This is a genomic window from Nesterenkonia aurantiaca (assembly GCF_004364585.1).
Lineage (GTDB): Bacteria > Actinomycetota > Actinomycetes > Actinomycetales > Micrococcaceae > Nesterenkonia > Nesterenkonia aurantiaca.
The window spans coordinates 3,000-60,670 of sequence record NZ_SOAN01000002.1; the positions used below are offsets into that span (position 1 = coordinate 3,000).

The 57,671-nt window shown below is 66.3% G+C and carries 49 protein-coding genes and 2 tRNA genes (1 of these 51 only partly in view); 23 read left to right on the forward strand and 28 right to left on the reverse strand.

The features are described from left to right. The 7 genes from EV640_RS03025 to EV640_RS03055 form a co-directional block, all read right to left on the reverse strand. A partial coding sequence (locus EV640_RS03025; protein WP_133725792.1) for an ice-binding family protein occupies positions 1 to 762 on the reverse strand: 762 nt, incomplete at its 3' end. Between the two features lie 527 nt (positions 763 to 1,289). After that, positions 1,290 to 1,823, reverse strand: a complete 534-nt coding sequence (locus tag EV640_RS03030; RefSeq protein ID WP_036475706.1) for a YceI family protein — start codon at positions 1,821 to 1,823, stop codon at positions 1,290 to 1,292. A gap of 122 nt (positions 1,824 to 1,945) precedes the next feature. Further along, on the reverse strand, positions 1,946 to 2,950 hold the full coding sequence (locus EV640_RS03035) for a LacI family DNA-binding transcriptional regulator (protein ID WP_036475708.1): 1,005 nt from the start codon (positions 2,948 to 2,950) through the stop codon (positions 1,946 to 1,948). Between the two features lie 47 nt (positions 2,951 to 2,997). Continuing rightward, positions 2,998 to 4,443 (reverse strand): GH1 family beta-glucosidase, encoded by a 1,446-nt coding sequence (locus EV640_RS03040; protein ID WP_051501199.1) that lies wholly within the window; start codon positions 4,441 to 4,443, stop codon positions 2,998 to 3,000. Continuing rightward, the gene (locus EV640_RS03045) at positions 4,440 to 5,417 is read right to left on the reverse strand and encodes a carbohydrate ABC transporter permease (RefSeq protein ID WP_084479580.1); all 978 of its coding nucleotides are present in this window, start codon (positions 5,415 to 5,417) and stop codon (positions 4,440 to 4,442) included. The genes EV640_RS03040 and EV640_RS03045 overlap by 4 nt, the downstream gene beginning before the upstream one ends. After that, positions 5,414 to 6,415, reverse strand: a complete 1,002-nt coding sequence (locus tag EV640_RS03050) for a carbohydrate ABC transporter permease (protein WP_036475710.1) — start codon at positions 6,413 to 6,415, stop codon at positions 5,414 to 5,416. Before EV640_RS03050 ends, EV640_RS03045 begins: the two co-directional genes overlap by 4 nt. Positions 6,416 to 6,417: 2 nt before the next feature. Then, on the reverse strand, positions 6,418 to 7,791 hold the full coding sequence (locus tag EV640_RS03055; protein ID WP_243832212.1) for an ABC transporter substrate-binding protein: 1,374 nt from the start codon (positions 7,789 to 7,791) through the stop codon (positions 6,418 to 6,420). 255 nt (positions 7,792 to 8,046) lie between these two features. Between EV640_RS03055 and EV640_RS03060 the strand changes: the two genes are divergently transcribed. From EV640_RS03060 to EV640_RS03100, 9 genes are all read left to right on the forward strand, one after another. Then, positions 8,047 to 8,838, forward strand: coding sequence for an FhaA domain-containing protein (locus tag EV640_RS03060; protein WP_036475711.1), 792 nt, complete (start codon positions 8,047 to 8,049; stop codon positions 8,836 to 8,838). Positions 8,839 to 8,851: 13 nt separating this feature from the next. Further along, a complete protein-coding gene (locus EV640_RS03065) occupies positions 8,852 to 9,352 on the forward strand; it encodes an FHA domain-containing protein FhaB/FipA (protein ID WP_036475713.1) in 501 nt (166 codons plus the stop codon). Positions 9,353 to 9,355: 3 nt separating this feature from the next. After that, entirely contained in the window at positions 9,356 to 11,179 is a 1,824-nt protein-coding gene (locus EV640_RS13680) for a PP2C family protein-serine/threonine phosphatase (protein WP_051501200.1), read from the forward strand. Between the two features lie 59 nt (positions 11,180 to 11,238). Then, positions 11,239 to 12,693 carry an FtsW/RodA/SpoVE family cell cycle protein gene (locus EV640_RS03075; RefSeq protein WP_133725919.1) on the forward strand — a complete coding sequence of 485 codons (1,455 nt, stop codon included), beginning with the start codon at positions 11,239 to 11,241 and terminating at the stop codon, positions 12,691 to 12,693. Continuing rightward, entirely contained in the window at positions 12,690 to 14,135 is a 1,446-nt protein-coding gene (locus EV640_RS03080) for a penicillin-binding transpeptidase domain-containing protein (protein WP_036475714.1), read from the forward strand. Before EV640_RS03075 ends, EV640_RS03080 begins: the two co-directional genes overlap by 4 nt. Further along, entirely contained in the window at positions 14,132 to 15,994 is a 1,863-nt protein-coding gene (locus EV640_RS03085; protein WP_084479582.1) for a protein kinase domain-containing protein, read from the forward strand. The genes EV640_RS03080 and EV640_RS03085 overlap by 4 nt, the downstream gene beginning before the upstream one ends. Next, on the forward strand, positions 15,991 to 18,369 hold the full coding sequence (locus tag EV640_RS03090; RefSeq protein WP_133725793.1) for a protein kinase domain-containing protein: 2,379 nt from the start codon (positions 15,991 to 15,993) through the stop codon (positions 18,367 to 18,369). The genes EV640_RS03085 and EV640_RS03090 overlap by 4 nt, the downstream gene beginning before the upstream one ends. A 114-nt stretch (positions 18,370 to 18,483) precedes the next feature. Beyond that, complete coding sequence (locus tag EV640_RS03095) at positions 18,484 to 19,797, forward strand: Mur ligase family protein (RefSeq protein ID WP_133725794.1); 1,314 nt, start codon at positions 18,484 to 18,486, stop codon at positions 19,795 to 19,797. Then, positions 19,797 to 20,546: a type 1 glutamine amidotransferase gene (locus tag EV640_RS03100; protein ID WP_133725795.1), complete on the forward strand. Its 750-nt coding sequence runs from the start codon at positions 19,797 to 19,799 to the stop codon at positions 20,544 to 20,546. Before EV640_RS03095 ends, EV640_RS03100 begins: the two co-directional genes overlap by 1 nt. A 72-nt stretch (positions 20,547 to 20,618) precedes the next feature. Here the strand turns inward: EV640_RS03100 and EV640_RS03105 are convergent, their stop codons facing one another. Further along, positions 20,619 to 20,915, reverse strand: coding sequence for a cell division protein CrgA (locus EV640_RS03105; protein WP_036475715.1), 297 nt, complete (start codon positions 20,913 to 20,915; stop codon positions 20,619 to 20,621). Positions 20,916 to 21,062: 147 nt separating this feature from the next. Here EV640_RS03105 and EV640_RS03110 point away from each other — a divergent pair, with 147 nt between their 5' ends. The 3 genes from EV640_RS03110 to EV640_RS03120 are packed head-to-tail and all read left to right on the forward strand — an operon-like array spanning position 21,063 to position 22,664. After that, positions 21,063 to 21,824 (forward strand): class E sortase, encoded by a 762-nt coding sequence (locus EV640_RS03110; RefSeq protein ID WP_036475717.1) that lies wholly within the window; start codon positions 21,063 to 21,065, stop codon positions 21,822 to 21,824. Position 21,825: 1 nt separating this feature from the next. After that, positions 21,826 to 22,026 (forward strand): hypothetical protein, encoded by a 201-nt coding sequence (locus tag EV640_RS03115; protein ID WP_036475719.1) that lies wholly within the window; start codon positions 21,826 to 21,828, stop codon positions 22,024 to 22,026. Continuing rightward, on the forward strand, positions 22,023 to 22,664 hold the full coding sequence (locus tag EV640_RS03120) for an aminodeoxychorismate/anthranilate synthase component II (RefSeq protein ID WP_036475721.1): 642 nt from the start codon (positions 22,023 to 22,025) through the stop codon (positions 22,662 to 22,664). The genes EV640_RS03115 and EV640_RS03120 overlap by 4 nt, the downstream gene beginning before the upstream one ends. A gap of 101 nt (positions 22,665 to 22,765) precedes the next feature. On the opposite strand, the gene EV640_RS03125 is transcribed toward EV640_RS03120, so the two are convergent. After that, positions 22,766 to 23,728, reverse strand: coding sequence for a hypothetical protein (locus tag EV640_RS03125; protein ID WP_036475722.1), 963 nt, complete (start codon positions 23,726 to 23,728; stop codon positions 22,766 to 22,768). 135 nt (positions 23,729 to 23,863) lie between these two features. Between EV640_RS03125 and EV640_RS03130 the strand changes: the two genes are divergently transcribed. Beyond that, positions 23,864 to 24,397, forward strand: coding sequence for a peptidylprolyl isomerase (locus tag EV640_RS03130; protein ID WP_036475885.1), 534 nt, complete (start codon positions 23,864 to 23,866; stop codon positions 24,395 to 24,397). Positions 24,398 to 24,526: 129 nt separating this feature from the next. Continuing rightward, positions 24,527 to 25,306, forward strand: coding sequence for a rhomboid family intramembrane serine protease (locus tag EV640_RS03135; protein ID WP_235181042.1), 780 nt, complete (start codon positions 24,527 to 24,529; stop codon positions 25,304 to 25,306). A gap of 302 nt (positions 25,307 to 25,608) precedes the next feature. Here EV640_RS03135 and EV640_RS03140 read toward each other — a convergent pair whose 3' ends face one another. The 14 genes from EV640_RS03140 to EV640_RS03200 form a co-directional block, all read right to left on the reverse strand. After that, positions 25,609 to 26,688 (reverse strand): CNNM domain-containing protein, encoded by a 1,080-nt coding sequence (locus EV640_RS03140; protein WP_036475724.1) that lies wholly within the window; start codon positions 26,686 to 26,688, stop codon positions 25,609 to 25,611. Next, positions 26,685 to 28,046: a hemolysin family protein gene (locus EV640_RS03145; protein ID WP_036475725.1), complete on the reverse strand. Its 1,362-nt coding sequence runs from the start codon at positions 28,044 to 28,046 to the stop codon at positions 26,685 to 26,687. Before EV640_RS03145 ends, EV640_RS03140 begins: the two co-directional genes overlap by 4 nt. A 288-nt stretch (positions 28,047 to 28,334) precedes the next feature. Continuing rightward, positions 28,335 to 28,410 (reverse strand) — tRNA-Ala (locus EV640_RS03150). A gap of 19 nt (positions 28,411 to 28,429) precedes the next feature. After that, positions 28,430 to 28,543, reverse strand: coding sequence for a DLW-39 family protein (locus EV640_RS13800; RefSeq protein WP_235181043.1), 114 nt, complete (start codon positions 28,541 to 28,543; stop codon positions 28,430 to 28,432). A 23-nt stretch (positions 28,544 to 28,566) separates the two neighbouring features. After that, positions 28,567 to 28,640, reverse strand: a tRNA-Ile gene (locus EV640_RS03155). A gap of 95 nt (positions 28,641 to 28,735) precedes the next feature. After that, positions 28,736 to 29,389, reverse strand: coding sequence for a DUF3566 domain-containing protein (locus EV640_RS03160; RefSeq protein WP_133725796.1), 654 nt, complete (start codon positions 29,387 to 29,389; stop codon positions 28,736 to 28,738). A gap of 12 nt (positions 29,390 to 29,401) precedes the next feature. Beyond that, a complete protein-coding gene (gyrA, locus tag EV640_RS03165) occupies positions 29,402 to 32,149 on the reverse strand; it encodes a DNA gyrase subunit A (RefSeq protein ID WP_051501204.1) in 2,748 nt (915 codons plus the stop codon). 70 nt (positions 32,150 to 32,219) lie between these two features. Then, positions 32,220 to 34,298 carry a DNA topoisomerase (ATP-hydrolyzing) subunit B gene (gene gyrB, locus EV640_RS03170; protein ID WP_051501205.1) on the reverse strand — a complete coding sequence of 693 codons (2,079 nt, stop codon included), beginning with the start codon at positions 34,296 to 34,298 and terminating at the stop codon, positions 32,220 to 32,222. 264 nt (positions 34,299 to 34,562) lie between these two features. Then, positions 34,563 to 35,126, reverse strand: a complete 564-nt coding sequence (locus tag EV640_RS03175; RefSeq protein ID WP_036475727.1) for a DciA family protein — start codon at positions 35,124 to 35,126, stop codon at positions 34,563 to 34,565. Next, the gene (gene recF / locus EV640_RS03180) at positions 35,113 to 36,417 is read right to left on the reverse strand and encodes a DNA replication/repair protein RecF (RefSeq protein WP_036475728.1); all 1,305 of its coding nucleotides are present in this window, start codon (positions 36,415 to 36,417) and stop codon (positions 35,113 to 35,115) included. The genes EV640_RS03175 and recF overlap by 14 nt, the downstream gene beginning before the upstream one ends. Positions 36,418 to 36,438: 21 nt before the next feature. Further along, complete coding sequence (gene dnaN / locus EV640_RS03185) at positions 36,439 to 37,566, reverse strand: DNA polymerase III subunit beta (protein ID WP_036475729.1); 1,128 nt, start codon at positions 37,564 to 37,566, stop codon at positions 36,439 to 36,441. Positions 37,567 to 38,282: 716 nt separating this feature from the next. Then, a complete protein-coding gene (dnaA, locus tag EV640_RS03190; RefSeq protein ID WP_369797216.1) occupies positions 38,283 to 39,860 on the reverse strand; it encodes a chromosomal replication initiator protein DnaA in 1,578 nt (525 codons plus the stop codon). 200 nt (positions 39,861 to 40,060) lie between these two features. Next, positions 40,061 to 41,710, reverse strand: coding sequence for an ABC transporter permease (locus tag EV640_RS03195; RefSeq protein ID WP_133725797.1), 1,650 nt, complete (start codon positions 41,708 to 41,710; stop codon positions 40,061 to 40,063). A 5-nt stretch (positions 41,711 to 41,715) separates the two neighbouring features. Next, the gene (locus EV640_RS03200; protein ID WP_133725798.1) at positions 41,716 to 42,732 is read right to left on the reverse strand and encodes an ABC transporter ATP-binding protein; all 1,017 of its coding nucleotides are present in this window, start codon (positions 42,730 to 42,732) and stop codon (positions 41,716 to 41,718) included. 252 nt (positions 42,733 to 42,984) lie between these two features. Here EV640_RS03200 and rpmH point away from each other — a divergent pair, with 252 nt between their 5' ends. The 8 genes from rpmH to EV640_RS14020 all read left to right on the forward strand — a co-directional run bounded on the left by rpmH (position 42,985) and on the right by EV640_RS14020 (position 50,519). Next, positions 42,985 to 43,122, forward strand: a complete 138-nt coding sequence (rpmH, locus tag EV640_RS03205; protein ID WP_083504652.1) for a 50S ribosomal protein L34 — start codon at positions 42,985 to 42,987, stop codon at positions 43,120 to 43,122. 183 nt (positions 43,123 to 43,305) lie between these two features. Beyond that, complete coding sequence (gene rnpA / locus EV640_RS03215; protein WP_036475731.1) at positions 43,306 to 43,701, forward strand: ribonuclease P protein component; 396 nt, start codon at positions 43,306 to 43,308, stop codon at positions 43,699 to 43,701. 182 nt (positions 43,702 to 43,883) lie between these two features. Then, positions 43,884 to 44,180, forward strand: a complete 297-nt coding sequence (gene yidD, locus EV640_RS03220) for a membrane protein insertion efficiency factor YidD (protein WP_235181045.1) — start codon at positions 43,884 to 43,886, stop codon at positions 44,178 to 44,180. Between the two features lie 68 nt (positions 44,181 to 44,248). Further along, positions 44,249 to 45,211, forward strand: a complete 963-nt coding sequence (yidC, locus tag EV640_RS03225) for a membrane protein insertase YidC (protein ID WP_133725799.1) — start codon at positions 44,249 to 44,251, stop codon at positions 45,209 to 45,211. 8 nt (positions 45,212 to 45,219) lie between these two features. Beyond that, positions 45,220 to 45,873: a Jag family protein gene (locus EV640_RS03230; RefSeq protein WP_133725800.1), complete on the forward strand. Its 654-nt coding sequence runs from the start codon at positions 45,220 to 45,222 to the stop codon at positions 45,871 to 45,873. Positions 45,874 to 45,959: 86 nt separating this feature from the next. Then, positions 45,960 to 46,709 (forward strand): 16S rRNA (guanine(527)-N(7))-methyltransferase RsmG, encoded by a 750-nt coding sequence (rsmG, locus tag EV640_RS03235; RefSeq protein WP_133725801.1) that lies wholly within the window; start codon positions 45,960 to 45,962, stop codon positions 46,707 to 46,709. Positions 46,710 to 46,856: 147 nt separating this feature from the next. Further along, positions 46,857 to 47,852 (forward strand): ParA family protein, encoded by a 996-nt coding sequence (locus tag EV640_RS03240; protein WP_243832213.1) that lies wholly within the window; start codon positions 46,857 to 46,859, stop codon positions 47,850 to 47,852. 1,857 nt (positions 47,853 to 49,709) lie between these two features. Further along, positions 49,710 to 50,519: a ParB/RepB/Spo0J family partition protein gene (locus tag EV640_RS14020; RefSeq protein ID WP_036475733.1), complete on the forward strand. Its 810-nt coding sequence runs from the start codon at positions 49,710 to 49,712 to the stop codon at positions 50,517 to 50,519. A gap of 106 nt (positions 50,520 to 50,625) precedes the next feature. Here EV640_RS14020 and trxA read toward each other — a convergent pair whose 3' ends face one another. The 5 genes from trxA to EV640_RS03270 form a co-directional block, all read right to left on the reverse strand. Further along, a complete protein-coding gene (trxA, locus tag EV640_RS03250) occupies positions 50,626 to 50,952 on the reverse strand; it encodes a thioredoxin (protein WP_036475735.1) in 327 nt (108 codons plus the stop codon). 14 nt (positions 50,953 to 50,966) lie between these two features. After that, positions 50,967 to 51,977: a thioredoxin-disulfide reductase gene (gene trxB / locus EV640_RS03255; RefSeq protein WP_051501207.1), complete on the reverse strand. Its 1,011-nt coding sequence runs from the start codon at positions 51,975 to 51,977 to the stop codon at positions 50,967 to 50,969. Positions 51,978 to 52,093: 116 nt separating this feature from the next. Continuing rightward, positions 52,094 to 53,998 (reverse strand): hypothetical protein, encoded by a 1,905-nt coding sequence (locus EV640_RS03260; protein WP_133725803.1) that lies wholly within the window; start codon positions 53,996 to 53,998, stop codon positions 52,094 to 52,096. A gap of 68 nt (positions 53,999 to 54,066) precedes the next feature. Beyond that, positions 54,067 to 55,851 (reverse strand): murein biosynthesis integral membrane protein MurJ, encoded by a 1,785-nt coding sequence (gene murJ, locus EV640_RS03265; RefSeq protein WP_243832214.1) that lies wholly within the window; start codon positions 55,849 to 55,851, stop codon positions 54,067 to 54,069. A 21-nt stretch (positions 55,852 to 55,872) separates the two neighbouring features. Next, a complete protein-coding gene (locus tag EV640_RS03270) occupies positions 55,873 to 56,427 on the reverse strand; it encodes an NUDIX hydrolase (RefSeq protein ID WP_051501208.1) in 555 nt (184 codons plus the stop codon). A 123-nt stretch (positions 56,428 to 56,550) separates the two neighbouring features. On the opposite strand from EV640_RS03270, the gene EV640_RS03275 reads away from it, so the two are divergent. Next, positions 56,551 to 57,671: the 5' portion of a CCA tRNA nucleotidyltransferase gene (locus tag EV640_RS03275; RefSeq protein ID WP_036475740.1), read on the forward strand. The gene runs 304 nt beyond the window's last position; 1,121 of the gene's 1,425 nt are visible here — the first part of the coding sequence; it begins with the start codon at positions 56,551 to 56,553; its stop codon lies beyond the right edge, outside the window.

Genomic DNA, 57,671 nt, shown 5'->3' on the forward strand with positions numbered 1-57,671 from the left:
CTCGGTCGGAGTCTCGGTCGGAGTCTCGGTCGGAGTCTCGGTCGGAGTCTCGGTCGGAGTCTCGGTCGGAGTCTCGGTCGGAGTCTCGGTCGGAGTCTCGGTCGGAGTGGGCGCACAGCTGGCATCGGTGAAGACATTCGAATCCAGCGTCACTGCACCGTTGCGGGCAAGGGCTCGGCCCTGCACCGTGGCGAAGGTGTTGGCGGTGATCGAGGTCAGCGCCAGGATGGATCCCACGAATGTAGTACCTGTGTCCAGAGTGGCTGAGCTTCCCACCTGCCAGTACACGTTGCAGGCGTCAGCGCCGTTGATCAGGTTGACGGTGCTGTTGGGCGAAGTGATCAGAGTGGATCCCACCTGGAACATGAACACCGAGTCCGGGTCACCCTGACCGTCCAGGGTGAGCGTTCCGGTCAGGCCTAGAGGGCCCGTGGAGTTATAGACGCCGTCCACAAGTGTCAAGCCGCCGAGGTCACCCGCGACGCTCTGCGTGGGTGCCCGTGAGGCGACATCGTTATAGGCGATGACGAGATCCGACTGCGCCTGGAGCGCCTCCGCGTTGCCCGCGTTGGTTGTCCCACCCACGATGCCGGGTGGGAATCCGGTGACGGCGGTGCCCGGGCTGACCCCGAGGTTCCCACTGAGCGTCGTGGTGCCGGTGTTGGTGACCGTCGAACCACCCAGAACGGAATAGGACTCGGTGGTGCCGAGGTTTGCCGGAGCCGTGGCGGCGTTCGCGGCCGAAGAGAACGACAGGGCCATCGCGATGGCGAGGAAGGCTACGAGCAAGGCACTAAGCCCCAGCCTCGCTTGAGCTGTGAAGTGAGGCCGCGGCACCGCTGCTGATGCAGAGCGCATTGAACCAGACGTAGTATTCATTTTTCCCCCAGAACGGAATGCCGTTTTAGCCGATCGGAACTAGTCGTTCACATATGGCCCAACAGATTATGCACCTATTTTGAGAATAGGAGATCTGGGTCACTTATCGCTGAGATTACGGTGCGATCCAGGTATCTTCAACTTCACTTTGCTCAACAGGTCCTGCGACGGGTGTGATGACGACCTGAGGTGCGGTGATACCAGTCTCCCACCTTCAACTGAGGGTTTAAGGTTATGGAAATTCATTCCTCGAGACAGAAGGAGCAAGTACGCCGGACGGCCCCGGGAACATGGAAAAGACCCGATCCCGCATCGATGGAGATTCACTCCATCGATGCGGCACCGGGCCTCTTCTGCGCGGCAGGCATGAGCGTCGCCGCTGAATCACTGAGCGTCGGCTCAGCAGATGATCACTGGGCCAGGACGAAGGCTGCCTCAAGGTCGATCGAGACCTTGTCGCCGACCAGTACGCCGCCAGCTTCGAGGGCAGCGTTCCAGGTCAGGCCGAACTCCTTGCGGGAGATCACGGTGCTGGCGGAGAAGCCCGCGCGCGTCATGCCGAAGGGGTCCACGGCCTGGCCACCGAACTCAACCTCGAAGGTGACCGGCTTGGTGACGCCGCGGATGCTCAGGTCCCCGGAGATCTCAAACTCTTCGCCAGTGGCGGAGATGCTGTTCGCCACGAAGGACAGCTCGGGGTGGTTCTCGGAGTCCAGGAAGTCCTCGCCGCGGACGTGGCCGTCGCGGTCTGGGTTCTTGGAGTTGAAGGACACGGCCTTGACTCGGGCGTCAAGGGTTGCCACATCACCCTCGGAGACGACGAGGGTGGAATCCGCCTCTTCAAAGATGGCCCGCACCTTGGAGATGCCGGCGTGGCGCACGGTCATGCCGATCTCGGAGTGCGAAGAATCAAGGTTCCAGGTGCCGGTGGTCAGATGTGCCATGAATGGGACTCCTCTAAGGTTGTGACCCCGCGCCGAACGCGCAGGGTCTTCGGGGGTTGGTCAATGGAGACAACAGCAGTCTGCCTCAATTTATTTCAAAACTGAAGCATTTCACCTGAATGTCATCCCGATGTCCTCTTGACCATGGCCGTCTGCAGCACCACAGGCTCCACATGCTCCCCGTGCATCAGCTGCAGCAGCAGATCCACGGCGCGACCGGCGAGTTCGCCGACGGGGTTGATCACCGTGGTCAGCGGCGGTCGCGTCAGCTGTGCGGCGTGGGTGTCGTCGAAGCCCACCACCGCGATCTGCTCCGGCACGGCGATCCCTCGCGACTGGACCTCGTGCATCGCTGCCACCGCCATCAGGTCGGAGGCCACGAACACGGCGTCGAGGTCCGGGGCCCGCTCCAGGAGCCGCTCCATCGCTGCTGCACCTGAGGCGGAGGTGAAGTCACCGAACTCGACCAGGCCGGAGTCCAGTCCCGCGCGCTGCAGCGCTGCGGTCCAGCCGGCGAGCCGATCCGACCCGGCGGCCATGTCCTGCGGGCCGGCGATGGTTGCCAGCCGGCGGCGTCCCTGTCCGATCAGATGCTCTGCGGCGAGCGCGGCCCCGGACCTGTTGTCCACATCCACCCACGGGATGCCGACGTCGCCGGCATAGGGCCGGCCGACATACACCGCCGGCAGCTTCGTCTCATGGATCACATCGGAGAGGTCGTCGTCGCGGTGGTGCGAGACGATGATCGCGCCGTCGGTGTAGCCGCCACGCAGATACCGCTCGATCTTCTGCCGGCCCCCGGGCTGGCCCATGGCGAGCAGCACCTGTACCGGAGAATCGGCAAGCCGCTGGGTGATCGCCGCGAGCATCGAGGCGAAGAACGGATCTGCAAAGACCCGGTCCTCGGCCTCGGGCACCACGACGGCGATCGAGTCGACCTCCTGGTTCACCAGCGAGCGCGCGGCCCGGTTGGGGCGATAGCCCAGCTCGGTCACCGCCGCCTCCACCGCGATCCGGGACTGCGCGCGCACCCGTGGATCCAGATTCACCGCCCGCGAGGCGGTGGCGCGGGAAACACCTGCCCTGGCCGCCACATCCTCCAGAGTCGGCAGTCGCCGAGCGGGCATCGTTCCCTCCTTCTTCGGATGTGATCACCACGGCCTCATGGCCGCCCTCAGTCCACCACACCCGTGGCCGCGACCTGCGCGAACCAGTTCGCCGAGGCCTTGGGAGTACGCGTGAGCGTATCGTAATCGACCCGTACGATCCCGAAGCGCCGGTCATAGCCGAAGGCCCACTCGAAGTTGTCCAGCAGCGACCACACGAAGTACCCGCGCACGTCCGCGCCGGCCTCCATGGCCTGGTGCACCGCGTGCAGGTGCTTCCGGATATAGCTGAGCCGGTCGTCGTCCTGGACGAAGCCCGAAGCATCCGGTGCATCGGGATAGGCCGCGCCGTTCTCGGTGACATAGAGCGCCACACCGGCCGGACCGGTGTACTCCCGGTGCAGCCGCAGCAGCAGATCATGCAGCCCCTGCGGGAAGACCTCCCAGCCCATCGAGGTGGCCGGCAGCCCGCGCGGCACCGAACCGACGTGCTCGGACCCCACGTTCGGGTTCGGCTCCCCCTCTGTCCGCGCCGCGGCGGCCGCCTGCGCCGCCTGCGCCGGCTCCACGCCGGTGAGCAGCTCCCCGGTGTAGAAGTTCACCCCCAGCACATCGATGGGCGTTGAGATGATCTCCAGGTCTCCCGACTGGACCAGCCCCTCGCGCCAGAGCCCGGCCTGGTCGGCGAGCACGTCCGCCGGGTAGGCCCCCTCGAAGATCGCCTCGGCGAAGAACCGGTTGAAGCTGCCATCGAGCCGGCGCGCGGCGTCCACATCCCCGGGAGAATCCGGGTCTGCCGGGCGGTAGTCGGTGAAGTTCAGCGTCAGGCCCAGCTCCAGATCTGGATCACGGCGTCGCAGCTCCTGCACCGCGAGCCCGTGGCCGAGCAGCAGGTGATGTGCTGCGGCCAGCGCGTCCTCCGGTGAGGTTCGCCCCGGTGCATGGTGTCCGTTGGCGTAGCCCAGGAAGGCCGCACACCAGGGCTCGTTCAGCGTGGTCCAGTGCCGGACCCGGTCTCCCAGCGCCTCATGCAGCACCACGGCATAGTCGGCGAAGAGCTCGGCGGTCCTTCGGTTCGCCCAGCCGCCCTGATCCTCCAACGCCTGCGGCAGGTCCCAGTGATACTGCGTGAGCCAGGGCAGGATCCCCGCGTCCAGCAGCTCATCGACGAGGTCCGAGTAGAACTTCAGGCCCTCCGGGTTGACCGTCACCCCGTCGGGCATCACTCGGGACCAGCTGACCGAGAACCGATAGACCTTGAGGTTCAGCCGCTTCATCAGTGCCACATCCTCGCGGAAGCGGTGAAAATGGTCGCAGGCGACGTCCCCGGTCTCCCCGGCGTGGACCTTGCCCGGGGTGTGGGCGAAGGTGTCCCACACCGAGGGGGCGCGACCACCCTCTGCGGCGGCACCTTCGACCTGGTAGGCGGCGGTGGCTGAGCCGAAGAGGAAGTCTACGGGGAACGCAACGGCGCTCCGAGAGCTGGTGACTTCTGCGGTGACTGAGGAATTCATTGTTTGACGGCTCCTTGCATGATTCCGGATACGAGCTGACGGCCCGTGAAGATGAACAGGATGAGCAGCGGGACGGTGGCCATGGTGGCCCCGGCCAGCACGAGCGAATAATCCACGAAGTGCGCCGCCTGCAGCTGCTGCAGCGCCACAGGCAGGGTGGGATTCTGTGGGCCAAGCACGATGAAAGGCCAGAAGAAGTTCGTCCAGTTCAGGACGAAGGTGAACAGGAACAACATGGAGGCGGCCGGTTTCGCCGCGGGCAGCCCGACATGCCAGAAGGTGCGGATCATGGAACAGCCGTCCACTGTGGCCGCCTCGATGAGTTCATCGGGGATCGCCTGCCGCAGATACTGGGTCATCCAGAACACACCGAAGGCAGTGACCAGGCCCGGAACGATGACCGCCTGCAGTTCACCCGTCCAGCCCAGCCGCGCCATCACCTGATAGAGCGGAACCACGCCGAGCTGGGTCGGAATCGCCATCGTGGCGATCACGAAGACCAGCAGCGGCACGGCGCCCTTGAAGCGCAGCTTTGCGAAGGCGTAGCCGGCCAGGGTGGAGAAGAACACCACCGAGACCGCAGTGACGGTGGAGACGATGATCGAGTTCATCGTCGCCCGCCAGAAGGGCACGGTGTCGATCACCGTTGCGGCATTGGTGAAGAAGTTCCCACCCGGAAGCAGCGGGAAGGACTCCCGGGACAGGACGGTGGCATCGTGACTGCCGATCAGGAAGGACCACCAGAGCGGGAACATGCTGCCCAGGATCACAGCCGCCAGGCAGCCGTAGACGAGCCAGCCCGGTCCACGACCCGGACCGCGGGAGCCCCCGCGTCGGCGGCCGCGTCCCCGGGGCCGCGATCCTGCCCCGGAGCCGGACCCTCGGCGTCCGAAGGGGTCCTCGTCGTTCTTGGGTGCGGTTGCCGGTCCCGTGCGCGGGATGATCGGCAGCGGCTTCTCTTCGAGCGCGCTCATCGCTTGACCTCCGAGCTTGAGATGCGGCGGGTGATGACGAAGTTGACCAGGCCGATGGCGATGATCAGCAGGAACAGCAGCACCGCCACCGCGGAGGCCTGTCCGAAGTCCGAACGGGTCCAGCCCAGTTCGTAGAGATACATAGTCATGGTCTGCCACTGCCCGTCGGTGCCGCCGCGGCCGTACTGGTCGAACATCCGCGGCTCGTCGAAGATCTGGAGTCCGCCGATGGTGGAAGTGATGATCACGAAGATGATGGTGGGCCGAAGGTTGGGGATGGTCACGGAGATGAACTGACGGACCTTGCCAGCACCGTCGATCTCCGCAGCCTCATAGAGGTCCCGAGGCACGGCCTGCATCGCGGCGAGGAAGATCAGCGCGTTGTAGCCGATCCAGCGGAAGTTCACCATGGTGGCGATTGCCAGGTGACTCGGGAGAATCCCCGAGTGCCAGCCGATGGCGTCGATGCCCACGGCCTCCAGGATGGAGTTCACCAGTCCGAAGCGATCACCGAAGAGATTGGAGAAGATCAGCGCCACGGCCACCGGGGTGACCACGTAGGGGATCAGCACTCCCATTCGCCAGAAGGTCTTGGCGCGCAGGTTGTAGTCGAGCAGATACGCGATCAGGATCGCGGCCACCACCTGCGGAGCCGAGGAGAGGATGAAGATCGAGAGCGTATTGCGCAACGAGACCCAGAAGGCCCGCTCCCCCAGCACCGCCGCGAAGTTCTCGCCGCCGATGAACTCGCCCTGACCCATGATCAGATCCCAGTCGTGGGCAGCGACCCATCCGGTGTAGATCAGCGGAAAGAGCCCGACCACGGCGAAGAGGATGAAGAACGGACTGATGTAGAGGTACGGCGAGTACCGACGGTCCCAGGCCGAGGCCCGGTGCCGGAAGCTCATCTTCGGCTTCCGGCGACCGGTCCTCGCGTCTGGCGCGGGCCCGCCTTCGCGTGCGGTGGCGGTTGGTGCGTGCGCAGCAGGGACGGACATGATCAGCGCAGGGCTTCCATGTCGTTGACGAACTTCGCCCAGGAGGACTCGGGGTCATCGATCCCATCCACGTCCACCCGGTTGATCGCGTCCTGGATCGCCACGTTGATGGTGAGGTACTCGGTACCCTTCAGCGGCTGAGTCTCCACGGCCTCGGCCCGTTCGGCCAGGATCTCACCGGTGGGAGCGTCGTTGAAGTACTCCTCGGTGGCGGAGAGCAGCTCCTCGGACTCCAACGCCTCGGTGGTGGAGGGGAAAGCGCCCACGACGTCGAAGGCCTTGAGCTGCTGCTCCGGTGCGGTCAGCCATGCGGCAAGCTCCTTGGAGGCCTCGATGTTCTCACCCTGAGACGGCACGGTCAGGTAGGAGCCGCCCCAGTTTCCGCCGCCGCCCGGGAAGGTGTTGGCGATATCCCAACCCTCGACCTCTGAGGCGTTGCCCTCGATGATGCCCAGCATCCAGCCCGGGCACATCATCGTGGCGAAGGTCTCCTCACGCTGGAAGGCGTCGGACCAGTCCCCGCTCCACTGAGCCAGGCCCGCCGAGAGCTCGTCCTGAACCGAGGCCTCGAGCACCTGGTCATAGAGATCCCTGACCTCAGGGTTGGTATCGGCGATCACCTCGCCATCTTCGGTCTGGTAGGGGACCTCGACCTGGTTGATCATCCCCTGCCAGATGTTGTCGGAGCCGGAGTACCAGGCGGAATCGGACTCGGCCACAAACTCCCGGCCCGCCGCGAAGTAGTCCTCCCAGGTGTCACCGAGGAAATCAGCCACCTCTTCACGCTCGGTAGGCAGCCCGGCCTCCTCGAAGAGGTCAGCCCGGTAGCAGACCGCCTGTGGTCCGCTGTCGGTGCCGTAGCCGATCAGGCTTCCGTCCTCGAGGGTGGCGTCCTCGTACTTCCAGTCCAGCCAACGGTCCTCGAGCTCGGGATCGGTGAGATCTGCGAAGCGGTCGGGGTACTGCTGGAACTCAGCGAGCCAGTCCACCTCGATCGGTTCGATGTCTGAAGCTCCCTGTCCGGCGCCCAGACTGTTGCGCAGCGAATCGCGAGCGTTCTCGGCGGTGTCGATCTTGTTGTGCTCGATGGTGATGTCCTCGTTGAGCTCCTCGTACTCCTCGAAGAGCTCCTCGTAGCCGAACTCGTTGAAGGTGGTCACGCTAAGCGTGAGCGGTTCTCCCTCGGCGGCCCCGCCGCCGTCCTCACCTTCGGCTGAGCCTCCACAGGCCGTGAGCGTCAGCGTCAGGGCCGAGGTGAGCGCGATGCCGCGCAACAGTGCGGTCCGGCGGTGCACGCCTGGGCCCGGGGCGGGCTGCCGCCCCTGGCGGGCGGCTGCGGAGGTGTTCTCCTCCGCGTGATCAGTTGTCCTCATCACAGCTATCTCCTTCGATATGAGGTGCGAGCGAGTCCCCGGTGGTTTATGAGAGCGCTCTCACGGTGAGCAAAAGGTAGCACTCCTGATGCGAGTGTGGCAAGGGTCACAGCTGTGGCGCTCGCCTTGAATGCGCTCGGCGGGGCCCGGTGGGCGGCACGACGCAGGGGTGAGACAGTAGACTCTGGACTTATCGCCCAGCTCACCACGCAGCCGCCTCGACGCTGGGCACACATTCATCAGTAGAAGGAGGTGCCGGTGGGACTGCTAGACAACCTGGAACGCGGCATCGAAAAGGCCGTCCGCGGTGCCTTCTCAGGACGAGGAGGGAGTCTCGGACCCGTGGAGATCGCCACCGCCGTACGCCGCCACATGGACCGAGAGTCCAAGACCATCGCTGAGGGCCAGCACCTGGCACCGAACCTGTACAAGATCCGACTCGCCGGTGAGGACTTCAGCGAGGCCAAGAAGTACGGCGTCGCCCTTGCCGAGGAGCTCTGCGAGGAGATCCTGCGCCACGCCGAATCCCAGGGGTACACCCTGCTGGGCCCGGTGAAGGCGACCTTCGTGAAGAACACCGAGCTCAAGCGCGGTCAGCTCAGCATCGAGTCGCGCACCGACAAGGACCCGCAGTCCAGTCCCGTCGCTCCCCAGCAGTCCTCCCCCGCCGCCGGCCCCAGCGCAGCCGCGCCGCTGCCGGCCACCATGTCCCAGCCCACCGTCACCCCTCCGCCTGCTACGGCACCCGCTCCGGCCCTCCAGCCCACAGCGAGCCTGGAATATGAGGAGCAGACCTACCCGCTGCGACCGGACTCCACCGTGATCGGGCGCTCCACCTCGGCCGATGTCACCGTTCCGGACACCGGGGTCTCTCGCAAACACCTGGAGCTCTTTCGCTCCGGAGGCGCCTGGTACGCCCGGGACCTGGGCTCCACCAACGGCTCCTACGTGGACGGCGAGCAGCTCACCGGCGACGCGCCGAAGGTCCAGCTTGTCGACGGCGCCTTGATCTCGCTCGGCAACGCGCGCCTGCGCTTCCGCCAGAGCTGAGGGACCCCGACACATGAGTGAACTCGCTGTCACGGTGCTGCAGTTCGGACTGCTGCTGCTGCTCTGGATCCTGATCCTCTCGATCATCGGAGCGCAGGGCCGGGACATGACCATCTCCAAACGCTCCCGGGCCCGGGCCGCCGCCCCGCACGCGGCCCCGGCGCCACGCAGCGGGCCTCCCGCCCCGTCCGGAGCCAACCATTCGGGTCCCACCCCGCGACCGCGTCCGCGGCGGCTGCTGGTCAGCGAGGGTCCGCTGGCCGGAACCGAGATTCCGCTGGGCTCCGCCTCGATCATGATGGGACGGGCACAGGAATGCACCCTGGTGCTCGATGATGACTACGCCTCGGGCAAGCACGCCCGACTCTTTCCGCAGGGCTCGCGCTGGTTCCTCGAGGATCTGGGCTCCACCAACGGCACCTGGCTCGGGGAGGATCAGCTCACCCGCGCCTCCACGGTCGAGCCCGGGGACCGGATCCGCATCGGCAAGACCGTCCTGGAGCTGAGGACCTAGCCCGTGGCTCTGGTATTCCGCTTCTCAGCGCGCTCCGACACCGGGGCTGTGCGCTCCAAGAACGACGATTCCGGTTACGCGGGTCGTTACTTCGCCGTGGTCGCAGACGGCATGGGCGGCCACGCCGGCGGCGACGTCGCCTCGGCCTCCACGGTGCTGGATCTCGCGCACCTGGACACGCGCGGGTTCGCGGACCCCGAGACGGTGCTGCCAGATGAGATCCAGACCGCCAACTCCTTCCTGAACAAGCTGGTCAAGGCCAACCCGAAGCTCGCCGGGATGGGCACCACCATCACCTCGCTGCTGATCACCCAGGACCGGCTGCAGTTCGCCCACATCGGCGACTCTCGCGCCTACCGACTCAAGCGCGGACGGTTCCGCCAGGTCAGCAAGGACCATACCTTCGTCCAGCGGCTGGTGGACGAGGGCCGGCTGGACCCGGACCAGGCCGAGCATCACCCGCACAAGAACGTGCTGATGCGCGTGCTTGGCGACGTCGACGCCTCCCCCGAGCTCGACATCACCTCTTTCCCGCTGGAGGCCGGTGAGCGCTGGCTGCTCTGCTCCGACGGGCTCAACGCGGTGGTCTCCGAGCGGCTGATCGAGCAGAAGCTGCGTTCCACCCAGAGCCTCGAATCGATCGTCGATGACCTGGTCGAGCTGACCCTGGGCGGCGGCGCCCCGGACAATGTGACCGTGGTCTGCCTGGAGGTCGTCGAGGCCGACGAAGCCGACCTCGCGCCGAGCAAGAAGCTGCCGCTCAGCGAGGCCGCCGTGGCCGCGGCCACCTCCAACTATGGCGGAGCCGACGCCACCATAGAGCTCGATGTGGTCCCGGTGGTCAACTCCGAGGCCTTCTCCGACCATGACGACCACGACACGCTCTCCCCGCTCTCGGCCGCCATGGTTCGCAAGAAGCTGGGCGCGCGCCCGCACCTGCTGGTCGGGGCCGCCAACAAGGCCGCCGACACCGGCACGATCCCGGTGGTCGCACGCAATGTCGATGAGCACCCGATGGCCTCGCTGCTCACGGGTCAGCCGCTGCGTCCGGTGCGCCACACCTACTCCGAGCTGCTCGACGAGCAGCCGCGCGACTCTGCCCCGGCTGGTGGCACGGCAGATGAGACCCCTGCCGACTCCGACGGCGCGGCCCGATCAGGCGAGCCCGCTGGGGCTGTCGATGCCGCCGAGGCGGGATCCGGTCGGTCCTCTGCCGACGCGCCAGCTCCAGGTGATCCGGAGTCCTCCGCCGCGCGGCTCTCGAGCGATGCCGGGCCGCACCGCGCCGGCGCCGGACTTGCCGAAGAGCCCGAGAGCATCGAGGAGGAAGAGCTGGTCCTCGATGAGGAGGAGCTCGAGGCGCTGGAGACCGCGCGACGACGCAGCTCCTGGTTCCTGCCCACCTTCGTGGCCCTGTTGGCCGTGCTGGTCGCCGTCGTGACCTTCCTGGGATACGTCTGGACCCAGACCCAGTACTACGTCGGAGAGGACCAGGGCGAGGTCGCCATCTACAGCGGCGTCTCCCAGTCCCTGGGACCGGTCAGGCTCTCCGAGGTCGACGAGCATGCCGAGATCGCCCTCGAGGACCTCACCGCGTACCACCGCGACCGGGTCGAGCGAGGCATCGCCGCTGACGATCGTGACCACGCGGAACACATCGTCAGCCAGCTGCGCGCCATGGCCGTGGCCAATGCCGCCCAGGACGAGCCCAGCCCCGCCGAGGAGCCCGACGCGGAGGAGACCGGCGCGGAGCCGGACCAGGATCAGCCAGCACAGGATCCGCCAGCGCAGGATGAGACAGCCGAGAACCAGGGAGGTGACCAGTGAGCACAGTATCTCAGCAGGTGTACAAGCCCCGCCGGAATCTCGAGCTGGTGCTGCTTCTGATGGCCCTCACCGTGGCGATCGGTGCCCAGATGCTGGTCGCGCTCGCCCTGGACGAACCGATCACCACCGACTACTACGTCGAAGGGGCCGTCTTCGCCGGACTGGTCCTCGTCTTCCACGTGGTGCTGCGGCTGCGCGCGAAATACGCGGACCCCTTCATCCTGCCCATCGTGGTGACCCTCAACGGGCTCGGCATCGCGATGATCCACCGGCTGGACTTCACCCCCTCCTACTCCGGGGTCGCGGATCGCCAGCTGATGTGGACCGGCATATCGATCGTGGCCGCCGTCGCGCTGCTGTGGCTGCTCAAGGACCACCGTCGGCTCCGGCAGCTGACCTACATCTCGCTGGCGGCCAGCGTGGTGCTGCTCTTCCTGCCGATCGTGCCGGGCGTGGGCCAGGAGCTCAACGGCGCCAGGATCTGGGTGAACCTCGGCCCGCTGTCCTTCCAGCCCAGCGAGATCGCCAAGATCACGCTGGCGGTCTTCTTCGCGGGCTTCCTCGCCAACAACCGCGATCTGATCCTGCTGGCCGGCCGGAAGATCGGCCCCGTGACCTTCCCCCGGCTGCGTGACCTCGCTCCGATGTTCATCGCCTGGATCATCGCCATCGGCGTGCTGGTGGTGCAGAACGACCTCGGCAATGCACTGATGTTCTTCGGCCTGTTCGTCGCGGTGATCTACGTGGCTACCTCGAGGTTCTCCTGGATCGCGATCGGCGCGGTCTTCATGCTCATCGGCGCAGCCCTGGCCTATCAGTTCGTCTCCCACTTCCGCGACCGGGTCGACATCTGGCTCAACGCCTTCGATCAGGACATCTACGAGCGCGCCTTCGGCGGCTCACACCAGGTGGTGCAGGGGTTGTTCGGGATGGCGCACGGCGGCCTCGCCGGCACCGGCCTGGGCTCGGGCAACCCGAACATGGTCTCGCTGGCCAATTCCGACATGATCATCGCAGCCTTCGGCGAGGAGCTCGGCTTCATCGGGCTCTCCGCGATGCTGCTGCTCTACCTGCTGCTCTTCAGCCGGTACATGCGCGCCGGACTGGGCACCCGCGACACCTTCGGCAAGCTGCTCGCGGTGGGCCTCGCGGTCGTGCTGGTGCTGCAGGTCTTCGTCGTCGTCGGCGGTCTCACCCGGGTCATCCCGATGACCGGTCTGGCCACCCCCTTCCTCGCCGCCGGCGGCTCCGCGCTGCTGGCGAACTGGCTGATCGTGGCGCTGGTGCTGCTGATCTCCCACTCCGCCCGGCAGCCGGTCATCGTGGGACCGATGGTCAACGCGACCGGCGAGTCCTCCTCGGGCATCGAGTCCAGACTTCATTCCGAGGGCCCGGGCGCCCGGGAGAGCGCGGTCCACCGGCACAGCGAGCACCGGCGGCACCCCGACCGGCAGGACGCCCGCGACGACGTAGACATCGACCATGCCCCGGCTGAGCAGGGAGGGACACAGTGAACAACGCCATCCGTCACACCTGGGTCGTCTCCGTCGGCCTGTTCATCACGCTCTTCGTCGCGCTCTCCATCATCCAGGTCGCCATGACCGATGAGCTCAACGCCAACCCCAACAACGTGCGTCAGGTCTATGAGGACCGCGGCGCCCCGCGCGGGGCGATCACGGTGGACGGCAGCGCCATCGCTGAATCCGTCCCCTCGGAGAACTCCAGCTTCGACTACCAGCGGGTCTACCGCGAGCCTGAGCTGTACTCCGGGATCACCGGCACCTATTCCATCGCCGCAAACCCCACCGGGCTGGAGGGCACGCTGAACGAGTACCTCTCCGGGCAGTCCGACAGCCAGTTCTTCGACCGGATCACCTCGGTGTTCACCGGGGACACGATGGACGGCGGCCAGGTCGAGCTGACCCTCGACGCCGAGCTGCAGCAGCTCGCCTACGACCAGATCCCCGAGGGCACCCGCGGAAGCATCATCGTCACCGAGATCGCCACCGGAGACATCAAGGCCATGGCCGCCAAGCCCAGCTACGACAACAACCTTCTCGCCGTGCAGGACTCCACCCAGCTGATCGAGAACCAGACGCAGCTGGAGACCGACCCGGACCTGCGCTACACCTCCCGCGCCATCTCCTCCACCCTGGCTCCCGGATCGACGTTCAAACTGGTGGACCTCGTCGCGATGCTGGAGTCCGGAGACTACGAACCGGACACGGTGCTGGAGAACCCCAACTCGATCACGCTGCCCGATTCCACCACCGAGCTGCGCAACTTCGACCGCGGCATCTGCGCCCAGCGCTCCCAGGCGGAGCTCTCCTGGATCGTGGCGCAGTCCTGCAACACCCCTTTCGCGGAGGCCGCCATGGACCTTGGTGAGGGCCCGATCCGGGACAGCGCCGAGGCCTTCGGATTCAACTCCGGGGACCTGAGCATCCCGCTGCGCCCGGAGACCTCGAACTTCCCCACCGACCTCTCCGACGCCGCCCTGGCCCAGTCCGCCATCGGGCAGTTCGACGTCACCTCCACCCCGCTGCAGATGAACATGGTCGCCGCCGCCATCGCCAATGACGGCACGCTGATGAAGCCCAACCTGGTCGACGCGATCCGCGGCTCGGACCTGCAGCTGCTCTCCACCTCCGAGCCGGAGACGTTCTCCGAGGTGACCTCGGAGCAGATCGCCGACGAGATCACCGAGATGATGGTCGAGGTCGTCGAGTCCGGCACGGGCACCCGCGCGCAGACCGAAAGCTTCCAGGTCGCAGCCAAGACCGGCACAGCGGACGTCGGCGAGACCGGAGAGGTGAACTCCTGGATCACCGGCTTCGCGCCCGCCGACGATCCGCAGTACGCGGTGACAGTGGCCTACGAGCGGATCGACTTCGACACCGGCTCCTCGCTGACCGGACCGCAGATGCTGACCATGCTCGAGGCGGCGATCGAATGAGGCCCGTGGTCGGCATCCTGATGGGTGAGCGGTATCAGCTCACCGAACGCATCGCCATCGGCGGCATGGGTGAGGTCTGGAAAGCCTCTGACCAGGTGCTCGGACGTACCGTAGCGATCAAGATCCTCAAGGAGGAGTACACCGGAGACGAGGCGTTCCTGCGTCGGTTCCGCGCCGAGGCGCGGCACACCGCCCTGCTGAACCACCCCGGCATCGCCGACATCTATGACTACGGCGAACAGTCCGGCTCCGGCTACCTGGTGATGGAACTCGTGCCCGGGCGCCCGCTCTCGGTCCTGCTCGAGACGGATAAGACGCTGTCCTGGGAGAAGACGCTCTCCATCCTCGCCCAGACCGGTCGTGCCCTGCAGGTCGCTCATGACCAGGGCCTGGTCCATCGCGACGTCAAGCCCGGCAACCTGCTGATCACCCCCACCCGGCGGGTGAAGATCACCGATTTCGGCATCGCCCGGCTCGCGGACCAGGTGCCGCTGACCGCCACCGGACAGGTGATGGGCACGGTGCAGTACCTCTCCCCGGAGCAGGCCACCGGTCAGCACGCCACCGGCTCCTCAGACATCTATGCGCTGGGCATCATCGGCTACGAGGCGCTGGTCGGGCACCGCCCGTTCACCGGCGAATCCCAGATCGCCATTGCGCTGAAGCAGGTCAACGAGCCGCCGCCGGCGCTTCCGGAGACCGTGCCGGAGCCGGTGCGTGCGCTGATCATGTCGATGCTGGAGAAGGACCCGGGCAAGCGACCCCTGACCGCGACCAAGCTCGCCGAGGCCGCCGACGCGCTGCTGCGCCACGACCCCGAGTCCGCGCTCAAGGCGGTCCCCGCCATGGCAGCGCATATGGATGGCGCCGAGTCCGACCAGGACGCCACCACCGCCATCCCCCGGGCCGACACCGCAGCGACCGCCGTGGTCCCGGCCGGCAGCCAAGCCCCCTCGGCGCGCACTCCGGAACAGCCCGCTGCCGCCGCGGCGCACACCTCCCAGTACGGGGCGGCTCCCGCTGCGACCGGATCCGCGCGCCCCGGCGCGGACACCGCCCGCTCCGAGGCCGAAACGGCCGCGGAGCAGCGACGACTCCATGGGGGTCGCCGGTGGTACTGGCCGCTCATCGCGCTGCTGGTGCTGGTCCTGCTGGCCCTCCTCGGCTCGTGGCTCTTCCCACAGTTCGGTGGCAGCGGCGGTGAGGATGAGCCGAGCCCGACGCCGACCGTGACCGAGACCTTCACCCCCGGCACCGAAATGGTCGAGATCACCGAGAGCGACTTCCTCGGCCTCTCCCTGGAGGAGGCCACTGCAGCGCTGCAGGAGGCGGGACTGCAGGTCCAGGCGGAGCCCGTGGCCTCCGGCCAGCCTGCGGGCGTGGTCACCGGGGTGGCCCCCACGGGCAGCGTCCCCGTGGGCTCCACCGTCACGGTGTTCTACTCCGCCGTGGCGAACGACACCCTGCCGCAGGACCAGGCTCCTGGCCAGGACGATCAGGACCAGCCGGGTGACACGGGGCAGCAGAACGGCGATGGGCAGCCCAGCGGTACGCAGTCCCCGACCGACGCCGGATCGCCGACCGGCACCGGCACTGGCACCGGGCAGCAGGATCAGCCGGAACCGGACACCTCCCCGACGCCCACCCCCACTCCCTCCCCGTCGCCCGAGACCCAGGACGAGGCGGAGGACCCCGCGGCCACCCAGCCGGAGCCGATCGAGCCCGAGGTGGTCGAGGACGAGGCGCCTCAGGATGGACAGGCCGGCGGCGAACCCGGTGCCGAGAGCACCGGGGATCCTGATCGGGCTGGCTTCTCAGCCGAGGATGGGTCAGGATCGGAGACAGGAACCGAGATATGACCGAGACTGCTGAGCGCGTCCTCAACAACCGCTACCGGATCACTTCACTGATCGGACGCGGCGGGATGGCCGATGTCTACCTCGGCCACGACCTCACCCTGGATCGCCAGGTCGCAGTCAAGATGCTGCGCCCGGACCTGGCACGTGACCCCCAGTTCCAGGGGCGCTTCCGCCGGGAGGGGCAGTCCTCGGCCTCGCTGAACCACCCCAATATCGTCGCGGTCTACGACTCCGGTCGCGCGCAGGTCGAGGATCAGGCCCATCACGAGATCAAGACACCCTTCATCGTCATGGAGTATGTCGATGGGGTCACGCTGCGACACATCCTGCATGGGACGCCGCGGGTCACCGACACCGCCGACGTCGACGATGAACAGACCCGAATCGCCGAGGAGTCGAACCACGCACAGCCTCCCGGGTCTCCCGGTGAGCCCGAGGAGGACGTCCTGGCCCTGGGTGACACCGGCCGGGTTCACGACGGTGAGGACCACCTGCCCGCCGCGCAGGTCGGCTCGCAGCTGCAGTCGAAGATCGATCAGGCGCTGAACAAGCCGCTCTCCGAGCGGGAGACGGCCGGCTATATGCATGGGATCCTCGGCGCGCTGGGCTACAGCCACGAGAAGGGCATCGTCCATCGCGACATCAAGCCCTCCAATGTGATGGTCTCCCAGACCGGCCAGATCAAGGTCATGGACTTCGGCATCGCCCGAGCCCTGGCCGACTCCGCCTCCACGATGACCCAGACCTCCGCCGTGGTCGGCACCGCCCAGTACCTCTCCCCCGAGCAGGCGCGCGGCGAAGTCGTGGACCACCGGTCGGATCTGTATTCGGCCGGCTGTGTGCTCTTCGAGCTGCTGACCAACCGGCCGCCCTTCCAAGGCGAGTCTCCGGTCTCGGTGGCCTACCAGCATGTGCGCGAGGCACCGCCGATGGTCAGCGACTTCAACCACCGGATCAGCCCGGCGATGGAATCCGTGGTCGGCAAGGCGCTGACCAAGGACCCTGCACTCCGATTCCAGACCGCCGAGGAGTTCGATCAAGCCATCCAGAAGGCGCTGATCGGCATCGGCGTGGACGACGAGGACCACCCCACCGCGGCGATGGCGGCCATCGGCGGCCGGCAGGACTTCAACCAGGTCCTTGCCGCAGGCGCGGTCCCGCTGAACGGCCAGCTCTCGGCGCGCACCCCAGAGGACCCAGACTTCTACAAGGACTCCGAACAGCCTCGTCAGCAGCCGCGGCGTCGCCGTGGCGGGCTGATCCTGATATGGACCCTGTTGATCCTTGCCCTGGCCGGCGGCGGCACCTGGGCGCTGATGAACATGCTCGACAATCCCGAGGTGTCCATCCCTGATGTGACTGGGATGACCGAGGAGGAGGCGCGCGAAGAGCTCACCGCACTGAACCTGAATCCCACAGTGGAGACCGAGGCCCATCCAGAGGTCGAGGCGGACCTGGCGATCCGTACGGACCCCGAGGCCGAGACCTCGGTGGATCCCAACAGCGCCGTGGTGCTCTACATCTCCACCGGTCCACAGAGCGTACGCGTCCCGGACGGCCTGCAGGGCTCCACCGAGGAGGAGGTTCGCGACGCCCTTGAGGAGGTGGGCCTGGAGGTGGGGGAGATCAGCGAGGAGAACCATCCCAGCATCGAAGAAGACCTTCTGATCACCACCGAACCGGAAGCAGGCTCCTCGGTCGAACCGGGATCCGAGGTGGACCTGGTGCTCTCCACCGGTCTGGTGGAGATGCCTGGAGTCTTCAACCGCACCCGCACCGAGGCGCAGACGATCCTGGAGAACCTGGGGCTCAGCGTGAGCACCGTGGAGGATGAGCGCACCGACTACGCCGAAGGCACCGTCGTGGGTCAGCGGGTGGGCGGCGCCTCCGTCGTCGCCGGAGACGCGATCCCGCAGGGCTCCACCGTTACGCTGGTCGTCGCGGTCGCCCCGGACCCTGACCCGGAGCCCGCGCCCGCGCCTGCGCCGGAAGAGGAGGAGGCTCCCGAGCCGGACACCGGGGACGATACCGATCAAGGGTCCGAAGACGGCGATCAAGGGTCCCAAGACGGCGACGAGGAGTCCCCCAGCCCCAGCCCGTCCCCCAGCCCGTCTCCTAGCCCGTCCCCTAGCCCGGACGCCGAGGAGGAGAACAACGGCGGAACCGAGTCCGGCGATGGGGCCACAGACTCTGAGGAGGAAGCCTCAGAAGCACCGGAGGAGTCTCCCACCGCGGAGGAATCTCCGGAGGCCGAAGGCGGAGCGAACGGCGGCGTCGAGGAGTCCCCGAGCAGCCCGAGTGAGGCCCGCGGCAACTCCGGTGACAACAATGGGAACTCTGACGACAACAGCGGCAACGGCAACAACGAGGACTGAGCCGCCGTTCAGCTCCAGAAGCTCCTGCATGACCAGCTCCCAGACCCCCTCGTCGACCACCACGCGGCATCGATCTGCGCGGCACCCGAGAAATGAGATGAAATAATCAGCGCCATGTCGAGAATCTCCTCCGCACCGCGAACCCTTGGGACGGCTCTGGGCTCGGCCGGCTCAGTGCTCATCGGACGTGCTGCGCGCGCCGTGACGAAGCTGCGCGGCGGTGGCGGATCGGCCTTCCCGGGACTGGTCGTCGAGAAGCTGGACCCGAATTTCCTCGCCCGAACGCTGCACCGGCTCCCGCGCGGAGTCATCGTCGTCTCCGGGACCAACGGAAAGACCACAACCACCAAGATGGTGGTGGAGCTGCTCCAGGGACAGGGCCTGAGGGTCTTCACCAACCGCAGCGGGTCCAACTTCACCCGCGGCGTCGTCGCCTCCATCCTCGAAGATGTCAGGCTCACCGGCACCCTCGACGCCGACATCGCGGTGCTCGAGCTCGACGAGGCCCACGCAGTGCACTTCGTGAAGGCGGTCCGCCCGAACCACAGCCTGCTGCTCAACGTCATGCGCGATCAGCTGGATCGCTTCGGGGAGATCGACACCACCGCCGGGATGCTGCGCACCATTGCCCAACACACGGTCGAGGCGGTGGTGCTCAACCGTGAAGACCCCCGGGTTCGGGCCATCGCCGAGACCCTGGACACCCAGCGGGTCGACTACTTCGGTCTCAGCGAATCCCTGCGCGGCCACTTCCCCAGCGATGACGACTTCCACTCCGGGCCCGCCGACGCGGCGGATCACCCTCATGCCGATGTGGTCCTGGAGGAGCTCACCGAGGGTGGCGGCAGGTTCACCATTGACGGCGAGTCGGTGAGCACGTCATTGACCGTCAACGGCGCCTACAACACCTTCAACGCGGCGGCCGCGCTGGCGGTGGTCCGCCAGGCCCTGGGTGAGACCGTGGACCCCCGGGCCCTGATCGAGTCACTCTCGAAGGTCTCCCCCGCCTTCGGGCGAGGTGAGAGCCTCACCGTGCAGGGTCGTCCCCTGGACCTGGTGCTGGTGAAGAACCCCTCCGGCTTCCGGCTAGGCCTGAGCTCCTTCTCGGCCGAGGGCGTCGCCACGATGATCGCCATCAACGACAACTATGCCGACGGCCGGGACATGAGCTGGCTCTGGGACGTGGAGTTCGCCTCGCTCGCCGAGCAGGGCGTGCGGATGGTCTCCGGAGTTCGTGCCTACGACATGGCACTGCGGCTGAAGTACGACGACGTCGACTTCGACGCGGTGGAGCCTGACCTCTCGCTCGCGCTCACCCGCTTCCTGGATGAGAATCCCGACAGGCCGGCTCGGATCTTCTGCACCTACACCGCCATGCTCGCGCTGCGAAAGCGGCTGGGCGCCTATACCGAAGTGGAGGCCTTCTGATGGCTGAGCCCAAGCCGATCCACGTGCTCCAGCTCTATCCCCGGGATATGAACATCTACGGGGACTTCGGCAATGCGCTGGTGCTCCAGCGGCGCCTGCAGTGGCGCGGCTATGAGCCGATCCTGCACAGCTACGACCCGGAGGATGAGTTCCCGGAGCAGGTCGACCTCGTCATCGGCGGCGGCGGCCAGGACAGCGGCCAGGACAAGATCCAGCAGGACCTGCTGCGGATCGGGGACAGGCTGCACACGCTGGCGCAGAGCGGCACGCCCATGCTGATGATCTGCGGGCTCTATCAGCTCTTCGGGCATTCCTTCCGCACCCGCGAGGGCCGGGAGATCAAGGGAGTGGGCATCCTCGATCTGAGGACCGAGGGCACCGATACCCGGCTGATCGGCAATGTGGTCGCCGAGTCCACGGAGTTCGGCGAGATCCTGGGCTACGAGAACCACTCCGGCCAGACCTACCTCGGCCCAGGGGTCCAGCCGCTGGCCCGGGTCACCAAGGGCGAGGGGAACAACGCCAAGGACTCCTACGAGGGCGCGCGCTTCAAGAACATCGTGGGCAGCTACCTGCACGGCTCGCTGCTCCCGAAGAACCCCGCGATCGCGGACTTCCTGATCGCCACCGCGGTGCAGAACCGCTACGCCGAGGCATCCCAGCCACAGATCGACCCGGCCGGATCTGCCCAGCCGATCGATGAGCTGACCCGAAAGGCCCGGACGACGGCGACCCGCCGACCCCGCTAGGTCGGCAGCTTCGCCGGGCCCTGACCTGGGTCGCGCCAGCCGTCCGGCGGAGGTCAGGAACGGTCGCGGGGCCTACTTCCAGCGCATCGTCATGAAGAAGCCGACCATCGTGATGCCGAAGCCGATGATGACGTTCCAGCCGCCGGCCGCCTGCACCGGGGCCGCGCCCTGGGTGATGTACCAGACGATGAGCCAGAGCAGACCCAGGATCATCAGCCCGATCATGGTCGCCCGGTACCACATGGGCAGGGACTCATCCTCGAGGTCGAGGTCCTTGACGTTCTTGGGATCGGCGTCGTTCAGCGGAGACTTCTTCGTCTCCGTCTTGTCGCGCGTCCGGCGGTTCTTGCGGTGCTTGGACTCAGCCACGTCGGTTCGGTCCCCTCTGGATCTGGCGTGGATCCCGGTTCGGTATCCTGGTGTCACGGCCGTGCATATCTGAGGTCCCGGCCGTGGTCTGCGTGCCATTCTACCGTTTGCGTGTGATGCTCGCCCCACCCAGCTTTCGGAGGATTCATGTCGGGACACCGCGGCCGGGGCATCGGCGCCCGGATCCTCGGCGTCACCGGGGAGCTGCTGATCACCTTGGGCGTGCTCGGACTGCTCTTCGTGGTCTGGGAGATCTGGTGGACCGGACTCGACGCGAACCGTGAGGCCCAGGCCATCGAGAGCGAGTTCCACACCCGGATCGAACAGCTGGACACCGACCCTGCGCAGCAGCAACGTGCGGAGTCGCCGCAGAACTGTCAGCAGCTTCCCGACGGGGAGTATGCGGCATGTCCCGAGAACATGGCGGCCGTGGAGTCCGGCGCGATGGCCGTGATCTATGCGCCCGCGATCGGTGCCGACTGGTCAGCGCCGGTGCGCTCCGGCGTCGATGACGAGACGCTGAACACCGGCGGACTGGGACACTACCCGGACACCCAGCTGCCCGGTGAGGCAGGAAACTTCGCGGTGGCCGGACATCGGCTCACCTATGGTGACGTGCTGCGCGATCAGGACCGCCTCACCCCCGGGGATGAGATCTACGTCGAGTCGCCCGACGGCTACTACACCTATGAGGTCTATGAGACCCATGTGGTGCTGCCCCAGGACTCCGAGGTGATCCTGCCGGTCCCCGGCGAGCTCGAGGCCGAGGCTGACCGATCGCTGCTGACCCTGACCACCTGTCACCCGCTCTTCTCCAACCGCGAGCGGCTGATCACCCACGCCGAGCTGGTGGACTTCGCCCCCCGCACGGCCGAGGCTCCGGCCGCGCTGCGCCAGGGAGGGCCCTGAGATGTACGCCTGGCTCTTCCGCGCGCTCCCGGGCCCCCTGCTGGTCCAGATCCTGCTCGCCCTGGCCATCGTGGCCGGTATCGTGTTTCTCCTGATGCAGTTCGTCTTCCCGTGGCTGAGCCAGTACAGCCCGCTCAATGACTCCACGCTTGAATCGCTGACCTTCCCGGCACTGGGCCGGGTCGAAGGGACCCCCGCATGAGTGACACCCCCGCCCGCATCCTCGTCATCGACAACTACGACAGCTTCGTCTACACCCTGGTCGGTTACCTGCGCGAGCTCGGCGCCGAGGCCACCGTGATCCGCAATGACGATCTCTCCGTGGAGGCCGCGAAGCAGCTCGCGACCGAGCACGACGGCGTGTTGATCTCCCCCGGCCCCGGCACCCCCGGGGAGGCCGGGGTCTCCGTGGAGCTGATCCGATGGTGCGCGGAGGCCCAGGAACCGATGCTCGGGGTCTGCCTGGGACATCAGGGCCTGGGTGAGGCCTTCGGTGCGACGGTCACCCATGCCGAGCAGCTGATGCACGGCAAGACCTCCCCGGTCACCCATACCGGGCACGTCTCCTTCGCCGGGCTGCCGGAGACCTTCGTGGCGACCCGCTACCATTCCCTGACCGTGGCACCCGAGACCATACCGGCGGTGCTGGAGGTGACCGCGCGCACCGAGGACGGAGTCATCATGGGGCTGGCGCATCGCACGGCGCCGCTGTGGGGTATGCAGTATCACCCGGAGTCGGTGCTCACCGAGGGCGGCTACCGGATGCTGGGCAACTGGCTCGAGAGCATGGGGCAGACGGGAGCGGCGGAGAAGGCTGCGACGCTGAACCCGATCCGCTGACGCCACCGGACACACGCTGAGACCACCGCACACACAGAAGCGGACCTGGCATGATCGCCAGGTCCGCTTCTGCGTAGCTACGTTCTCAGTCGAGGCTCAGCTCAGGTGGCCGGCTTCGGTGAGGGAACGTTCTTGCCCTTGGCCTCGTCAGCGTTCTGCGCGTTGACGTTGGTGACTCCCGAGGGACCGGCCTTGGACTCCGGCGCACCGGAGCTCTTGGGGGCGTCGGGATTCGCCTTCGGCGCAGCGGCCGGAGTCCCTGCGACGGTGCTCGGCGCAGCCGAACCGCCCTGGGTCGCCGGCTTCGGAGCCGAGGCAGCAGGCTTCGGAGCCGAGGCAGCAGGCTTGGGGGCCGAGGTCACCGGCTTCGGAGCTGCCGTGGAGGAGGCGGCTGGCCGGGTGACCGGCGCAGGCTTCTTCCACGGGTCCTCCACCGGCTGGCTGGCGCGCCATGCGGCCACCCCTGCGGTCACCGCCGCGGCCACCAGTCCGAAGACCAGCAGACCCTTCTTGCGGCTGTTCGAACGCTGGGGCTTCTTCAGCGTCTTGGCAGCATCCTTGGCGTAGCGCTCGGAGCTCTTGCGCAGCTTCTTGACGATCTTCTTGTCACCGGTGGCCTTGATCAGCGCCTTCTCAACGCGGGGATCAAGCTCGGCGCGGTGGATCAGCTTCGCGGTCTTGTCCGCATAGCCGCCCAGCTTCGCCGAGGTGGCCGGGACGTACTCCGAGGTGAACTGCGTCTTGGCGGTGTCGTACTTCGCCAGGATCTTGGAGACCTCTGCCTTGGCCTGCGGAGGAAGCTTCTCGTACTGAGACGAGATGCCGCCGCCGGCGACCGAGGAGTATGCCTTGATCTTCTTGCCTGCCACCGAGGCGCTGTCATTGACCGCGGTCAATGCGCGGCCCGAGGCATCGTGCACCTTAGGGGCGCCCTTGCGGTAGGTGTCTTCGGCCCAGTCTGCCGCCGCACCCAGTTTCGGGGCGGTCCAATCGCGTGCGGACTCGACCCCCGCGAGCACCAGGTGCTCCCAGCTGTGGTTGCGCTTCTTCTTCTTGCCGAACATGCATGTCCTCCGAACTCGGATCGGTTGCTGGCTTCAGCTTACGTGGTCTCTGCGTGAGCTGCTATGGCCCTGCCGATCCCTTCATCATCCCTGCACCTGGCACTCCGCGCCACCAAGAGTGAGAGAATGGGATTCATGAGTGCTATCGCAACACATCAGGCAACTATCCGTACTTCCCAGGGCGAGATCCTCGTCGAGCTCTTCGGGAACCACGCTCCCAAGACCGTGGACAACTTCGTCGGGCTCGCCACCGGTGAGCGCGAGTGGACCCACCCGGAGTCCGGCGAGAAGATGGTCGACACCCCGCTCTACAGCGGCACCGTGTTCCATCGGATCATCTCCGACTTCATGATCCAGGGCGGGGATCCCCTGGGCCTCGGCGTCGGTGGTCCCGGCTACAAGTTCGGCGACGAGATCCACCCGGAGCTGGACTTCACCTCCGCCTACAAGCTGGCGATGGCGAACGCCGGTCCCGGCACCAACGGGTCCCAGTTCTTCATCACCTCCGTGGCCACCAACTGGCTGCAGGGCAAGCACACCATCTTCGGCGAGGTCTCCGATCTGGCCTCGCAGAAGATCGTGGATGCCCTGAACACGGTTCCCACCGATAACCGGGACCGCCCGAAGGAAGATGTCGTCATCGAGAAGATCGACATCAAGAAGCTCTGAGGATCTAGCACGATCGACGCAACATTCTGCACGAAGCACCCGGACAGGCCGGCCACCGTGGCGTGTCAACGCTGCGAGAGGCTGGCCTGTTCGGGGTGCCTGCGGGAGGCCCCGGTCGGGTTTCAATGCGTGGACTGCCTGAGCCGAGCTCAGGACGAGTTCCAACGACGTCGGCCCCCCGCGCGCTCCCAGTTCGGCGCCGTGCTGCGCCCGGACCGGCGCCCGATGGTCACCTTCACGCTCATCGGGCTGTGTGTCCTGCTCTTCGCTCTGCAGCTGCTCAGCGGCACGCTCACCGGGGCGAACCCCGATCCGGTCACCGGGGCCCTCTGGTACGCCCCGGTGCAGACCTCCGCCTGGTTCTTCGAGCCCTGGCGGATGCTCACCTCCGCACTGGTGCATTCTCCGACCAATGCGATGCATCTGCTCTTCAACATGTTCGCCCTCTGGTTCATCGGCCGTGCCATCGAACCGGCGCTCGGAGTGCTGCGCTACATCGCGCTGCTGACCCTCTCCGCTCTCGGCGGCTCGGTCGCGGTGCTCTTCCTGACCCCCGCCTGGACCCCCACACTCGGCGCCTCCGGGGCGGTGTTCGGACTGTTCGGGGCGCTGTTCATCCTGATGCGCGCCACCGGCTCGCAGACCGGCGGGATCCTCACCCTGATCGGAATCAACGTGGTGATCAGCTTCGTGATCCCCGGCATCTCCTGGCAGGGACACTTCGGTGGACTCGTGGTGGGCACGCTGTGCGCCCTGGTCATCTCGAAGACCCCGACCCGAACCTCCGGTGACCGGGGCCAGGATGCGCGCCGAGCAGCCCGCTGGCAGAGCATCGGACTGCTCGGCATCGCCGGGGTCCTGGTGCTGCTCACCGGGCTGGGCATGAATCTGGTCAATCCCTATTCATGAACCCCGGATGCACCCCGCCCACGGTCCACGCATGAACCACGCGTGGACCATCCGGCGTGATGGTCCCCAGGCTGTGCAGGACTAATCCACAGTTTTGTGCACAATGCACAGATTCCTGTGGATATCCCTCTGACCTGGGGAATCACAGCTGTGTAACTTATGCACACTGTGGATAACCTCTGTGGATAACTATAGATCTGGGCCATTCTGGGAGATACGAGGACGCCGGACCCACAGGCTGTGAGTCCGGCGTCGTCCTGCTGCTCCAGCAGCCCCGGAGCGGGGCGCCTGAGGCGGTCGGGCTAGCGTCGAGCGGAGCTGCCCTGCTGGCGGGATTCGGCAGCGGCCTCTGATTCGCTCCACTGCTCCTCCATCGTGGGCCACATCCGCTTGAGGATGTCGTTCCAGGTGATGGCTCCGGCCAGAGCACCGTCGGAATAGACCACCGCGAGCTGTTCGCCAGCCGCCCGCATGGTCTGGAACGCGTCGTAGACCGAGGCACCGGTGGAGACGACCAGCGCAGGTCGAGCCAGGTCGCTCACCGGGTGCTCCGGCCCGACCGTGAGGGTGTCCCGCACGTGGACCACCAGCGGGTTCGCCCCGGTCTCGGGGATGACCAGGATGCGCAGGTGCCCGGTGCGCTGGGCCGCGGCCTGGACATCGGCCGCGGTGGCCGTGACCGGTACCGTCGTGGTCTCCTGCCGGGTGCGTCCTGCGATGACATCGTCCACGGTGAGCGTCTCCAGGTCGATGACCCGGGAGATCTGGGTGGCCGAAGCCTCGTCCAGCGTGCCGGTCCTGGTGGAGTGTTCCACCAGGTGTCGGATCGTGTCGGAGTCGTAGCCACCTGCTGCTGCTCGGTCCACCGGTGTGATGCCGCTGGCCGCGACGAGACGGTTGGCGATCCCGTTGATCCAGAGCAGGAGCGGACGGAAGCCCCAGAGGACCACCTGGGCCGGGAGTGCGATGAGCTTCGCAGCCCGTTCCGGGTGCGCGATGGCCCAGGACTTCGGGGCCATCTCACCGACCACCAGATGCAGGAAGGTCATCAGGAACAGCGCCAGGGCGAAGGCGAGCACGTCCGCGGCCCACAGCGGCATGTTCCAGGACTCGAAGATCGGGGTCAGCGCGTAGTCCACGGCTGGCTTGCTCACCGCACCAAGCGCGAAGGTGCATGCGGTGATGCCGAGCTGGGCTCCGGCGAGCATCACAGTGAGCTCGTTGAGCCCGCGCAGCGCGGCCCTGGCCGAACGGCTGTGCTCGGCCTCTTCCTCCAGCCGGTGCCGGCGGGCGGCGAGCAGCGCGAACTCCAGAATCACGAAGAAGGCAGAGATGGCGATGATCGCAATGGTCGCCACGGTGGGGATCAGCCAGTCGCTCATCGTTCCTCCTCGAAATGTTCGGTCAGGCGCAGGTGCACCGACTCGGGAACGTGGCGGTCCACGCTGAGCACCGTGATGTCGACCCAGCGCTGTGGGGGCGAGGATTCGCCGTAGTCGGCGGGATCGGCCGGCAGGTTGATGCGGACCTCCTGGCCCTGGGTGAGCAGAGCGCCCTCCTGGGACATCAGAAGCCCCGAGAGCGTCTCGTAATCGCCTTCTGGGAAGTCCTGGCCGATGACGCGCTCCACCTCATCGAGGTGCAGATCACCGTCGATGCGCCAGTGGTTCTCCCCGACATTCTCGATGCCGGCGGGCTCCTCGTCGTCGTGCTCGTCGGTGATCTCGCCGAGGATCTCCTCGGCCAGGTCCTCCATGGTGACCACACCGGTGAAGCCGCCGTACTCGTCGATGACGCAGGCCAGCTTGGCATTGGCGTCGCGCAGCGTGCGCACGGCCTCGGGCAGCGGCATCAGCGTCGGAACGATCACCGGGGCGCGCATGATCTCGGTGGCAGGGGCTGCATCGGTGAACTTTGTGCCGAGCAGGTCCACCAGGTGCACGACGCCGACCGGTTCGTCATGGGTGTCGACCACCGGGTAGCGGGTGTGCTCCTGCGCCATGAGGGTGCGGATCTCACCCAGCGTGGTGTCCGGATGGATCAGACCGGTGCGTGATCGGGGGATCATGGCATGCTCGACATCGTGATCCGGGAAGTCCAGGATGCGGTCGAGGGTCAGATACATCTCCTCGGCGAGGTCCCCGCTCTCATGCGAGCTGGTCACGATGTGTTCGAGGTCCTTCGCCGTGGCGCTGGACTCCACGTCGTGCACCGGTTCGATGCGCAGCAGCTTCAGCAGCGCGTTCGCCGAGACGTCGAAGATCCAGATCAGCCAGCCGAATGCGGCGAGGTAGAACTTCGTGGAGCGTGCCAGGCCCAGCGACAGCGGGGTCGGATTGGCGATGGCGTAGTTCTTGGGGAAGAGCTCGCCGAAGATCATCTGCACGATGGTGGAGGCTGCCAGCGCGATGATGGTGCCCACCGTGATGCCGAGCGCGGCCGGGACGCCGACGCCGCCGAGCAGGGCACCCAGACTCTCTCCCACCAGGGGTTCGGCGACATAGCCGACGAGCAGGCCGGTGACCGTGATGCCCAGCTGTGCTCCGGAGAGCATGAAGGAGGTGCGTCCGGTGACGTCGAGCGCGCGTTTTGCGGATTTATTGCCATCCGCCGCCAGTGCCCGCAGCTTATTGCGGTCCACGGACATGTAGGCGAACTCTTGGGCCACGAAGTAGCCGTTGGCGGCAATGATCACCAGGATTGCCAGGATGCCCAGCAGAAGGAGCAGGATCTCGATCACCGGGTCACCACCCGGGTGTGTCCACGTCGATCAGCTGGCCCTGCATTCGCAGCACCCGCGGGACGATATCGTCGGCGGCGTGCTGCGCTTGGTAACTCGTACACCTGTGTCAGGCACCTCTTCAGTCTCTCGATTGATCTGTTAGCTCGAGACTATAGCGCACCCGAGCCCCGGAGCTAGATCGCATACGGCGGATGCCAGCATGGATGCGCGCCGATCCCTGAAACTGGCCGTGACACGAAGAAGCTCCCCGCACCTGAGGTGCGGGGAGCTTCTCGATCTATCCTCTGGTGGAGGCAAGGGGACTCGAACCCCTAACCCCCTGCTTGCAAAGCAGGTGCGCTACCAATTGCGCCATGCCCCCAAAGGTGTTCCTCAGGCTATCAGAGCGAATCTGTGGCCTGAGACCAGATCTGCCGGGTGTCCTCGGAGCGTCGCCATTGGCGATAGCCGAGGATTCCCGCCACAGAGAGAGCCATAAAGACGAGACGTTTCATGTTTCCCTCCTTGGAGTCCGGGGTGGGCGTAGGAGGACTTGAACCTCCGACCTCATCGTTATCAGCGATGCGCTCTAACCGCCTGAGCTATACGCCCGGACACCTTGTTTCTGATGCGTCACCCCCGCGAGGGCGACCACTACACATTACCCTGCTCTCAGCGACCGGACCAAATCGCCGGCCCGAGAGCGCTCAGTCGTCGGTGAGCGTGACCCCGACGCCGCCCACCAGGGAGGCGGAGAGGTTGTACAGCACTGCTGCGAGCATCGAGAGCACGGTCAGCAGCACCACGTTGACCACCGCGATGATCGTGGCGAAGGCCGCGACCTGGGTGATGGTCACGAGCTCTTCAACCCGGAAGGATCCTCCGCCCCCTTCGGTGCCGAGGATCTGGCCCAGCAGATCGTTGACCCGGTTGAAGATCCCCGAGACGTCCATGACGGTCCACAGCGTGACCGCCGCGACCACGGTCATGATGCCCAGAGCCACCGAGAGCAGGAAGCTCATCTTCAACACCGACCAGGGGTCGACCTTGGAGATCAGCAGCCGCGCTTTGCGGACCTTCGCCTTCGGCGTGGGCCGCACGAGCCCGGGCTGGGGACGAGTCCCGGTGGGACGCTGTCCCTGAGCCGGACGACCTGCCGGTGCGCTGGGGCGTGCCCCAGTGGGCCGGGGCTTGGCGCCGCCGGCCTGGCCCGACTGGGGACGGTCGTTCGTGCTGGCCCCGCCAGTGGCCCCGCCAGCGGCCTGGGCACGCGGCCGGGGCGCGGGGAACCGTGTGGCCGGGCGCGCCGCGGAGGAGCCCGTCTGGCTCCCCGAATTACCTGCGCCGTTGCTTGCGCTCACTTAAGTCCTCCATCAGGCATCATCTCGGTCCGATTCATCCCGGTCCGCTTCATCAAGGACCAACGCTACTGCATCCTCGGTCTCGGAGCGCTCAGCTTCGCCGGCGACGGTCGCTGGTGTCCCGGCTTCGGAACCGGTGGTCTCACCGGCAGTCTCGGCTGCGGTGAGCTCTCCGACACCCTTCGCGGCCTCCGCGGCCGCACTGTCCTCGGCCGCAGCGTCCTCGCCGGTGGCGGCCAGGGCCACCCCGGAGTTCCGGGCCACCTTGAGGATGCGATCCTTCTTGCGCGGCTTCGCGAAGATCACACCCATCGTGTCGCGGCCCTTGGAGGGCACGCCCGAGACGGGAGATCGGACCACATTGCCAGATTCCATGACGACCAGGACCTCGTCGTCGTCCTCGACCACCATGGCTCCGACCAGATCACCGCGATCCTCGACCAGCTTGCCCACCTTGATGCCCAGACCGCCGCGGCCCTGCACCCGGTACTCGCTGACCTCGGACCGCTTGGCGTAGCCGGCCTCGGTGACCACGAACACATAGGAGTTCTCCGTGACCACGTCTGCGGCGAGCAGCTCATCCTCCTCGCGGAACTTCATGCCGGTGACCCCGGAGGTGGCGCGCCCCATGGGGCGCAGCGCCTCATCGGTGGCGGTGAAGCGCAGTGACTGGCCCTTGCGGGAGACCAACATCAGATCGTCGGTGGCGGAGATCAGCTTGGAGGAGACCAGCTCGTCGTCCTCACGCAGGTTGATCGCGATCACGCCTGCCTGACGGGGAGTGTCATAGTCCGTGAGCACCGTCTTCTTCACCAGGCCACGCTTGGTGGCCAGCACCAGGTAGGGGGCATCCTCATAGGTGCGCAGCGGCAGCACGCCTGCGATGTATTCATCAGGCTGGAAGGCCACGATGTTGGCCACGTGCTGACCCTTGGAGTCCCGGCCGGACTCGATCAGGTCGTAGCACTTGGTGCGGTAGACCCGGCCGAGGTTGGTGAAGAACAGGATCCAGTGGTGGGTGGTGGTGACGAAGAAGTGCTCGACGATGTCATCGGTGCGCAGCTGTGCCCCGCGGACCCCTCGACCACCACGGTGCTGAGCGCGGTAGCTGTCGATCTTGGTCCGCTTCACGTAGCCGTCACGGGTGATCGAGACCACCACATCTTCCTGGGGGATCAGATCCTCCATGGACATGTCACCGTCGTAGCCGAGCTGGATGTGGGTCCGACGGTCGTCGCCGTGCTTGTCCACGATGGTGTCCAACTCGGAGCTGATGATCCGGCGCTGACGATCTTCTGAGGCCAGGATGTCCAGGAAGTCCTCGATCATCTTCATCAGCTCGTCGTACTCGTCCTGCAGCCGCTGACGCTCCAGGGCGGCAAGCTTGCGCAGCTGCATGTCCAGGATGGCCTGGGCCTGATCGTCGTCGATCTCCAGCAGCGACTTCAAGTTCTGCCGGGCCTCCTCGACGGTGGAGGATGCGCGGATCGTAGCGATCACGCGGTCCAGGTCGTCCAGGGCCTTGAGCAGGCCGATCTTGATGTGGGCCTCGCGCTGGGCCTTGTCGAGTCGGAACTGGGTGCGCCGGACGATCACGTCGATCTGGTGGGTGACCCAGTGGTGCACGAAGGCGTCCAGGCTCAGCGTGCGCGGCACGCCGTCGACCAGGGCCAGCATGTTCGCGGAGAAGTTCTCCTGCAGCTGGGTGTGCTTGTACAGGTTGTTCAGCACCACCTTGGCCACGGCGTCGCGCTTGAGCACGACGACGAGGCGCTGGCCGGTGCGTCCGGAGGATTCGTCGCGCAGGTCTGCGATCCCGGAGACCTTGCCGTCCTTGACCAGCAGCGCGATCTTCCGCGCCAGGTTGTCGGGGTTCGCGTGATAGGGCAGCTCGGTGACCACCAGGCAGGTGCGTCCCTGCAGCTCCTCCACGCTGACCACCGCACGCATCGTGATCGATCCACGGCCGGTGCGGTAGGCGTCCTCGATCCCGCGGGTCCCCAGGATCTGCGCGCCGGTGGGGAAGTCGGGGCCCTTGATCCGCTGCAGCAGCGCCTCGAGCAGCTCTTCACGGCTGGCCTGCGGGTTCTGCAGGTACCACTTCACGCCGTCGGCGACCTCGCGCAGGTTGTGCGGCGGGATGTTGGTGGCCATGCCCACAGCGATGCCGGAGGAGCCGTTGACCAACAGGTTGGGGAACCTTGAGGGCAGCACGACGGGTTCCTGCTGCTTGCCGTCGTAGTTGTCCTGGAAGTCGACGGTGTTCTCGTTGATGTCCCGGACCATCTCCATGGCCAGCTGAGCCATCTTGGTCTCGGTGTAACGCGGGGCCGCGGGGCCGTCGTCGCCGGGGTTGCCGAAGTTGCCCTGGCCGGTGGCCAACGGGTAGCGCATGACCCAGTCCTGGATCAGCCGGGACAGGGCGTCGTAGATCGCCGAGTCACCATGCGGATGATAGTTGCCCATGACGTCGCCGACCACGCGGGCGCACTTGTTGAACGAGCGGTCCGGGCGGTAGCCGCCGTCGTACATGGCGTAGAGCACCCGGCGGTGCACCGGCTTGAGCCCGTCGCGCACATCGGGCAGCGCGCGGCCCACGATCACGGCCATCGCGTAGTCCAGGTAGGACCGCTTCATCTCGGTCTGCAGGTCGATCTGGCGGATCCGGTCGGTGGTCACGACGTCGTCGACGACGACGCCCTCCACGGCCTCGGCGGGTCCGCCCTGCGGGTCCTGGGGTTCTTCGGTGTTGTCACTCACGTGTGGTGTTCTCCCTTAGGCAAAGATCGGCGTCGTCTCGCGGCTGCGCCCTTCACGGGCTGGCAGCGGCTCAGATGTCGAGGAAGCGGACGTCCTTGGCGTTCTGCTGGATGAACCCGCGGCGGGACTCGACGTCTTCACCCATGAGGATGGAGAACACCTCGTCAGCGGCAGCGGCGTCCTCCATGGAGACCTGGAGCAGCGTGCGATGGTCTGGATCCATGGTGGTCTCCCACAGCTCCGAGTAGTCCATCTCACCGAGACCCTTATAGCGCTGAATCCCGAGCTCCTTGGGCAGCTTGCGCCCCTTGGCCCGGCCTTCAGAGAGCGCCACGTCCCGCTCGGCGTCGGTGTAGACGTAGTCCTGCGGGCCGGTCTGCCACTTGATCTTGTACAGCGGCGGCTGGGCCAGGAACACGTTGCCGTGCTCGATCAGCGGGCGCATATAGCGGAAGAGCAGGGTCAACATCAGCGTGGTGATGTGCTGACCGTCCACGTCGGCATCGGCCATGAGCACGATCTTGTGGTAGCGCAGCTTGGCCTGGTCGAAGTCCTCGCCGATGCCGGTGCCGAACGCGGTGATCATCGACTGGACCTCCTGGTTGCCCAGCGCCCGGTCCAGCCGGGCCCGCTCCACGTTGAGGATCTTTCCGCGCAGCGGCAGGATCGCCTGGGTGCGCGGGTCACGGCCGCGCTTGGCCGAACCACCGGCGGAGTCACCCTCGACCAGGTAGATCTCCGATTCCGAGGGGTCCTTGGAGGAGCAGTCGGCGAGCTTGCCGGGCATGCCCATGGTCTCCAGCGGGGACTTCCGGCGGGCGTTCTCACGGGCCTTGCGCGCCGCCACCCGGGCATGGGCGGCGGACTGGGCCTTGCGCACGATGTCTCGGGCCGGGCCGGGGTTGCGCTCCAGCCAGTCTCCGAGGTACTCGTTGACGACCTTCTGCACGAAGCCGCGGGCCTCGGTGTTGCCCAGCTTGGTCTTGGTCTGACCCTCGAACTGCGGCTCGCGCAGCTTGATCGAGATGACCGCGGTGAGGCCTTCGCGGATGTCCTCGCCGGTGAGGTTGTCATCCTTTTCGCGCAGGATCTGCTTATCCCTGGAATACCGGTTGATCAGCGTGGTCATCGCCGCGCGGAAGCCCTCTTCGTGCGTGCCGCCCTCATGGGTGTTGATCGTGTTGGCGTAGGTGTGCACCGACTCTGAATAGGACAGCGTCCACTGCATGGCGAGCTCAGCGGCCATGCCGCGCTCGGTGTCCTCGGCCTCGAAGGCGATGACGTCGTCGTGGACCACCTCGGCCCGCTTGGTGGCGTTGAGATGATTGACGTAGTCAAGCAGTCCTGCGTCGTACTGGTAGACGACGACGCGGCCGTTGGGGGTCTCGATGATGCCGTCGCTGCCGCCGCCCGCCTCGGTGGGCTCCAGCTCGGCTGGGGTGTCCTCGTGGTGTTCCTCGAGGATCTCGTCGTGGACCACCTCGTTGCCGGGGATCTTGCGCTCGTCGCGCAGGGTGATGCGCAGACCCTTGTTCAGGAAGGCCATCTGCTGGAACCTGGCGCGGAGCGTCTCGAAGTCGAACTCGATGCTCTCGAAGATCTCTGGGTCCGGGAAGAAGACCATCGTGGTGCCGGTCTCATCGGTCTCCCCGCCCTGAGACAGCGGCTGGGTGGTCTCGCCACCGTTGCCGAAGCCGATGCTCCACTCGTGGCCCTGCCGACGCACGGTGGTGCGCACCTTCCGGGAGAGGGCATTGACCACGGAGATCCCGACCCCGTGCAGGCCGCCGGAGACCGCGTAGCCACTGCCGCCGAACTTGCCGCCGGCGTGCAGAACGGTCATCACGACCTCGACCGTGGGCTTGCCCTCGGTGGGGTGCATGTCCACCGGAATGCCGCGACCGTCGTCTTCGACCCGGACGCCGCCGTCGTCCTGCATCGTGATCTGGATGTGCGAGCAGTAGCCGGCCAGCGCCTCATCGACCGAGTTGTCGACCACTTCGTAGACCAGGTGGTGCAGACCGCGCTCACCGGTGGAACCGATGTACATTCCGGGACGCTTTCGGACTGCTTCCAGGCCCTCCAGGACGGTGATGTCCGAGGCGCCGTAGTTGCCCTGATGCTGCTTGTTCTCGTTAGCCGAGGTCACGGGCTATGCCGTCTCCTTGAGTTGCCGGGAAGGTCGAGGATGCTGACCTTGTCATGACACAGACCAGCCCGAGTGGTGGATACGCTCGGGCCGTCCTCCCAGTCTACCGCGCCAGGGACGCAAAATCTCATTCCTAGAGCGCCGTGGGCGCACAGACTCTGCGATCAGCGGCCGAGGAACACCCCTGGAACCAACTCGGGGATGCCCGGGTGAGGTTGGGTTCCACTGTGAGGGCCCGAGCGCGGCATATCGCAGCCTGGCGTTTCAGCCGTAGGTGTCCCGGGGACCCCGCCCGCGGACCGAATACCGGCCCTTCTTCCAGCTGGGGGCCGCCGGACCCCGGATCGAGAGTCCGGTGACGATCCCCGGACCGAGCTGAGTGTTGAACACGTCCATGAGCTGCGGCTGCATGAGCTTGAGGTTCGTGGCCCAGGCGGTGGAGTCGCAGAGGACCTCCACCACCCCGTTCTCGAACTTCTCGGGTCTGCAGTGCGCAGCGATCGCGGAGCCGACGAGCTGTTCCCAGCGCGCTATCACCGAGCCCACGGCCACCGGGGAGCTCCACCCGCGGGTCTTGATCAGCCCGCCGACCACGCCGCCCAGCAGATTGGGGTCCCGCCGGTCGGCCCCGGACTTCGAGCCGCCGCTGCTCCTGGCCTGGGCCGGGGAGTCCTTGGAGGCGCTGCGCGGATCACCGGCCAGTGAGGAGCCGCGCGGGAGCCCACGCATCCGATGCTCGCCGCGGCCGCGTGCGGCGGCGCGCATCCGAGCCAGCAGGATCTTGGCGGCATCCTCATGGTCCTGGATCTGGTCGTCAATCGCGTTCATGGAGGGTCACCTGGCTGATCTGGTCCACCGACTCCACGCGCAGCGCGCTGCGCATGAGGCTGGCGGGGACGTCGTCGTCCACCGCCGCGGTCACGATGAGCTGCTCGGCCTCCCCGGCGAGCTCGGCAAGCCGACGACGCCGGCGGGCATCGAGCTCGGCGAACACGTCATCGAGGATCAGCACCGGCTGGGAACCTTCGCTGGTATCGTCGTCGATCATCACGCGATAGGCGGCCAGCCTCAGGGCCAGGGCGAAGGACCAGGTCTCGCCGTGGGAGGCGAAGCCCTTCACCGGCACCTCATCCAAGGTGAAGGCGATATCGTCGCGGTGCGGACCTACCAGGGTGATCGCTCGCTGCCGTTCTTCGCGCCGGGCACCGGCCAGCCCGGAGAGCATCAGCTCGGCCAGCTCCTGGCGAGAGGCGGACTCCAGCACCGAGGCATCGGCCGAGGGATCCACCGACCCGGCCCGGCTCGAGCTCCCACTCTCGGGCTCAGCCTCGGCGTCCAGCGGGGGTTCAGCCTCGGCGTCTCCACGCTCGTCGAGCTGCGCATCCTGGGGCCGGGAATCCTGGTCCGGTCCCGTTTCGACCTCGAGAGAGCTGAGGTACCGCAGCCGCGCCGTGCGGATGCTGCCCGAGAGCTGCTCATAGGCGGTGGCCGTATGGGGTCGAAGCGCGGTGAGCATCTCCAGTCGGGCCTTGAGCAGATGCGATCCCGCCTCAGCCAGCTGGTGGTCCCACACCGCCAGCGTGGACTCATGGGTGGCGGTGAACGACTCATGGCGCAGCGACTTGAGCAGGGCGTTGCGCTGCTTGAGCACCTTCTCGTAGTCCAGGCGCACCCTGCCCAGCGCCGGACGCAGCTGCACCGCGAGGTCATCCAGCAGCCGGCGCCGCACCGTGGGAGAACCCTTGATCAGGTCCAGATCCTCAGGTGCGAAGAGCACGGTGCGCAGGATTCCCAGCACGTCGGTGGCCCGCACCGGGTTGCCGCGGTTGATCCTGGCCCGGTTGCTGCGTCCCGGATTGATCTCGACCTCGAGCCGAGCCTGCCGAGATCCCCGGTGCGCCTCGGCGCGGATGAAGGCCTGCTTCTGTCCGTGTCGGACCAGGGGCCCGTCCTGGCTCACCCGGTGCGAGCTCAAGGTGGAGAGGTAGCCGATGGCCTCGGCGATGTTGGTCTTGCCCACCCCGTTGAAGCCCAGCAGCACATTGGGGCCAGGCTGCAGCTCCAGCTGCGCCTGGGCGTAGCTGCGAAAATCCGTGAGCGTGAGCTGTGAGAGCCGCATGGTCTCCTAGGCTGCCAGCCGCTACGGGTTGATCAGGCGCACCGGCATCAGCAGATACCGGAAGTCGATCGCCTTCTCACCCTCGGCCTCGGCCTGTCCGGTGATCATGGCCGGCTTGGGCGCCGAGACGAAGGAGAACCGCAGGAAGTCAGTGTCGATGACGTTGAGTCCCTCGTTGAGGTAGGCCGGGTTGAATCCGACGGTGATCGCTTCACCGGTCAGGGTCGCGGGGATGACCTCCGAGGCGGAGGCCGCGTCGTCGACCCCGGCGTCCAGGATGACCTCGTCGTCCTGGGTGAACTGCAGCCGGACATGACCGTTGCGTTCCGAGACCAGGGAGACGCGGCGCGCGGCCTCGATGAACTCAGCCGTGTTCACCACCGCGTGGATCGGAGTCTCTTCCGGGAAGAGCTGACGGATCTTCGGGTAATCCCCGTCCACCAGCACCGAGGTGGTGCGGCGTCCCCCGGAGGAGAAGCCGACAAGCTCGGCCGTCTCGGAGAGCGCGATCTGCAGCGAGCCGGCTCCGGCCAGGGACTTCGCCACGTCATTGAGCGTTTTGGCCTTGATCAGCACCGAGGTGGAGATGTCCGGGTCAGCGGGAGACCAGTTGATCTCGCGCATCGCCAGTCGATAGCGGTCAGTGGCGAGGAAGGTGATGGTGTCTCCCTCGATCTCGACCTTGACGCCGGTGAGGATCGGCAGCGTGTCGTCCTTCGATGCGGCCGTGATCACTTGGGAGACCGCCCGGGCGAAGACGGCGCCGTCCACGGTTCCGGCGAGTTCTGGCATGCCTGGAAGTTCCGGGTACTCATCCACCGGCATGGTCGAGAGCGTGAACTTCGAGGAGCGGCAGGTCAGTTGAACGCGAGAGTCCTGCAGGTGAACCGTGACCGGGGCGTTGGGCAGGGACTTCACGATGTCGTTGAGTAGCCGTCCCGAGACCAGGATCGTGCCCTCCTGCTTGACCTCAGCCTCGATGTGCAGCTGCGCCGAGATCTCGTGGTCGAAGCTGGAGATCGTGACGGTCTGATCTGCCGCAGTGATGTGCAGTCCGGCCAGGACAGGAGCGGGCGGTCGGGGGGACAGCGACCGGGCAGCCCATGAGACTGCTTCGGAAAGAACGTCCCGCTCAACAGTGAACTCCACTGATCCCTGCCCTTCTTGTGGCTCTCGGACAGCTCCGCGATGAATGTCAAGCATCTGGTGGCTGTGTCGAGTGTCGAGCTTACCTGCAAGAGCGAGTCAGAAGCCAGCAAAGAAGTTAGCGACCACCATATGAGCCGCAGCATTGTTCAGGAGCCACAAGATCTGGGATCAGGGCAGCTTCTGAGGCGTCGCAGCGAGGGAGGGACTGGAGGGAGTCTCCGGCCTCGGGGCGTTGTTCTTGATCGTTGGTCCTTCCTCGTTGGGACCGGCCAGGTGATTGTTCTTTGTCATATAAGGGGTTAAGGGTCAGAAGTGTTAATAGGTGCTGTGGAATCTGTGGATAACCCACTCGATCTCTGGGTCTGCCTGATATTTCCTGTGCACTCCGTGGTGGACCGACACCGCTTGGGCTGTGCATCACCAGGGGAGATTCTTCGGCGTGCAGATTGCCCGCTCCCCAACGCTGGCGTGGTTATCCACAGAAATCGAGGGTTCTGCACCGGTGGATGCACCGATTTATCCACAGCTGTTAACAAGAATCGGGAAAACTCCACCGCTGCTTGTGGATATGTGGGAAAACCTGTGGAGATCGCCGCTGTCAACCGCGCTGAATCCCAACCGGGAGAGGAAATGACAACGGTGTGAGTTGTGGAGCAGGAGTCTCTCCACAGGTGTCAGCCATGGGCTTGACTTAACTGCGGCCGATCTGCCGCAGGTCAGCGTTGCTGTTTGATCTTGTTCGTCAGTTCCGTGACCTGGTTGAACACGGCCCGCCGCTCCGCCATCAGCTCTCGGATCTTGCGTTCGGCATACATCACAGTGGTGTGATCGCGTCCGCCCAAGGCCTGCCCGATCTTCGGAAGTGACATCTCCGTGAGCTCGCGCAGCAGATACATGGCGATCTGGCGTGCCGTCACCAAGGTGCGGTTGCGCGACTTCGAGGTCAGCTCCTCGACCGTGAAGTTGTAGTAGTCCGCGGTGGCGTTGATGATCTGCTCGGAGGTGATCTCCTGGGCATGGTCATCGGAGATCAGATCCCGCATCACCTGTTCGGCCAGCGAGAGGTCCACCGCCTGCTTGTTGAGCGCAGCGTAGGCGGTGACCCGGATCAGCGCGCCTTCGAGCTCGCGGATGTTGGTGGAGATCTTGGAACCGATGTACTCCAAGACGTCGTCCGGGCAGGAGAAGTTCTCCGCGGTGGCCTTCTTGCGCAGGATCGCGATGCGCGTCTCCAGCTCAGGCGGCTGGATGTCGGTGATCAGGCCCCATTCGAACCGCGACCGGAGCCGCTCTTCGAACCCGGAGAGCTGTTTCGGCGGCAGATCAGAGGTGATGACGACCTGCTTGTTGTTGTTGTAGAGGGTGTTGAAGGTATGGAAGAACTCCTCCACTGTGCGTTCCTTGTCCGCGAGGAACTGGATGTCGTCGAGCAGCAGGATGTCGACATTGCGATAGAGATGCTTGAAGCTGGCGCCCTCGTCGTCGCGAATGGAGTTGATGAAGTCGTTCGTGAACTCCTCCGAGTTCACGTAGCGCACGCGGATGCCGGAATAGAGCCGCTGCGCGTAGTGCCCGATGGCATGGAGCAGGTGAGTCTTGCCCAGACCGGAGTCGCCATAGATGAACAGCGGGTTGTACGCCTTCGCAGGAGCCTCCGCCACGGCGTTCGCGGCGGCATGGGCGAACCTGTTCGAGGAACCGATGACGAAGGTGTCGAACGTGTAGCGCGGGTTCAACCGGGAGGTCTCATAGGACTCACCACCGCCGCTGGCGGTGAAGGACTCCGAGGGAGCCGGACGGCTGGGAGGGCGGCGCTCGACCATGCGTGGGTCCCGCTGCGCCGGCTCGGGCCGTTCGTACTGTGAATAATCGGTGGGTGCGAAGCTGGGCTGCCCGAACTCGTCACGCTCGCGACCCGAACCGATGCCCCGGCGTTGAGGGGACCGCTCGTCCCGGGCATATGGATTGGTCTCGGCCACCGGGCCCCGGCGCGGAGGCTCGACCACGGTCTCGCTGGGGTAGAGGTCATCCACCGCCGTGGAGGAGGCCGATGCGGCTGAGGGCGCCGAGGGCGCCGAGTGTTCGCTGGCTTTCTCCCGCTGGCGCTGGGACATCCCGAGGTCAACCACGTAGGCGCAGAGCACCTCCCTGCCGAACACCGCGCGCAGCGCCTCGCTGAGCTGCACGGCCAGAGTCGCCTGCATCAGTTCCCGCACCCGCTCATGGGGCACCGCCACTGTCAGCAGCAGCGTCTCACCGAGGAGCTGCTCCCCTTGGGGCACGGCGCGTCCCACATCGGTCAGGTTCAGCGCCCCGATGCCATGGTTCTCCCGGAGCTCTGCGAGCACCTGCTGCCACTGGCGCGGCACATCGATCTCTGACTCAGCAGGCACGCTGCTCCCCTCATGTACATCGGCGAAATTCTGCCCATAGTATTCCACAGCTTCTGTGGACAGCCCTGTGGAACAACTCGGTTCTTCCGCGTCATGGCAGGTCAGCCGCTGTTGATGACACGGCGCCGCCATCCTGTGAATCCCAGGAGGATCCCGGCCGTGCCGATGCCGCTGAGCCAGAGCACCGGACTCCATCGGACGGCCTCGACCGGGTATTGCGCGAGGTGCCCGAACACATTGAGCTCGGAGAAGACCGTCGGCAGATCCAGGAGCGGACCGAAGTTCGTCATCACGGCCGCATAGCCGAGCAGCAGCCACCCCAGCAGTCCGGCGAACCGCGGCACCCAGCCGTAGGCGGCGAGAGTGAGTCCCACTACGGCCAGGACAGCAGGTCCCTGATGCAGACTGGCCCACAGGATGTCGTTGAAGTATGCGGCGGGATCGTCCTGGAGCACGGCCACCGCCGCAGCGGCGGTGGCCAGCCCGGTGAACGAGAGCATGATCCCGAGTCCACCGAGGAGCACGGTGAGGTGCGCGCCCAGCCAGCGGGTGCGGCTCAGCGGAGCGCTGAGCAGCAGCTCGGCCCGCCCATGCTTCTCCTCGCCGCGCAGCTGTTGGATGCCGCCGACTCCCGCGGCCGCGACGAAGAGCGCCAGGAACATCGCCATATAGGCCAGGTATCCCAGCAGCACCGTCTCTCCGGCGAAGAAGCTGCGGAACTCTTCGGGGAGGCTCGCGGCGGTATCGACCATCGATTGGGCGTAGCTGCCGAAGAGCGCGCCGCAGAGGATGACGGCAGCGCCCCAGCCGCGCAGGCCTCCGCGCAGGGTGTGCGTCGCCACGCCGAGCGGGGTGGTCAGCCGGGGGCGTGCCTGCGCCCGCCCCAGCCGAGAAGGGAGCAGTCCGGCCCCGAGGTCACGCCGGGTGCTCAGCCCGAAGGCCCCGAGCACCGCCGCCGCGGCCAGTGCCAGGCAGAGCAGCAGGGGCCACCAGCGGTCCTCGACATAGGGCGCGGTCTGCTGGGACCAGCCGAGCGGGGAGAACCAGGAGAGCGCAGTGCCCTGAACGGCGGCCATGTCCCCGACCATCCGGATCAGATATGCGAGTCCCAGCAGTGCACCGGTCAACCCAGAGGCCGCGCGGGAGGTCTCGGTCAGCTGGGCGGCGAGGGCCGCCACGGCGGCGAACAGCAGTCCGATGGCGGCCCCGGATCCTGCCACCAGCAGCGATCCCTCCTGCGCGAACCCGCCCGAGAGCGCACCGAGCAGCACCAGCATCGCAGCCGCTGCATTGGCCAGCAGCACCAGAAGCAGCGCAGCGGTGAGCGTGGCGTGCCGACCCAGCACGTCGGCGCGCAGAAGTTCGGCCCTGCCGGAGGCTTCTTCGGCACGCGTATGCCGGACCACGGTGAAGATGCTCATCAGGGCGGTGAGGATGTAGATGAACAGCACATACCCCGCCGCGTAGAAGCGTTCGAAGGTGGGCGACTCCATGCCATAGGCCGGACCTGTCATCAGGCGGCCCACCGGATCCGCGAAGAGCCCCGCCATCTGGGCCAGCTCCGCCTCGTCGGTGACCAGCGCCTGCACGGCGTTGGCCACATAGAAGCTCATCAGCCCGATGCCCAGCACCCAGAGGCTCAGCCGCACCCGGTCCTGGCGCAGCATGAATCGCAACAGGACTCCGGTGCCGGCCATGCCTGTCCGGGCTGAGTCGGTGGTGTCGGTCTTGTTGAGGGACCGGTTCTGCATGGTCGTCATGGTGCGCAGGGGTCGGGGGCTGGCGTGCGCGAGGTTGGAGAGTCAGCCGCGCCTTCGGTGGCCGGGGTAGTTGCGGCGGGGGTGGTGGATCCCGGAATCACACCGTAGTGCCTGATCAGCAGTTGTTCGAGGGTCGGAGGGTGGGCGACCAGGGACTGAACGCCCAGAGCTGCCAGGTGCGCAGTGATCGTAGCCAGCCGATCGCTGTCGACCTCCAGAACCGTCCGGCTGGCACCAGCTGTGTGTGTGATGCGCAGATCATGGACCCCCTCGAGATGCTGGAGCGCGGCGGCGGATCGTGTGGTCTCGACCTCGATCGTGGTGCGTGTCATGTGGCGCATCTCAGAGAGGCTGCCGGATTCCACGGTGCGACCTTCGCGAATGATCGAGACCCGGTCTGCAAGTGCCTCGACCTGCGCGAGGATGTGGCTGGAGAGCAGCACGGAGCGGCCCTGCAGCCGGGTCTCGGCGATGACCTGCTGGAAGACCACCTCCATGAGCGGGTCCAGGCCTGAGGTGGGCTCATCGAGCAGCAGCAGGTCGACGTCGGCGGCCAGGGCCGCGATCAGCGCCACCTTCTGCCGATTACCCTTGGAGTAGGTGCGGGTCTTCTTGCGAGGATTCAGCGCGAAGCGTTCGATCAGCTCATCACGTCGCTGAGTCACATGCCTGGCCCCGGCGGCGCGGCTGCGCAGCCGCAGGAACACGTCGATGACCTCCCCGCCCGTGAGGTTGGGCCAGAGCTCCACCTCCCCGGGGACGTAGGCCAGGCGCCGGTGCAGCGCCACGGCGTCTCGCCACGGGTCTCCGCCGAAGACCCTGACCGTGCCGGAGTCGCGATGGAGCACACCCAGCAGCACGCGCAGCGTCGTAGACTTTCCGGACCCGTTGGGTCCCAGGAAGCCGTGCACCTCGGCCTCGTTGACCTGCAGGGAGAGCTTGTCCAGGGCGCGGACATCACCGAATGACTTCGTGAGGTCAGCCACCTGGATCACGGGATCATGACCAGCCATGTCCAGTCCCTTCTCGACCCCGACCAGCGCCGGGACATCCACGATAGAACAGCCCGGTCCCCGGTCCAATGGGTCACTGCCCGGTCTATCCACAGTGCTCTGCACAACTGTTGATAGTCGGATCCGCCTCGACTTGACGGCGCAGGGAAAGAACCCCTAGTGTTGGCAGGTCGCCCCAGAGTACTGCCGTGCCTGCACGCAGATCCTTTCCGGGGCCCGAATGACTTCAAACCATCCAAGTGGGAGTACACAGTGAGCAAGCGGACTTTCCAGCCGAGCAACCGCCGTCGCAGCCGTAAGCACGGCTTCCGTTCCCGTATGCGCACCCGTGCCGGCCGATCCATCATCTCGACCCGCCGCGCCAAGGGCCGCAAGGAACTCTCGGCCTGATCCAGAGCAATTCACGCTGACCACCTGGTCAGCAGGTCCCGGCGCAGTGCGCCAGGACCGACACCGCGGCCCGTCCCATCATCAGGGACCGGGCCGTTCGTGCATCCCGTGCCCCAGTCGTGGGCGCAGGTCCGAGACCCGGCACCGCACCCTGGCGGTCGCCTCGAAGGGAGTTCACACGCTGTGCTTCCCAAGGAACACCGCCTGACCTCCTCGGGCGATCACCGCGCCACCATGCGACATGGTTCGCGCGCCGGAGGCGACGGGCTGATGGTCTCGGTTCTGCTGCGGACCGAGGCTCCCGCCGCAGGTGGATCATCTTGGCGGTGCGGGCTCGTCGTGTCCAAAGCCGTGGGCAATGCCGTGGTCCGGCATCGGGTGCAGCGGCGACTGCGCCATATCGTGATGGATCTGATGCGCCATGAGGCGCTCGCGACCGATCCCGGGCACACCATGGACCTTGTGATCCGTGCCTTCCCCGAGATCACGAGGATGGACCACGCACAGCTGCGCGAGGAGGTTCTCCGGGCGGCTCAGCGCGCGCACCGGAAGTCCCTCCGCCGGGCGGTCCGCACGTGAACCAGCCTCCTGAGCCGGACCTGACGCCACCGCCCGGGCAGGCTCAGGGCCACGGACCGGAGAACGCGATCTGGGTCCGGCATCGAGACTTCTATGTCGAGCAGGGGATGGCCCCCGGGGTCCCCACCGTGGAGGTCACCGAGGCCGAGCTTCGGCGCGGCCACTGGGGATGGATCCGCTCCATGGCATCGATCCTGCTCTCCTGGCTCCTGCGGGCATACCGCAAAGTCATCTCGCCCCTGTACGGTCAGGTATGCAGCTTCTATCCGAGCTGCTCTGCCTACGGGCTGGAAGCGGTGACCGCTCACGGGGTCATCCGCGGCATCCCACTGACGCTGTGGCGAATTCTTCGCTGCAATCCCTTCACCGGTGGTGGAGTCGACCCGGTGCCACCGACGGCGAGGATTTGGCCGCAGGGTGGAGTACCGACGATCATAGAGACAAACCACCCACCGATACCCCGCGGCGATGATGACTGACGCCATCAACTCCCCCGAGCCGGCAGGCTGCTTCCGCATGACGCCTGGCCACGACATCTGAGAGATTCATGGGCTTTTTCGACACAATCATGTGGCCCTTCACCTGGGCCGTCTCCTTCATCCTGAGCACCTTCCACGGCGTCCTGACCGCGGTGGGGCTTCCGTTCGACTCTGGGTGGAACTGGGTGGTGTCCATCGTTCTGCTGGTGCTTGTCATCCGCATCATCTTGATCCCGCTGTTCGTCAAGCAGATCAAGTCTCAGCGCGGCATGCAGATCATCCAGCCCGAAGTGCAGAAGCTGCAGGCCAAGTACAAGGGCAAGAAGGACCCGGTCTCGCGGCAGCAGATGGCACAGGAGCAGCAGGCGCTGTTCAAGAAGCACAATGTGAACCCGTTCATGACGTGCCTTCCGCTGCTGGCCCAGATGCCGATCTTCTTCGCGCTGTTCTGGATGCTCAACCGGATGCGCGAACCACAGAACCAGGCCGAGGGCTACGGAGCGCTGAGCGCCGCGGAGGTGCAGAGCTTCGACGGCTCAGAGATCTTTGGTGTGGGGATGTCAGACATCTTCCTGCCCTCCTTCAGCGAGGATCCCACCCGGTGGGACGTGGTCATCCTGACCTCGATCATGATCGTGGCCATGGTCGCCACCCAGTTCTTCACGCAGAAGCAGCTGATGAGCAAGAACATGTCCGAAGCGGCCCTGACAGGTCAGTTCGCGCAGACCCAGAAGATGATGCTCTACGTGCTGCCCCTGGTCTTCGTGGTCGGCGGCGTGAACTTCCCAGTCGGCGTGCTCGTCTACTGGACCGCGACAAACTTCTGGACCATGGGCCAGCAGTGGTGGGTCATCCGCAACAACCCCACTCCCGGGTCCCTGGCGGAGAAGGAACTCAACCTGCGGCGTGCCGCGCGCGGACTGGCGCCGTTCAATGAGGCGCCCAAGCCCGTCGCCGAGGAGCCCAAGCCGACCGGAAAGCATCTGGGGCAGACTTCCCAGCCCGCGAAGAAGAAGAAGAAGAGGAAGTAGCAGCAGCTATGAGCGAGAACGTGACCCAGCGCAGCGAGACCGACACCCATGGCCAGGCAGCAGAGACAGAGCGCGACGCGCCGTCGGAGCAGCTGCTCAGCGCCTCAGCGTCGGGTGAACCTGCCCGTGAGGGCCAGGAGAGCGCCGAGGCCGGGAGCATCGATGCTGAGGCCGTTCAGGGCGATCAGGCCGCCGTTGGAGGTGCCACGGATGAGGGGGACATCGCCGCTGACTATCTCGAAGAGCTGCTGGACATCGTTGACCTCGACGGCGACATCGACATCGAGGTCCGCGGGGGCCGCACCTACGTCTCGATCGTGACCGAAGAGGGCGGTGAGGAGCTGGATGATCTCGTCGGGGACGGGGGCGAAGTCCTCGATGCGCTGCAGGAGCTGACCCGGCTCGCCGTGCTCACCGCCACCGGGGAGCGGACCCGGCTGATCCTGGACATCGCGGGCCATCGCGACCAGCGACAGGACGAGCTCAAGGACCAGGCCGAGAAGGCGATCGCCAGGGTCAAGGATCGTGGCGAAGACGAACACCTTGAGCCCATGAGCGCCTACGAGCGCAAGATCGTGCATGACTTCGTCGCCGAATCCGGTCTCCTCAGCGAGTCCGAGGGTGAAGGCAAGCGTCGCCACGTGGTCATCTCACCGGCCTGAGCGCCGCCACGCGCCGCGGAGTCCGATACACCGAGGCCGGGGCTCAGCGCAGCTGAGGATCCGGTCCTGCAGCCAAGGAGCAAGACATGAGTGAGCCCCAGGACGACCGCGAAGCAGCCACCCACGAGGCGGTAAATAACGCCCAACTGGGTGAGCCGGAGCTCCCCGGGCAGGGGCCCTCGCTGGAGGCGCCGGAGCTGAGCGAGCAGGAGCAGCGGGCTGCCGAGGTGCTCTTCGGTGACCGGCTGGACCTGGCCAAGCAATATGTCGCGCATCTGTGCTCCACCGGTATCGAGCATGGACTGCTCGGGCCCCGTGAGGTGCCCATCATGTGGTCCCGCCATGTGCTCAACTGCGCCGTGCTCGGCCCTGAGCTGAGCGCAGGCACCACGGTGGCAGACGTCGGCTCAGGTGCCGGTCTCCCGGGACTTGCCTTGGCGATCGCACGTCCTGATGTGGAGTTCATCCTGATCGAGCCGATGGAGCGCCGCGTCGAGTGGCTCAGCACGGTGGTCCAGGACCTGCAGCTGGACAATGTCCAACTCATCCGCGCCCGCGCTGAGGAGGTCACTGACGAGGTCATGGCCGATGTGGTGACCGCCCGCGCCGTGACAGGTCTCAAGAAGCTTTTGCCACTGACAGTTCCGTTGCTGGACGACGACGGCGAGCTGATGCTCATCAAGGGGCGCAGCGCCCGTGGTGAGATCGCCGCGGCCGGCAAGTCCTTCAGCAAGCACAAGCTGACAAGCCCCACGGTCGAGCTTCTCGGCGAAGACCTTCTGGAGGAGCCCAGCACCGTCGTGCGCTGCCGGCGACGCTCCGCCGGGCCGCGGTAGCCTCGCAGGCCTCCCGATCCCGCAGCGGGCCTGCAATCGTCTTCAGACGCGTTGCTACGGGTGTCCGGGTCACCCCCGTGGCCTAGACTCTTAGCTGTGCCCACCCCCGCTTGTCGGGGTGGTCTGCCCGACACAAGTGGTCCAGTCATGACAAAGGAAGGGTGGCTCGTGCAGGAGAAGCGCGTTTCACGTGAAACCAGTGGCGCCGCCAGGGCCGCAGAGGCGGCAGCGAGCACGGCGGAGGGTTCCTCGATCCTGGAGTCCCTGGCCGCGTCCTCTCCCCTGGCCGCCGAGCTCGCAGACGAGAATCGTCGCCGCAAGAAGCTCACGACCACCGAACTGAACCGACCCAGCCAGACTCGGGCGATCACCGTGTCGAACCAGAAGGGTGGAGTGGGCAAGACCACCAGCACCGTGAACCTCTCGGCCGCGCTGGCCGATCAGGGCTTCAACGTTCTGGTGATCGATATCGACCCGCAGGGGAATGCCTCCACAGCCCTAGGCGTGGACCACTCTGCAGATGCCGACTCGGTCTACGACGTGTTGATCGAGGACTTCGCGCTGGCCGATGTGGTCGCCGACTGCCCGGATGTGCCCCGGCTTCAGGTGGTGCCGGCCACGATCCATCTCGCCGGAGCCGAGATCGAACTGGTCTCCCTGGTGGCCCGGGAGCAGCGGCTGGCCCGGGCGCTGGCGGAGTACTATCGATACCGAGAGGAGAACGGCCTCGAGCGGCTGGACTTCGTATTCATCGACTGTCCGCCCAGCCTCGGCCTGCTCACCGTCAATGCCTTCGTCGCCGCCCAAGAGGTTCTGATCCCCATCCAGTGCGAGTACTACGCACTGGAAGGCCTGAGTCAGCTGCTCAACAACATCGGCATGATCCAGAAACATCTGAACCCCCCGCTGAAGGTCTCGACGATCCTGCTGACCATGTACGACGGACGCACCAACCTTGCCTCCCAGGTGGCCGGAGAAGTGCGCGAACACTTCCCGGAATCGGTGCTGCAGTCGGTCATTCCACGCAGCGTGCGCATTTCCGAGGCTCCGTCCTATCAGCAGACCGTCATCACCTATGACCGGTCCTCGACCGGCGCCCTGGCGTACCTGGAAGCTGCCGCTGAGCTGGTCCAGCGCTCCTGACCAGGGACGATAGTCCTTTCTGAGCTCGTTCGGCGCCTGCACCCGGGGTGTCCCGACTCTGAAGCACGGACGCTGAATTCGGTTCCACGTGAAACCCCGCTCCCCTGTGACGGAGCCTGCGAAGGCGCGACGTGGTGTTCACGCGCTCCCGCACCAGGGCATCTTTGCCGCAATACGAGCGAGTCGAGAATATGCGGCTGGTTTCACGTGAAACCATCCCGTCGAACGCCATCATCGACTGGCCGTCCCGGACGGGGGTCTGTTTCACGTGAAACCAGCAGCAGGTACTTCCGGGCTCCCTGGGCCGGAGGACCTGGAGACAGCACGGGGTCTGGAGCGAGTGCGGTCCCACGGACGGGGGCTGAAGGGCTCGCCATCACAGGAACTGGGGTTTGCGCACCGAACGCCGCAGTCCGGGAGTTTCACGTGAAACCTGCGATGAACTCGAATATCCAGTTGGCCGCGCCAGGTGGGACCTGGTTCCACGTGAAACCGACCTCAGATACTTGGGTTCCTGGAACGGACGGTCCTGCACGCCGCACGGGGTCTGGATCGGCGGGAATCCCGTGGGGCTGTTGATTCCAGGATCCGTGGTGTGAGCGCTGACCGCCGGTATGTGCAAGTTTCACGTGAAACCCGTAGTGACATGCAAGTGATGAACCAGGCGCATCCTTCGGGTTCGGGTTTCACGTGGAACCAACACATGGCGCACGAAAGCGTTGTCTCATACGAGTTGCACGCGGTCGGGATTCTGCATCGTCAGCATCATGCGCGTGAACTCGCTGCGGCCCACACTTCGAGAATGGTCACATCTGGGCGCGGTCGCCGGCCGTCCACGAGTTTCACGTGAAGCAACGGGTCAGCAAGCTGGAACCAGCAGCAGGAACGTAGGAGAGAAGTCCAGAGTCACGGTTTCACGTGAAACACGCCGAAGTGACATCTATCAGTGACAGCCAAGACCAGGATAGGGGCTCTCGAGTCGCCACCTGCCCCGTGGTGTCCCCCTGAGCTGGGGTTTTACCGCGCCATTCAGTCCCGAGGCAGAGATCACCTGCGGTGACACGCTGTTCCACGTGAAACCTTCCTGGTTGGACGCCCGCCTACAGGGGTCTGACCGGTTGGCTCCGTAGAATAGATCGAGTTGCCGTTCCCACCGTGCGGCTCTAGTTCTATCCCCTAGGAGGCTGCCGAATGGCAGAACGAAAGCGGCGTGGTCTCGGTCGAGGCCTGGGCGCATTGATCAACAGCGATGCCCAGGACGCGGAAGCCGCAGAGGCCCTCCGTGCCGCTGAGGCGGCCGAGGCGGTCGAATCGGCTCAGGCCGCCCGGGTCGAGGATGGTCGCCCCGAGCCTGCTGGCGCCGCTCCGGCGGAGGCATCCGACTCTGCCATCCGTGAAGCGGCACCAGAACCAAGCGCGTCCCGCGAGGCGGAAACACGGTCGAACACCCGAGAGGCAGGGGCCCCAGCCACTCGTCAATCCGCTTCCCAGTCAACCCACGCCGTTCCACGTGAAACACGCGAAGCGCGTCCGAGTGCTCCTCGCCCCATCGATGTGTTCTTCTCCGCCAAAGCTGACCTCGACAGACAGGTCATTGCTCGGGAATCTGCCACCATCTCCAGGCCGAACACCACATCACGCCGCGCAGGCAGCGGCCAGCGGGCTCCGATGCCCGATGTATTGTCTCGAGGTGGAGCGAAGTCGACGTCCTCCAAGCGCTCGGCGGCTGAGGAGGACCTGCCGGAGGCACCGGTGGGGCCCGCGGTCGAGGGAGAGACGACTGCGCCGACCTCGGAGCGAGTTGCTTCCGTGCCGGAGAGCGCGTGGACCAGCTCCGTTTCACGTGAAACCTCCGGAATGGTGGATGGCGCCGAGTTCCGTTCCATACCGGTGGCCTCGATCGTGCCGAACCCGCGCCAGCCGCGCCAGGAGTTCGATGAAGAGCACATGGACGAGCTCGTCCACTCGATCCGTGAGATCGGTGTTCTGCAGCCCATCGTGGTGCGTCCCGCGGGTCCGGACCAGTTCGAGCTGGTGATGGGTGAGCGGCGTTGGCGAGCGTCCAAGGCCGCAGAGCGCGAGACGGTCCCGGCGATCGTTCGCATGACTGCGGATGATGACCTGCTGCGAGACGCACTTTTGGAGAATATCCACAGGTCACAGCTCAATCCGTTGGAGGAAGCAGCTGCATATCGCCAGCTTCTGGACGATTTCAACTGCACACAGGATGAGCTTTCCGAGCGGATCGGTCGGTCTCGGCCTCAGATCAGCAACACCCTGCGTCTGATGAAGCTGCCCCCCGCGGTGCAGCGCCGGGTGGCCGCCGGGGTCCTGTCCGCGGGACATGCCCGTGCCCTGCTGGGGCTGAAGTCTCTGGAGCAGATGGAGCAGCTCGCCGGACGCATCGTGGCCGAGGGCCTTTCGGTGCGTGCGACGGAGGAGGCCGTGACGCTGGCGCAACGAGATCAGGGCACCGGGGATCTCGGCCGTGAACGGGCAAAGAGTCCGCGGGTGCGACAGCTCGAGGAGTTCTCCGACGCCTTGACCGATCGGTTGGACACCCAGGTCAAGATCACTCTGGGAGCCAAGAAGGGTCGGATCGCCATCGATTTCGGGTCCATCGACGATCTGCACCGGCTGATGGAGATGATCGGGTCGCGGTCGTGATCCTGCGCTCTGGCCGAGCCAGACGTTTCATGTGAAACAAGTGGGGCCCGGGACGCAGATGCGTCCCGGGCCCTAACTGTGCGGCCTCATGTGTTGAGGCCCGTGCTTACTTCAGCAGGTCAGCGAACTCCTGTTCCAGCGCCTGCTTCGGCTTCGCGCCGATGGAGGACTGGACATGCTCGCCACCCTTGAAGGCGTAGACGGCGGGGATCGAGGTGATGCCGAACTTGGCGGCGGTGCCGGGATTCTCATCCACGTTGACCTTCACGACCTCGATCTTCTCGGGGTTCTCAGCGGCCAGCTCCTCGAGGATGGGAGTCAGCATGCGGCAGGGGCCGCACCATTCGGCCCAGAAGTCCACGAGGACCGGCTTGTCGGCCTGCAGGACATCCTGCTCGAAGCTTGCGTCGGTGACGTTCTTGAGATCTGACATGTAGATCTCCTTTCTTAGGACGGGACGGGGGCAGTGTTGGTCGGCGGGGTCGGGACTTTCGCGGCCTCAGAGTTCAGCGTGTCGGCCAGCCAGTGTTCGACGTCGAGTGCTGCGACGCACCCGGAGCCGGCGGCGGTGATCGCCTGGCGATAGGTGGGGTCCAGCACGTCTCCGGCTGCGAAGACTCCCGGCAGCGAGGTCCTGGAGGTGCGACCCTCGACCCAGGCGGTGCCCTCTTCGGTCAGGGTGATCTGATCCTTGAAGAGCTCGGTGCGCGGGTCATGACCAATCGCGACGAACAGTCCTGTCACGTCCAGCGTGGAGGGCTCGCCGGTGGTGGTGTCCCGCAGGATCAGGCGGCTCACCTTGCCTTCACCCTGCACCTCGGTCACCTCGGTGTTCCAGATGAATTCGATCTTCTCGTTGGCCTTGGCCCGGTCGATCATGATCTGCGAGGCGCGCAGCTCCTGACGGCGGTGCAGGACCGTGACCTTGGAGGCGAACTTGGTCAGGAACAGCGCCTCTTCCATGGCGGAGTCGCCGCCGCCGACCACGGCGATGTTCTGTTCCCGGAAGAAGAAGCCATCACAGGTGGCGCACCAGCTGACCCCGTGTCCTGAGAGGGCCTTCTCGCCGGGAACGCCGAGCTCACGGTAGGCCGAGCCTGTGGCAAGCACCACTGCGCGGGCATGGAGGACGTCTCCGGCTCCGGTGGTGATCTGCTTGATCGGGCGGTCCAGGACCAGCGTGGTGGCGTCCTCGTGGCGGATGTCGGTTCCGAAGCGTCGAGCCTGCTGTTCCATGTTCATCATGAGATCAGGCCCCATGATGCCGTCTGGGAAGCCGGGGAAGTTCTCCACATCGGTGGTGTTCATCAGCTCACCTCCGGCGGTCACAGAGCCGGTGAGCATGACGGGTTTGAGGTTCGCGCGCGCCATGTAGACGGCAGCGGTGTAGCCAGCAGGGCCTGAGCCGATGATGACCACGTCGTGAACCTGGTCAGGGGTCTGTTCAGTCACAATCACATGTCCTTAGCAACGGTCGTGGTGTCTGGAATATTGAACATCATCGATGTTCAACATATTCCGTCACCCGCCAGCCTACTGGAGCGGTGCGTGCGGCCCCACTGCGGCGCCGAGGGTCAGTCGAGGCTGATCTCGGCCAGTTCGGTGCTGAACGGCAGGCCGTCGGCATTCGGGGTGGCCTGACTGGGCAGCTCGGTGATGTTGAGGATCACGTAGCCGACCTCGCCCTCCGACTCGACCTCCACGGTGGTCTCGTTCCAGTTCAGCGTGCCGCTTCCGACCTGCTCGGCGCCCTCGAAGCTAGGGGTGTCATTGACCAGGATCTCGAAGGATCCGCCCGAGGACTCACCCTCCTGGGTGACGGTGACCGCGGACAGCTCGGCGGGCTCCTGGAGTTCTGCCACCAGTCCGACGCCGGAGCTGAAGCCGCCGAAGTCAGCGGTCGCGAAGGACAGCGTGACCCACGTGGTGGCGGGGTCCCCGTCCAGGAGGTTGGCGAGCTGGCCGTCTCGGTCCGAGATCAGGTCTGGGGAGTCGGGGACCACTCGGGTGATGTTCGCGATCTCCGGTTCCGCAGCGTCGGCCTCGGTCGGGGTGGACTCCTCTGCGCCTGGCTCCTGATCGCCCTCGTCACCGCCCTCCTCCGCGCCGGTGTCCTCTGCGCCGGCGTCCCCGGTGTCCTGCTCCGGGTCCTGGCCCTGGTCCTGCTCGTCGGAGACGTCCTCCGTCTCACCGCCGCGCAGGTTCATGAACATCACCAGGGCCGCGACCAGCAACACCGCGGCGAGCACCGCGGCGGTGATCCATCGGCCGATGCTGGGCCTCTCGTCCTGGAAGTCCTTGTCGGCGGGCTCGGCCGCCCGTGGTTCTGCGCCGGCCCCGGAGAAGCCCGCAGCGAGCGGGCCCTCGGAGCCGGAGTGCTCGGTGTGGGCCGGGCTGGAGCCCTGCAGTTCAGGCGCCGGGGCGGAGGTGGGGGCCCGCAGGGCCGCGTCATCCTCGATGCGTGGCACTGGCCGGATCAGCCCGGTGAAGGAGACCGCTTCACTGAGTCCTCGAGAGCGCGGGGGACCGGGAAGCGGGGCCAGCGGCGCAGCGGCGGGCGCCAGGGGGAGATCCTCGTCCTCCACGAAGGAGTCTGGCGGGTCGTCTATGACCTCGTCACCGTCGAGCCGCTCGGCGTCCTGGGCGGGCTCTGGCTGGGCGGGGTCCGAGTCCTGGGGCGCGAACCCTTCCGAGTCACCGGATGCGGCGTCCGCGCCGGCCTCGGTGGGCGCGGAGGAGCGGTCCCCGTCGGGGGCTGTGGGCTGGAGGCCCTCGGAGGGTTCGCTCGAAGCGGTCGTGGAGGCGTCCCGGGTGCCGGAGAAGTCCTCTGCGGTGTCCGCCGCAGGGTCTGCGCTGGTGACCTCCATGTCGCTGCGCAGATAGGCCGCGGCGGCCGCACGGCCCTGTTCTGCCTGGCCTGCCGCAACGGCGGCGGCGTCCCTCTCGGTGTTCAGCCGGCGGTTCAGCGAGTCGGAGACCTTGTCCAGGAAGGCGGGACGGCGTCGGCGGAAGCGACGGGCGGGATCCTCGGAGCGGTCCTCGGCGGAGCCGGCATGGAGTCCGGCGTAGTACTCGTCGTCGTCCTCGTAGGTCTCGGGCTCCATGATGCGGGACTGTCCGAAGAGCTCGGAGCCCAGCGAGTCGGTGAAGAACGGCTCCACGTAGGGCGCGGTGTCCGGCACCACCAGATCCAGCAGGGTGTTGGGATCGACCAGCGAGGAGATCAGGTAGGTCCGTTCCTCGGCGAGGCCGAGATCAAGCACCTGGACGTCGGAGTCGCGAGAGCCCATCGCGAGTTCCCGCGCGGAGGTGGCCACCTGTTTGGCGTTCGAGCGTGAGGCCAGCAGGATGCTCACGTCCCGGTCGAGGACCTCGTCGCTCGCCTGGAAGACGATGTCCTGATCAGCTGACGTCACCACGTGGTGGGTGATGCGGTACCGCCCGCCCACCACATCGCCGACGCCGAAAGGCTGCGCCACAAGTCCTCCTCGGTCCGGTAAACATCCTGGCCGCCTATCGCAGACAGCCAGGTCAGATCAGGTCAAGCCTACCGGGCCAGGCGGGACAGTGCTGGCACGCGCCTCGCCAGCGGTGCGATCGCCGCGGTGAACTCCTTGACCCGCAGCGCGCGCAGCATCAGCACGAAGACCACCGCCATCACCACACCGACGACGGCGCAGCTGATCACCGCGGTGAAGATCGAGTTCCAGGCGAAGCCCCAGTGATAACCGCCGAGCAGCCACAGCGCGGCTGCGCCGGCGAGTCCTGCGATGCCTGCGCAGGCCCCGGAGCGCAGATACGCGCTGAGCACGGAGGCGAAGTCGAAGCCGCCCCAGCGCCGGACCACGAGCAGGTGAGCGATCAGGTACTGCAGCATGTGCAGCGCGCTGAAGAGCCCGATCACCAGATAGGGGATCTGCTCCTCCGGGATGACCCCGGCAAGACCATAGGCGGTGCTCAGCCCGACCACGGCGATGATCGCGTAGATCAGCATCGGGGTCTTGGCGTCCTCGGCGGAGTAGAAGACCCGCATCAGGTAGAAGCTACCGGAGCGGAAGGGCATCCCCAGGGCGAGCAGCACCAGCAGCTGCCCGATGGCCGCGCCGGCCAGGTTGGCATCGGCTGCGGCGCCGCCGAAGATCCGGCCCAGTGGACCGGCGAGCACCAGCACCGCCACCATGCAGAACATCACCGGGATGGCGAAGATCCGCAGGCCTTCGTTGATGATCTCCCGAGCCCTGCCATAGCGGCCCAGGTCCATCGCGCGGGCCAGCTGGTTGAACAGCACCGTGGCGATGGAGAGCGCGAACACCGAATGCGGCAGGATCGCGATCAGCTCCGCGACGTTGGCGGCGGATTCACCCGGCACCGAGGCGCCGAGCGCGCCCATCTCCTCACGCACCGCGGTGGCACCGGAGATCAGCCGCATGTAGAGCAGGTTGGCGACGTTGCCGATGAGCATGGTCAACAGGGTCCAGCCTGCGATCCGGCCGGTGGAGGCCAGGCCCATGCCCTTGAGTCCGAACTTCGGGCGCAGCTTCAACCCGAGCCGGGACAGCGGCCACAGCAGCAGCAGCGCCTGGGCGATGATGCCCACGGTGTGACCCGCTGCCAGCCAGATGGTCTGCTGTGCGGTCCATTCGGTGAGCTGGTTATCGTCGGCAGAGTACTGCCCGAAGGTGACGATGAAGCTGAGGATGACCCCGATGGCGATCAGGTTGTTCAGCACCGGCGCCCACATGTACCAGCCGAAGCGGGCATTGGCGTTGAGCACCTGTCCGGTGACCGCGTAGAGGCCGTAGAAGAAGATCTGCGGCAGGGTCCAGATCGCGAAGGCGGTGCCCAGCGCGAGCATCGGTTCGGTCCAGTTGCGGGTCAGCGTCAGGATGATCGGGTAGGCCGCCAGGGTGAGCAGCACGGTGAAGGCGGCCAGCACCGTGATGGTCAGTGTGAGCAGCCGGGAGGTGTAGTCCGCGCCCCGATCGGAGCGCCGCGCGGCCTTGATCAGCTGCGGGACCAGCACCACGTTGAACATCCCGCCGGCGAGCAGCAGGTAGACCACGTTGGGAACCGTATTGGCCTTCTCAAAGACGTCGCCCACCAGGGTCGTGTTACCGATCGCCACCGCCAGCAGCGCCGTGCGCACGATGCCGAGCACCCGGGACACCAGGGTGCCGGCGGCCATGATCGCGCTGGCGCGGGCCAGGCCCTTCGCGGGGAGGTGGCTCTGGTCATTCGAGGCGTCAGGGGCCGTTGGGTCCGGGGTCGAGGGAGTCGAGGGCGGAGTTGGCGGTGGACCGGTCTCGGTCTGTCCGGGAGAAGCAGCAGTCATCGTCAGTGGACTATAGCCGGATCAGCTGGACTGGACCGACTCATCGATCACTGCACGGGCGAGATTCACGATCCGACGCTCGTTGGGGAAGGAGAGCGTGCGTTCCAGCGCATCCAGGTCCACCCAGGCGACGTCGACGGCCTCATGGTCGGGATCGTTCTCGATGCTGAGCTCCCCGCCCACGGCCTCCATCAGGTAGTGGTGCACGGTCTTGTGGATCCGATGCGAGGGTACGGTGAACCAGTACTCGATGCTGCCCAGAGAAGTCAGGACAGCACCCTCGATCCCGGTCTCCTCGGCGACCTCGCGCAGCGCGGCCTCCTCGAAGGTCTCGTTGCCCTCCGGGTGGCCCTTGGGCAGGCACCATTCCAGGCGTCCACCGCGGTTGTACCGAGCGATGATCGCGACCTCGAACCCGGCGGCGGCCGGGCGGATGATCACCCCGCCGGCGCTGACCTCCTCCACCGTGGGGAGGCTGCCCTGCTGCCGCGTGGACTGCCGGGCCGGCATGCGCCGGGCACCCATTGACACCGTCAATGGGGTGCGCCGTTCATCGCCGGTCTCCGGTCTGTTCATACCCGACACTCTAATAGGAGTGCCGTGCAGATCACGGCGTCCCGCACGCACCGCAGCGCGCATGCCGGTGCTGGCGCGGATCCGGGCCTCCCCGGGCGCGGCATATGGGACACTGTTTGCGCTATGCCTTACCTTCCCTCTGGTTTCCCCGACGGCGCCTGGCTGCCCGAGGTCGTCGTCGAACTCGGCGAACGCTTCGCCGCCCGCGGCTTCGAACTCTCCCTGGTGGGCGGTCCCGTCCGGGACCTCTTCCTGGGCCGGACCTCCCCGGATCTGGACTTCACCACTGCCGCCACCCCGGATCAGATCATCGAGACGGTCTCCGGCTGGGCTGAGGCGCACTGGGACATCGGCCGGGACTTCGGCACCATCGGGATCCGCAAGGGTGCCGACACCATCGAGATCACCACCTACCGGGCTGAGGCCTACGACCCGGGCTCGCGCAAGCCCCAGGTCAACTTCGGCACCGACCTGGGCGAGGACCTCGTCCGGCGTGACTTCACGGTCAACGCGATGGCGCTGAAGCTGCCCAGCTTCGAACTGGTGGACCCGCACGGCGGGGTCAAGGACCTGCACCTTCGACTGCTGCGCACCCCCGCCACCCCCGAAGAGTCCTTCTCCGATGACCCGCTGCGCATGATGCGCGCGGCCCGCTTCGCCTCCCAGCTGCGCATGGAGGTCGCCCCCGAGGTGCGCGCGGCGATGACCGAGATGTCCCAGCGACTGAGCATCGTCTCGGCGGAGCGGATCCGTGAGGAGCTGGTCAAGCTGATCTGCGGTGCCGACCCGCGCGCCGGGATCGACCTGCTGGTGGACTCCGGCCTGGCCGAGATCATGCTCCCGGAGGTGCCCGCGCTGAAGCTCACCGACGATGAGCACCACAGGCACAAGGACGTCTACCAGCACTCCCTGCAGGTGTTGGAGCAGGCCTGCGCCCTGGAGACCGACGACGAGGGCCCGGTGCCCGGCCCGGACTTCGTGCTGCGCTTCGCGGCCCTGATGCACGACGTTGGCAAGGCCAAGACCCGGCGCTTCGAACCCGGCGGCGGGGTCAGCTTCCGGCATCACGACGTGGTCGGCGCCAAACAGACCCGCCGGCGGATGCAGGAGCTGCGCTTCGACAAGGCCACCATCGCCGCGGTGAGCCTGCTCGTGGAGCTGCACATGCGCTTCTACGGCTACGGCGACCAGGGCTGGAGCGACTCGGCGGTGCGCCGCTACGTCACCGACGCCGGTGACCAGCT

Bases quoted from the DNA above. Each gene is read 5' to 3' on its own strand.
- EV640_RS03230 (WP_133725800.1), top strand. From the start codon at position 45,220: ATGAGCGAGAACGTGACCCAGCGCAGCGAGACCGACACCCATGGCCAG.
- EV640_RS03040 (WP_051501199.1), bottom strand. From the start codon at position 4,443: ATGAATTCCTCAGTCACCGCAGAAGTCACCAGCTCTCGGAGCGCCGTT.
- rsmG (WP_133725801.1), top strand. From the start codon at position 45,960: ATGAGTGAGCCCCAGGACGACCGCGAAGCAGCCACCCACGAGGCGGTA.
- yidC (WP_133725799.1), top strand. From the start codon at position 44,249: ATGGGCTTTTTCGACACAATCATGTGGCCCTTCACCTGGGCCGTCTCC.
- EV640_RS03175 (WP_036475727.1), bottom strand. From the start codon at position 35,126: ATGAACGCGATTGACGACCAGATCCAGGACCATGAGGATGCCGCCAAG.
- EV640_RS03090 (WP_133725793.1), top strand. From the start codon at position 15,991: ATGACCGAGACTGCTGAGCGCGTCCTCAACAACCGCTACCGGATCACT.
- EV640_RS03085 (WP_084479582.1), top strand. From the start codon at position 14,132: ATGAGGCCCGTGGTCGGCATCCTGATGGGTGAGCGGTATCAGCTCACC.
- murJ (WP_243832214.1), bottom strand. From the start codon at position 55,851: ATGACTGCTGCTTCTCCCGGACAGACCGAGACCGGTCCACCGCCAACT.
- EV640_RS03095 (WP_133725794.1), top strand. From the start codon at position 18,484: ATGTCGAGAATCTCCTCCGCACCGCGAACCCTTGGGACGGCTCTGGGC.
- EV640_RS03035 (WP_036475708.1), bottom strand. From the start codon at position 2,950: ATGCCCGCTCGGCGACTGCCGACTCTGGAGGATGTGGCGGCCAGGGCA.
- EV640_RS03140 (WP_036475724.1), bottom strand. From the start codon at position 26,688: ATGAGCGACTGGCTGATCCCCACCGTGGCGACCATTGCGATCATCGCC.
- EV640_RS03125 (WP_036475722.1), bottom strand. From the start codon at position 23,728: ATGTTCGGCAAGAAGAAGAAGCGCAACCACAGCTGGGAGCACCTGGTG.
- EV640_RS03065 (WP_036475713.1), top strand. From the start codon at position 8,852: ATGAGTGAACTCGCTGTCACGGTGCTGCAGTTCGGACTGCTGCTGCTG.
- EV640_RS03240 (WP_243832213.1), top strand. From the start codon at position 46,857: ATGACAAAGGAAGGGTGGCTCGTGCAGGAGAAGCGCGTTTCACGTGAA.
- EV640_RS03045 (WP_084479580.1), bottom strand. From the start codon at position 5,417: ATGAGCGCGCTCGAAGAGAAGCCGCTGCCGATCATCCCGCGCACGGGA.
- EV640_RS03200 (WP_133725798.1), bottom strand. From the start codon at position 42,732: ATGGCTGGTCATGATCCCGTGATCCAGGTGGCTGACCTCACGAAGTCA.
- EV640_RS03030 (WP_036475706.1), bottom strand. From the start codon at position 1,823: ATGGCACATCTGACCACCGGCACCTGGAACCTTGATTCTTCGCACTCC.
- EV640_RS03195 (WP_133725797.1), bottom strand. From the start codon at position 41,710: ATGCAGAACCGGTCCCTCAACAAGACCGACACCACCGACTCAGCCCGG.
- EV640_RS03270 (WP_051501208.1), bottom strand. From the start codon at position 56,427: ATGAACAGACCGGAGACCGGCGATGAACGGCGCACCCCATTGACGGTG.
- EV640_RS03075 (WP_133725919.1), top strand. From the start codon at position 11,239: ATGGCCCTCACCGTGGCGATCGGTGCCCAGATGCTGGTCGCGCTCGCC.
- EV640_RS03130 (WP_036475885.1), top strand. From the start codon at position 23,864: ATGAGTGCTATCGCAACACATCAGGCAACTATCCGTACTTCCCAGGGC.
- EV640_RS03110 (WP_036475717.1), top strand. From the start codon at position 21,063: ATGTCGGGACACCGCGGCCGGGGCATCGGCGCCCGGATCCTCGGCGTC.
- recF (WP_036475728.1), bottom strand. From the start codon at position 36,417: ATGCGGCTCTCACAGCTCACGCTCACGGATTTTCGCAGCTACGCCCAG.
- EV640_RS03100 (WP_133725795.1), top strand. From the start codon at position 19,797: ATGGCTGAGCCCAAGCCGATCCACGTGCTCCAGCTCTATCCCCGGGAT.
- EV640_RS14020 (WP_036475733.1), top strand. From the start codon at position 49,710: ATGGTGGATGGCGCCGAGTTCCGTTCCATACCGGTGGCCTCGATCGTG.
- trxA (WP_036475735.1), bottom strand. From the start codon at position 50,952: ATGTCAGATCTCAAGAACGTCACCGACGCAAGCTTCGAGCAGGATGTC.
- yidD (WP_235181045.1), top strand. From the start codon at position 43,884: ATGGCATCGATCCTGCTCTCCTGGCTCCTGCGGGCATACCGCAAAGTC.
- EV640_RS03115 (WP_036475719.1), top strand. From the start codon at position 21,826: ATGTACGCCTGGCTCTTCCGCGCGCTCCCGGGCCCCCTGCTGGTCCAG.
- EV640_RS03120 (WP_036475721.1), top strand. From the start codon at position 22,023: ATGAGTGACACCCCCGCCCGCATCCTCGTCATCGACAACTACGACAGC.
- EV640_RS13800 (WP_235181043.1), bottom strand. From the start codon at position 28,543: ATGAAACGTCTCGTCTTTATGGCTCTCTCTGTGGCGGGAATCCTCGGC.
- EV640_RS03050 (WP_036475710.1), bottom strand. From the start codon at position 6,415: ATGTCCGTCCCTGCTGCGCACGCACCAACCGCCACCGCACGCGAAGGC.